The sequence below is a fragment of the Pseudalkalibacillus sp. NRS-1564 genome, assembly GCF_050467905.1.
GTDB classification, from domain to species: Bacteria; Bacillota; Bacilli; order Bacillales; family Guptibacillaceae; genus Guptibacillus; species Guptibacillus hwajinpoensis_B.
On record NZ_JBITPM010000038.1, the window covers coordinates 1 to 57,671 of the forward strand.

Annotated in this window: 56 protein-coding genes, 3 pseudogenes and 2 riboswitches (1 of these 61 running past the window's edge); of the genes and pseudogenes, 45 read left to right on the forward strand and 14 right to left on the reverse strand. The window is 39.3% G+C overall.

Annotation, left to right across the window (positions count from 1 at the left end; genetic code table 11):
• Positions 1–43: 43 nt before the first annotated feature.
• Together ACIFPW_RS16835 and ACIFPW_RS16840 are read right to left on the reverse strand one after the other, a co-directional pair.
• Entirely contained in the window at positions 44–847 is an 804-nt protein-coding gene (locus ACIFPW_RS16835; RefSeq protein WP_430246007.1) for an SDR family NAD(P)-dependent oxidoreductase, read from the reverse strand.
• Between the two features lie 109 nt (positions 848–956).
• Positions 957–2,612 (reverse strand): M4 family metallopeptidase, encoded by a 1,656-nt coding sequence (locus ACIFPW_RS16840; protein WP_430246009.1) that lies wholly within the window; start codon positions 2,610–2,612, stop codon positions 957–959.
• A gap of 521 nt (positions 2,613–3,133) precedes the next feature.
• Between ACIFPW_RS16840 and ACIFPW_RS16845 the strand changes: the two genes are divergently transcribed.
• From ACIFPW_RS16845 to ACIFPW_RS16860, 4 genes and pseudogenes are all read left to right on the forward strand, one after another.
• A complete protein-coding gene (locus ACIFPW_RS16845) occupies positions 3,134–4,390 on the forward strand; it encodes a DNA polymerase thumb domain-containing protein (RefSeq protein WP_430246011.1) in 1,257 nt (418 codons plus the stop codon).
• 14 nt (positions 4,391–4,404) lie between these two features.
• Positions 4,405–4,734 (forward strand): YolD-like family protein, encoded by a 330-nt coding sequence (locus ACIFPW_RS16850; RefSeq protein WP_430246013.1) that lies wholly within the window; start codon positions 4,405–4,407, stop codon positions 4,732–4,734.
• Positions 4,735–4,895: 161 nt separating this feature from the next.
• Entirely contained in the window at positions 4,896–5,735 is an 840-nt protein-coding gene (locus ACIFPW_RS16855; RefSeq protein ID WP_430246015.1) for an alpha/beta fold hydrolase, read from the forward strand.
• Between the two features lie 193 nt (positions 5,736–5,928).
• Positions 5,929–6,032, forward strand: a riboswitch (SAM riboswitch).
• Between the two features lie 70 nt (positions 6,033–6,102).
• A pseudogene (locus ACIFPW_RS16860) lies at positions 6,103–7,397 on the forward strand (Na+/H+ antiporter NhaC family protein).
• 86 nt (positions 7,398–7,483) lie between these two features.
• Here ACIFPW_RS16860 and ACIFPW_RS16865 read toward each other — a convergent pair.
• On the reverse strand, positions 7,484–8,161 hold the full coding sequence (locus ACIFPW_RS16865; RefSeq protein WP_430246017.1) for a hypothetical protein: 678 nt from the start codon (positions 8,159–8,161) through the stop codon (positions 7,484–7,486).
• A 293-nt stretch (positions 8,162–8,454) separates the two neighbouring features.
• Between ACIFPW_RS16865 and ACIFPW_RS16870 the strand changes: the two genes are divergently transcribed.
• The 3 genes from ACIFPW_RS16870 to ACIFPW_RS16880 are packed head-to-tail and all read left to right on the forward strand — an operon-like array spanning position 8,455 to position 11,770.
• On the forward strand, positions 8,455–10,074 hold the full coding sequence (locus ACIFPW_RS16870) for an SLC13 family permease (RefSeq protein ID WP_430246020.1): 1,620 nt from the start codon (positions 8,455–8,457) through the stop codon (positions 10,072–10,074).
• A gap of 32 nt (positions 10,075–10,106) precedes the next feature.
• Positions 10,107–11,342, forward strand: a complete 1,236-nt coding sequence (locus tag ACIFPW_RS16875) for an MFS transporter (RefSeq protein ID WP_430246022.1) — start codon at positions 10,107–10,109, stop codon at positions 11,340–11,342.
• Complete coding sequence (locus tag ACIFPW_RS16880; RefSeq protein ID WP_430246024.1) at positions 11,339–11,770, forward strand: GNAT family N-acetyltransferase; 432 nt, start codon at positions 11,339–11,341, stop codon at positions 11,768–11,770. Before ACIFPW_RS16875 ends, ACIFPW_RS16880 begins: the two co-directional genes overlap by 4 nt.
• Positions 11,771–11,817: 47 nt before the next feature.
• On the opposite strand, the gene ACIFPW_RS16885 is transcribed toward ACIFPW_RS16880, so the two are convergent.
• The 3 genes from ACIFPW_RS16885 to ACIFPW_RS16895 form a co-directional block, all read right to left on the reverse strand.
• Positions 11,818–12,279, reverse strand: coding sequence for a hypothetical protein (locus tag ACIFPW_RS16885; protein ID WP_226615440.1), 462 nt, complete (start codon positions 12,277–12,279; stop codon positions 11,818–11,820).
• Between the two features lie 90 nt (positions 12,280–12,369).
• Positions 12,370–12,783: a topology modulation protein gene (locus ACIFPW_RS16890; protein ID WP_430246026.1), complete on the reverse strand. Its 414-nt coding sequence runs from the start codon at positions 12,781–12,783 to the stop codon at positions 12,370–12,372.
• Entirely contained in the window at positions 12,773–12,910 is a 138-nt protein-coding gene (locus ACIFPW_RS16895) for a hypothetical protein (RefSeq protein ID WP_430246029.1), read from the reverse strand. The genes ACIFPW_RS16890 and ACIFPW_RS16895 overlap by 11 nt, the downstream gene beginning before the upstream one ends.
• A 147-nt stretch (positions 12,911–13,057) precedes the next feature.
• Between ACIFPW_RS16895 and ACIFPW_RS16900 the strand changes: the two genes are divergently transcribed.
• The 6 genes from ACIFPW_RS16900 (at position 13,058) to ACIFPW_RS16925 (ending at position 16,917) form a co-directional block, all read left to right on the forward strand.
• Positions 13,058–13,195 (forward strand): hypothetical protein, encoded by a 138-nt coding sequence (locus tag ACIFPW_RS16900; protein WP_430246031.1) that lies wholly within the window; start codon positions 13,058–13,060, stop codon positions 13,193–13,195.
• A 36-nt stretch (positions 13,196–13,231) separates the two neighbouring features.
• The gene (locus ACIFPW_RS16905; RefSeq protein WP_430246033.1) at positions 13,232–13,795 is read left to right on the forward strand and encodes a M15 family metallopeptidase; all 564 of its coding nucleotides are present in this window, start codon (positions 13,232–13,234) and stop codon (positions 13,793–13,795) included.
• Between the two features lie 17 nt (positions 13,796–13,812).
• Positions 13,813–14,271, forward strand: a complete 459-nt coding sequence (locus tag ACIFPW_RS16910) for an NUDIX hydrolase (RefSeq protein ID WP_430246036.1) — start codon at positions 13,813–13,815, stop codon at positions 14,269–14,271.
• 313 nt (positions 14,272–14,584) lie between these two features.
• Positions 14,585–14,899, forward strand: a complete 315-nt coding sequence (locus tag ACIFPW_RS16915) for a hypothetical protein (protein ID WP_430246038.1) — start codon at positions 14,585–14,587, stop codon at positions 14,897–14,899.
• Positions 14,853–15,959 (forward strand): hypothetical protein, encoded by a 1,107-nt coding sequence (locus ACIFPW_RS16920; RefSeq protein WP_430246040.1) that lies wholly within the window; start codon positions 14,853–14,855, stop codon positions 15,957–15,959. The genes ACIFPW_RS16915 and ACIFPW_RS16920 overlap by 47 nt, the downstream gene beginning before the upstream one ends.
• A gap of 28 nt (positions 15,960–15,987) precedes the next feature.
• Positions 15,988–16,917, forward strand: coding sequence for an aminoglycoside phosphotransferase family protein (locus ACIFPW_RS16925; protein ID WP_430246042.1), 930 nt, complete (start codon positions 15,988–15,990; stop codon positions 16,915–16,917).
• Positions 16,918–17,001: 84 nt separating this feature from the next.
• Here ACIFPW_RS16925 and ACIFPW_RS16930 read toward each other — a convergent pair whose 3' ends face one another.
• Positions 17,002–19,644 carry an MMPL family transporter gene (locus ACIFPW_RS16930; protein WP_430246044.1) on the reverse strand — a complete coding sequence of 881 codons (2,643 nt, stop codon included), beginning with the start codon at positions 19,642–19,644 and terminating at the stop codon, positions 17,002–17,004.
• The gene (locus tag ACIFPW_RS16935; protein ID WP_430246046.1) at positions 19,641–20,093 is read right to left on the reverse strand and encodes a MarR family winged helix-turn-helix transcriptional regulator; all 453 of its coding nucleotides are present in this window, start codon (positions 20,091–20,093) and stop codon (positions 19,641–19,643) included. Before ACIFPW_RS16935 ends, ACIFPW_RS16930 begins: the two co-directional genes overlap by 4 nt.
• Positions 20,094–20,471: 378 nt before the next feature.
• Here ACIFPW_RS16935 and ACIFPW_RS16940 point away from each other — a divergent pair, with 378 nt between their 5' ends.
• Complete coding sequence (locus ACIFPW_RS16940) at positions 20,472–20,777, forward strand: AbrB/MazE/SpoVT family DNA-binding domain-containing protein (RefSeq protein ID WP_194222036.1); 306 nt, start codon at positions 20,472–20,474, stop codon at positions 20,775–20,777.
• Between the two features lie 219 nt (positions 20,778–20,996).
• On the opposite strand, the gene ACIFPW_RS16945 is transcribed toward ACIFPW_RS16940, so the two are convergent.
• On the reverse strand, positions 20,997–21,755 hold the full coding sequence (locus ACIFPW_RS16945; RefSeq protein ID WP_430246048.1) for a TrmB family transcriptional regulator: 759 nt from the start codon (positions 21,753–21,755) through the stop codon (positions 20,997–20,999).
• Between the two features lie 149 nt (positions 21,756–21,904).
• Between ACIFPW_RS16945 and ACIFPW_RS16950 the strand changes: the two genes are divergently transcribed.
• The 3 genes from ACIFPW_RS16950 to ACIFPW_RS16960 all read left to right on the forward strand — a co-directional run bounded on the left by ACIFPW_RS16950 (position 21,905) and on the right by ACIFPW_RS16960 (position 24,864).
• Positions 21,905–23,080 (forward strand): MFS transporter, encoded by a 1,176-nt coding sequence (locus tag ACIFPW_RS16950; protein WP_430246050.1) that lies wholly within the window; start codon positions 21,905–21,907, stop codon positions 23,078–23,080.
• 61 nt (positions 23,081–23,141) lie between these two features.
• Positions 23,142–23,786 (forward strand): SDR family oxidoreductase, encoded by a 645-nt coding sequence (locus ACIFPW_RS16955; protein ID WP_430246052.1) that lies wholly within the window; start codon positions 23,142–23,144, stop codon positions 23,784–23,786.
• Positions 23,787–23,934: 148 nt separating this feature from the next.
• A complete protein-coding gene (locus tag ACIFPW_RS16960; protein ID WP_430246054.1) occupies positions 23,935–24,864 on the forward strand; it encodes a manganese-dependent inorganic pyrophosphatase in 930 nt (309 codons plus the stop codon).
• Positions 24,865–24,959: 95 nt separating this feature from the next.
• Here ACIFPW_RS16960 and ACIFPW_RS16965 read toward each other — a convergent pair whose 3' ends face one another.
• Positions 24,960–25,514: a hypothetical protein gene (locus ACIFPW_RS16965; RefSeq protein WP_430246056.1), complete on the reverse strand. Its 555-nt coding sequence runs from the start codon at positions 25,512–25,514 to the stop codon at positions 24,960–24,962.
• A gap of 207 nt (positions 25,515–25,721) precedes the next feature.
• Here ACIFPW_RS16965 and ACIFPW_RS16970 point away from each other — a divergent pair.
• Positions 25,722–26,499, forward strand: a pseudogene (locus tag ACIFPW_RS16970) (phosphatidate cytidylyltransferase).
• A gap of 109 nt (positions 26,500–26,608) precedes the next feature.
• Here the strand turns inward: ACIFPW_RS16970 and fabL are convergent.
• Complete coding sequence (gene fabL, locus ACIFPW_RS16975) at positions 26,609–27,367, reverse strand: enoyl-[acyl-carrier-protein] reductase FabL (RefSeq protein WP_430246058.1); 759 nt, start codon at positions 27,365–27,367, stop codon at positions 26,609–26,611.
• Between the two features lie 533 nt (positions 27,368–27,900).
• On the opposite strand from fabL, the gene ACIFPW_RS16980 reads away from it, so the two are divergent.
• From ACIFPW_RS16980 to ACIFPW_RS17000, 5 genes are all read left to right on the forward strand, one after another.
• Entirely contained in the window at positions 27,901–28,473 is a 573-nt protein-coding gene (locus ACIFPW_RS16980; protein ID WP_194222029.1) for an RNA polymerase sigma factor, read from the forward strand.
• Positions 28,457–29,218, forward strand: a complete 762-nt coding sequence (locus ACIFPW_RS16985; protein ID WP_430246060.1) for an anti-sigma factor — start codon at positions 28,457–28,459, stop codon at positions 29,216–29,218. The genes ACIFPW_RS16980 and ACIFPW_RS16985 overlap by 17 nt, the downstream gene beginning before the upstream one ends.
• Positions 29,219–29,469: 251 nt before the next feature.
• Positions 29,470–30,999, forward strand: coding sequence for a glycine betaine uptake BCCT transporter (locus tag ACIFPW_RS16990; RefSeq protein ID WP_430246062.1), 1,530 nt, complete (start codon positions 29,470–29,472; stop codon positions 30,997–30,999).
• Positions 31,000–31,215: 216 nt separating this feature from the next.
• Positions 31,216–33,405, forward strand: coding sequence for an FUSC family protein (locus ACIFPW_RS16995; RefSeq protein WP_430246064.1), 2,190 nt, complete (start codon positions 31,216–31,218; stop codon positions 33,403–33,405).
• A gap of 240 nt (positions 33,406–33,645) precedes the next feature.
• The gene (locus ACIFPW_RS17000; protein ID WP_430246066.1) at positions 33,646–34,422 is read left to right on the forward strand and encodes a 3-hydroxybutyrate dehydrogenase; all 777 of its coding nucleotides are present in this window, start codon (positions 33,646–33,648) and stop codon (positions 34,420–34,422) included.
• A gap of 59 nt (positions 34,423–34,481) precedes the next feature.
• On the opposite strand, the gene ACIFPW_RS17005 is transcribed toward ACIFPW_RS17000, so the two are convergent.
• Positions 34,482–35,018, reverse strand: a complete 537-nt coding sequence (locus ACIFPW_RS17005; protein ID WP_430246067.1) for a LysE family translocator — start codon at positions 35,016–35,018, stop codon at positions 34,482–34,484.
• A gap of 104 nt (positions 35,019–35,122) precedes the next feature.
• On the opposite strand from ACIFPW_RS17005, the gene ACIFPW_RS17010 reads away from it, so the two are divergent.
• The 19 genes and pseudogenes from ACIFPW_RS17010 (at position 35,123) to ACIFPW_RS17100 (ending at position 53,727) form a co-directional block, all read left to right on the forward strand.
• Positions 35,123–35,686 carry a GNAT family N-acetyltransferase gene (locus ACIFPW_RS17010; RefSeq protein WP_430246069.1) on the forward strand — a complete coding sequence of 188 codons (564 nt, stop codon included), beginning with the start codon at positions 35,123–35,125 and terminating at the stop codon, positions 35,684–35,686.
• A 97-nt stretch (positions 35,687–35,783) separates the two neighbouring features.
• Positions 35,784–36,215 carry a GNAT family N-acetyltransferase gene (locus tag ACIFPW_RS17015; RefSeq protein WP_194222332.1) on the forward strand — a complete coding sequence of 144 codons (432 nt, stop codon included), beginning with the start codon at positions 35,784–35,786 and terminating at the stop codon, positions 36,213–36,215.
• 195 nt (positions 36,216–36,410) lie between these two features.
• Positions 36,411–36,716: a GNAT family N-acetyltransferase gene (locus ACIFPW_RS17020; protein ID WP_430246071.1), complete on the forward strand. Its 306-nt coding sequence runs from the start codon at positions 36,411–36,413 to the stop codon at positions 36,714–36,716.
• Positions 36,688–36,876 carry a hypothetical protein gene (locus ACIFPW_RS17025; protein ID WP_430246073.1) on the forward strand — a complete coding sequence of 63 codons (189 nt, stop codon included), beginning with the start codon at positions 36,688–36,690 and terminating at the stop codon, positions 36,874–36,876. Before ACIFPW_RS17020 ends, ACIFPW_RS17025 begins: the two co-directional genes overlap by 29 nt.
• 60 nt (positions 36,877–36,936) lie before the next feature.
• Positions 36,937–37,035, forward strand: a riboswitch (SAM riboswitch).
• Positions 37,036–37,119: 84 nt separating this feature from the next.
• Entirely contained in the window at positions 37,120–37,782 is a 663-nt protein-coding gene (locus tag ACIFPW_RS17030; RefSeq protein WP_430246213.1) for a sulfite oxidase-like oxidoreductase, read from the forward strand.
• Positions 37,783–38,046: 264 nt separating this feature from the next.
• On the forward strand, positions 38,047–39,099 hold the full coding sequence (locus ACIFPW_RS17035; protein WP_430246075.1) for a copper amine oxidase: 1,053 nt from the start codon (positions 38,047–38,049) through the stop codon (positions 39,097–39,099).
• A 27-nt stretch (positions 39,100–39,126) separates the two neighbouring features.
• Positions 39,127–39,429: a hypothetical protein gene (locus ACIFPW_RS17040; protein WP_430246077.1), complete on the forward strand. Its 303-nt coding sequence runs from the start codon at positions 39,127–39,129 to the stop codon at positions 39,427–39,429.
• A 277-nt stretch (positions 39,430–39,706) separates the two neighbouring features.
• Positions 39,707–40,945 (forward strand): ABC transporter substrate-binding protein, encoded by a 1,239-nt coding sequence (locus tag ACIFPW_RS17045; protein ID WP_430246079.1) that lies wholly within the window; start codon positions 39,707–39,709, stop codon positions 40,943–40,945.
• Positions 40,914–41,798 (forward strand): ABC transporter permease, encoded by an 885-nt coding sequence (locus tag ACIFPW_RS17050; RefSeq protein ID WP_430246081.1) that lies wholly within the window; start codon positions 40,914–40,916, stop codon positions 41,796–41,798. The genes ACIFPW_RS17045 and ACIFPW_RS17050 overlap by 32 nt, the downstream gene beginning before the upstream one ends.
• Positions 41,795–42,613: an ABC transporter permease gene (locus ACIFPW_RS17055; protein ID WP_303530844.1), complete on the forward strand. Its 819-nt coding sequence runs from the start codon at positions 41,795–41,797 to the stop codon at positions 42,611–42,613. Before ACIFPW_RS17050 ends, ACIFPW_RS17055 begins: the two co-directional genes overlap by 4 nt.
• A 13-nt stretch (positions 42,614–42,626) precedes the next feature.
• Positions 42,627–43,613: an ABC transporter ATP-binding protein gene (locus ACIFPW_RS17060; protein ID WP_430246083.1), complete on the forward strand. Its 987-nt coding sequence runs from the start codon at positions 42,627–42,629 to the stop codon at positions 43,611–43,613.
• Positions 43,610–44,266, forward strand: a complete 657-nt coding sequence (locus ACIFPW_RS17065; RefSeq protein WP_430246084.1) for a TVP38/TMEM64 family protein — start codon at positions 43,610–43,612, stop codon at positions 44,264–44,266. Before ACIFPW_RS17060 ends, ACIFPW_RS17065 begins: the two co-directional genes overlap by 4 nt.
• Before the next feature lie 13 nt (positions 44,267–44,279).
• The gene (locus ACIFPW_RS17070; RefSeq protein WP_430246085.1) at positions 44,280–44,861 is read left to right on the forward strand and encodes a CDP-alcohol phosphatidyltransferase family protein; all 582 of its coding nucleotides are present in this window, start codon (positions 44,280–44,282) and stop codon (positions 44,859–44,861) included.
• Between the two features lie 14 nt (positions 44,862–44,875).
• Positions 44,876–46,302 (forward strand): annotated as a pseudogene (locus ACIFPW_RS17075) (dihydrolipoyl dehydrogenase family protein).
• 20 nt (positions 46,303–46,322) lie between these two features.
• Positions 46,323–47,411, forward strand: a complete 1,089-nt coding sequence (locus tag ACIFPW_RS17080; RefSeq protein ID WP_430246086.1) for an FAD-dependent oxidoreductase — start codon at positions 46,323–46,325, stop codon at positions 47,409–47,411.
• A gap of 723 nt (positions 47,412–48,134) precedes the next feature.
• Positions 48,135–52,421, forward strand: coding sequence for a S8 family serine peptidase (locus tag ACIFPW_RS17085; RefSeq protein WP_430246088.1), 4,287 nt, complete (start codon positions 48,135–48,137; stop codon positions 52,419–52,421).
• A gap of 246 nt (positions 52,422–52,667) precedes the next feature.
• A complete protein-coding gene (locus ACIFPW_RS17090) occupies positions 52,668–53,228 on the forward strand; it encodes a PadR family transcriptional regulator (protein WP_430246090.1) in 561 nt (186 codons plus the stop codon).
• A gap of 1 nt (position 53,229) precedes the next feature.
• Positions 53,230–53,544 carry an iron-sulfur cluster biosynthesis family protein gene (locus tag ACIFPW_RS17095; RefSeq protein ID WP_160918920.1) on the forward strand — a complete coding sequence of 105 codons (315 nt, stop codon included), beginning with the start codon at positions 53,230–53,232 and terminating at the stop codon, positions 53,542–53,544.
• Positions 53,545–53,565: 21 nt separating this feature from the next.
• Positions 53,566–53,727 carry a hypothetical protein gene (locus tag ACIFPW_RS17100; RefSeq protein ID WP_430246093.1) on the forward strand — a complete coding sequence of 54 codons (162 nt, stop codon included), beginning with the start codon at positions 53,566–53,568 and terminating at the stop codon, positions 53,725–53,727.
• Between the two features lie 55 nt (positions 53,728–53,782).
• Here the strand turns inward: ACIFPW_RS17100 and ACIFPW_RS17105 are convergent, their stop codons facing one another.
• On the reverse strand, positions 53,783–54,700 hold the full coding sequence (locus tag ACIFPW_RS17105; protein ID WP_430246095.1) for a hydroxymethylglutaryl-CoA lyase: 918 nt from the start codon (positions 54,698–54,700) through the stop codon (positions 53,783–53,785).
• 161 nt (positions 54,701–54,861) lie between these two features.
• Here ACIFPW_RS17105 and ACIFPW_RS17110 point away from each other — a divergent pair, with 161 nt between their 5' ends.
• From ACIFPW_RS17110 to ACIFPW_RS17120, 3 genes are read left to right on the forward strand one after another with little or no spacing between them, the layout of a single operon-like run.
• Positions 54,862–56,046, forward strand: a complete 1,185-nt coding sequence (locus ACIFPW_RS17110) for an acetyl-CoA C-acetyltransferase (RefSeq protein WP_430246097.1) — start codon at positions 54,862–54,864, stop codon at positions 56,044–56,046.
• Positions 56,047–56,069: 23 nt separating this feature from the next.
• Entirely contained in the window at positions 56,070–56,756 is a 687-nt protein-coding gene (locus tag ACIFPW_RS17115; protein ID WP_430246099.1) for a CoA transferase subunit A, read from the forward strand.
• Positions 56,757–56,766: 10 nt separating this feature from the next.
• Positions 56,767–57,435: a CoA transferase subunit B gene (locus ACIFPW_RS17120; RefSeq protein ID WP_430246101.1), complete on the forward strand. Its 669-nt coding sequence runs from the start codon at positions 56,767–56,769 to the stop codon at positions 57,433–57,435.
• 53 nt (positions 57,436–57,488) lie between these two features.
• Here ACIFPW_RS17120 and ACIFPW_RS17125 read toward each other — a convergent pair whose 3' ends face one another.
• A protein-coding gene (locus ACIFPW_RS17125) for an aldo/keto reductase (protein WP_430246103.1) crosses the window boundary here: on the reverse strand, positions 57,489–57,671 show its 3' portion. The gene runs 729 nt beyond the window's last position; only the last 183 of its 912 coding nucleotides appear in the window; its start codon lies beyond the right edge, outside the window; its stop codon occupies positions 57,489–57,491.

Genomic DNA, 57,671 nt, shown 5'->3' on the forward strand with positions numbered 1-57,671 from the left:
AGCATGAGTCATTTTTGATTTGTAGGTAATTTCTCCAAAGCACCTAGCGCATAACGCTTCCACCTGAAATTTTGAGCGATTCGCCAATAATGTTTTCTGACGCATTTGAGAGAAGGTAAATGATGCTATTGGCGACTTCTTCAGGCTGCGTAATTCTTCCAGATGGCATTGCTGCTTCTACATCCTTTAATTCTTCCTCAAAGCTTTTATTCTGTCTCTCCCCTTTAGAAGCAATACTGTTTCGGCCCATTTCTGTATTAACGAAGCCGGGACATACTGCGTTAACTCTAATTCCATCACGGATAGCCTCGTGGGCAAACGACTGCGTGAAGCCAGTTATAGCAAACTTTGAAGCGCTATAGGCCGTGTTACCAAAAGTTCCTCTAAGACCTGAGAGAGAAGAGAGGTTTACAATCGCCCCTTTCTTCTTATCCTCACGCATTCGCTTATACACAAGTTGAGTCAGTAAAACAGTCGAGGTATAATTTAGCTCCATTACTTTGCGAAGATCTTCTTCTTCTAATTGATCAAGCGTATCGCCGCCGCCAATTCCTGCTGAGTTAACTAACCCTGTGATGCTTCCGTTATATTTAATAGCACTTTCGATAAGAGTAGAACGATCTTTCTCATTGTTTAAATCAGCAGGAAGAACAGCAACCGTTGCTTCCGTTACTAACTCTTCGCACTCCTGCTTCAGCTGAGTTAATTTATCTTTATTTCTTCCGGTTATCGTAATCGTAGCACCGGCTTTTACGGCGGCCTTTGCGGTTTCATATCCAATACCACCCGTGGCTCCGGTAATGAGAACATGTTCATGCTTAAGCGTATCCTCTTTGAAAATTCCCATTTGTCCTTCCTCCTTTTAAGGTCTAGCACCCTTTTACCCGTTTGAATACTTATAAAACCCTGACATAACGAAAAGACAGGTAGCCATTGGCTGCCTGCCTAACTTCTTTCTATTGAACTCCAACTGCATTAAAAGCCTGTTTTACAGATTGAACTTCTGAGCTTCCGCTTCCATAAAGATCAGTGGCAGCTTGTACTGCTGCTGATCTCATCTGACTAAAGTTTGAAGAAGCGGTTAAGTATTGCGTAAGGGTGCGGTAGTAAATAGCGCTGAGTTTGTCTTTTCCAATTCCTGATACGGTTACCCCATAGAATGTACCGCCTTCACTCAGCAGATAAGCTGCTTTGTTCATGATGCCGCTGTTGATATGAACGCCGCCATTATCTTGAGAACCAGTATAGCGGACAGAGTAATGATCAGGGTCTCCGAATTGGGATGGGTCTGACATTGAACGAAGAGCATCCCCGGATGTACCTGGTGTATAAATATCTTCTCCGATTAACCAGTCAGGGTTATTGCTGTCGTAGTATTCTACAAGCGTTCCGAATACATCAGACATGGATTCATTCAGTGCTCCTGATTCATTTTGATAAATTAAGTCAGCTGTTGTATCAGTGACAGCGTGTGTCAATTCATGAGCAACAACATCTTCACCACCTGAAAGGGATACAAAAGTTGAGCCATCTCCATCACCATAGACCATTTGGCTTCCGTTCCAGAACGCATTATTGTAGTTGCGTCCGTAATGTACGGTGGACTTTAGTGGTGAACCGTTTCCGTCATAACTATCTCGGTTGAAGACATCTTTATAATAATCATACGTCGCTCCTGCATAGTAGTGAGCGTCGACTGCAGCCGCGTCATAGCTTGCGTTAAAGGAGTTATCCGAATCTGCCCATAAAGAGCCTGGCAGTTTTGTGCGATTTGCCGCATCATATGTTAAGATTCCGCCACCTCGCGTAGTGTCTTTCAAGTAATAAGTTGAAGAGGAAAGTAGCGTATTGAACGTTTTTTGATCACCAAGTACACCAGTTCCACTTGCCGTCTTAATTGTTCCGGTAACATTATCACCACCACCTGGCTTGCCGACTCCTTCTTTTTTTGCTTCGTGTAGAGCATTGAAGCTTGTTAGAACTTCACCACTTGTTGCATCAATTATGTATTGCCAGTTACCCGGTTCAGGCGAGAGGAAGTTCAAGGTCACATGGTAAGCATACGTTGCAGACTCTCCTTCAGTATAGACGACAAGGTTGGATTCGGGTTTTTGTTCATAGGCTGGTGAAAAACCGAGATCTTCTTCTGCTTTTTTAACGGCGTCCTGTTTCTTGAATTTTGTTGCTTTTTTAAGCTCTTTCTTCGACCCAAGGTCTGGAATAACTGTACCTGATACGGCTGTTAAAATACCACTTTCATCAACATGAGCCGTTTGAGTTGAACCATAAACAGGTGTTCCTTCATGAAGTTGTTGTAATCGAAAAACCGTAAAACCAAGATCGTCCTTTTCTTTTGATAGGATTTTAAAGGAATCCTTAGCGGAAGATCCACTAAACTTGTACAGGTTTTTCTGTTCGTTCAAGTAATCAAATAGTACTTGATTGGCATTTTGAGAGCTTGCTTTTGTTAGTTTTCCTGAAACAAAAGTAGGTGTTCCTGTTTCTTTATTCATATTCGTATCTGCTGCTGCAAATGTTGAGGATGGTGCGAGCATGGTACTAACGAGCCCCACTGATAAACCGATTGAAAGTAAATTTTTTTTCTTTCCCATTCTATATCCCCCTCGTGATTAAGATGAGCTAACATTACCATAAAAGATTTAGTATTCAAACTATTTAAACTATTTTGATAGTTAAGACCTATCCTTTTGGATAGAGTTATAGGGAGATATACCTGTTATTTTTAAAAAGGTATTGGTTCTTTAGACTCAGGAGGTGGTGTGCTAATAAATAATGGCGTTAATGACCATATGAAACGGCATATCCTGGTTCTTTTTCTGTGCGTTTAGAGATTGATGCGCGAGTATTTCTACTTCCCTATCTGTTAATGGAACAAGTGTAGGATCTCCAATACGTATGTGCTCTGATGACTAACTTTCGAGTGAATATCGTTAAGTTCATTGTTACTCTTCTTCCGGTACTTTTCGTTACTTTAGAAAAAAGGGTGATGCTAAGTGAATCGTTTTATGATTGGAAGAAAGTACTTATTGTAAAGAGAACGTATATTCGGTTAAAATACGGGTATATATAAAGGGAACAAACGTTCTTTTGATTAGGAGAAGGGGGGATACAAATGGATTATTCTAAATTTCCAAAGAAAACAATCCTATGTATTGATATGAAAAGTTTTTATGCAAGTTGTTCAGCAGTAGAGATGGGGCTTGATCCACTTACATGCTATCTCGCGGTTGTTGGTGATACCGAGCGACAGGGAAGTGTTGTGCTAGCAGCGTCTCCGGCACTAAAGAAGGAATTTGGAATACGAACAGGGAGCAGACTATTTGAAATTCCAAATAATAAAAACATTCATATCGTTAATGCGAAAATGTCTTCATATTTAAAACAATCAATGGAAATAACGAGGCTTTTTCATCGTTATGTACCATCAGAATGTATCCATACGTATAGCGTTGATGAATCGTTTTTGCAGGTTGATGGGACAGAACGACTTTGGGGGAACAAATTTGAAGTAGCTCACAAGATCAGAAATGAAATAAGAGAGACATTCGGATTACCATGTGCCATAGGGATTGGCCCAAATCTTTTAATGGCAAAGCTTTGTCTCGATCTGGAAGCGAAAGAAAAAGGGATTGCAGAATGGACTTATGAAGATATTCCTAAAAAACTCTGGCCGCTTTCCCCGCTAAGTCAAATGTGGGGTATCGGATCGCGTGTCGAGCGAACGTTAAATCGAATGGGGATTATGAATGTAAAGCAGCTTGCGCATTACCCGCTACATCTACTAGAAGAAAAATTCGGTATTATGGGAAATCAGCTCTATCATCATGCGTGGGGCATCGATCTTTCTGAAATGGGTGCGCCGATTATGCAGGGACAGATTAGCTATGGGAAAAGCCAAATTTTGTTGCGAGATTACCATGACGAAAAAGACATTCAACACGTCATTCTTGAGATGAGTGAAGAAGTTGCAAGACGTGCGAGAAAAGCCCGGAAGGCAGGGCGTACGATTAGCCTTGGGATTGGTTATAGTAAAGAAGAAGGCAGGGGTGGCTTTCACCGTTCAAGGAGTATCCACAGCCCGACTGCTATTACGCTCGAAATATACAATGTATGTCTTCAGTTATTTGAGGAGTTCTTTGGAAGAAAAACGGTTCGTAAGATTTCCATTACCCTTTCAAATATTTGCAATGATGAAGAAGTGCAGTTGGACTTATTTAACGCGTCACGCCCAAAGCAGCGGGATCTCGGATATGTGATGGATTCGATCCGTGAGAAATATGGCTCAGATGCGCTGCTTTGTGCCGTTTCATACACAAAGGCCGGTACGGCACTGCATAGAAGTAAACTTGTGGGTGGTCATAAAGCATAGAAGGGGGAAGAAGCGTGATTCGTGATCGCGGAAATATAAAATGGACGTCAATGATGTTACCTGAGCATGTGAAAGAGCTAAGAGATTGGAAAACCGAAGAGAAAAAAAGTGAAAAGCCGGTACTTGATGAACAAAGAATGGTGGAAATGAATGAAACAATATGTGAAGCAATGGCCAATCACAACTCGCTTTGTTTTCAACACTTTAGTGGGGGAGAAACGAAAACTCTCTTTGGATATGTGCACTATGTAGATCCACTTACGAAAGAACTGCGTATTATTGACCATAATGAAAAAAGGACAACGATAAAGCTGCTGGACCTTGTGCACGTAGAGTTAGAATGAAAAAAATGGAGTATCCTCTCGGATGTAAAAAAAGTTTTTCATTTCAGGATTGGGGTAAAATAAGTATAAAGTCAAACCTGAATAAGTGAGACCATCCTGTCTGGTTAGAAACGAAGGGTAAATCAGATCAGATGAATTCAAAATCCGGAGTGAGATGAAAGATGCTATTAGCTCAAAATCTTAAACAAAATACGGAAAAGATCAAAGGAATTGATATTCACTATGAATACTATAGAAATGACACAGCCGTCGATCGACCAGTATTAACGCTTCTTCACGGTTTTCTATCGTCGAGCTTCAGCTTCAGAAGATTGATACCATTATTAACAAAGGCATATACTGTTGTTGCCATTGATCTTCCTCCGTTCGGAAAAAGTGAAAAGTCTAATCGTTTTGTCCACTCTTATCATAATTATGCGGAAGTGGTGGTTGAACTTTTAGAAAGGCTTTCAATTGATCATACTGTTATGATCGGCCATTCTATGGGTGGGCAAGTAGCAATGAGAGCCTCGGCTATGAAAGATGATCTCGTTAGTAAGAATATTTTACTGTGCAGTTCAGGATATCTTGAAAAGGCTAAACAGAGTCTAGTGTATACATCGTACTTACCTTTTTTCTCGGTATACTTGAAAAGGTGGCTTTATCGAAAAGGTGTTAGAGGAAATTTGCTTAATTGTGTTTATGATCCTTCCCTTATCGATGAAGAAATGATGGATGGATATATCCAACCTTTCTTCAATGAGGGTATCTTTCGGTCATTAGTTAGGATGATTCGAGATCGCGAAGGAGATTTGTCAGAAGTTGAACTAAATCAAATTCATACACCTAGCCTACTAATATGGGGAGAAAATGACAGAGTTGTGCCGTTGAAAATTGGGAAGCGTCTCAGTAAGGATCTCCCAAATGCTAAACTGATCATCTATGAAAAAACCGGTCACCTTCTACCAGAAGAAAAACCGGAATCGATTATGAAGGATATTGAGTGGTTTTTAGGAAAATAAAGATTGATCTATTGCAAAAATTGGTAGTCATACAAAGCTTGAACCAGACTAGTTAATCAGGTAAACTCCTTAAAGGATGAGGAGTTTATTTTGATGCAGTTAATCAAAGTTGACTCATCAGAATAATGCGTGATAAAGTAAAGCTCGTTATGAAAAAGTAAAATGAAGCATGCGCTCATTAATAATTGTATATTTCTTATTAAGAGAAGTGGAGGGACCTGGCCCAAAGAAGCTTCAGCAACCTCTGATCATCAGAAAGGTGCTGCTTCCAGCAAGAGAAATCTTGAGAGATAAGTGCAAAAGCCTTCTTCTCTTGAAGTGGGCTTTTTTTATTGAGACAGAATAAAGGATGAAGGAGACATGAATAATGGAGAAAGAAATAAAGGGGAACGGCCTGGCTTTACTTCCCCTTGGAATATTTATTGTGCTTTTTATTGGTACAGCTATCATAACAAAGGACTTTTATAGTATGCCTGTTATTCTCGCTTCTCTAATTGCGGCGGGCGTAGCTCTTTCGATGAATCGAAAAGAAAGCTTTATGAAAAAAGTGGAAGTGTTTTGTCGTGGAGCAGGTAATACGAATATCATATTAATGATTTTGGTCTTTTTACTGGCTGGGGCGTTTGCCGGAACAGCTGAAAAAATTGGAGCAGTAGATTCGATTGTTAATTTAGGTATATCAATTCTACCGGCTAATCTTTTAATCGTAGGTTTGTTTGTCATTGGCTGTTTTATTTCTATTTCGATGGGTACATCGATGGGAACGATTGTAGCACTTGCTCCCATTGGAATTGGAATTGCAGAGCAAACCGGAGTTGCCCCGGCACTGGCTTTATCAGCGGTCATAGGTGGGGCAATGTTTGGTGACAATCTTTCTATGATTTCAGATACTACGATTGCGGCAGTACGCACACAAAATACGCAAATGAAAGATAAATTCAAAGTAAACTTTTTTATAGTCTTGCCAGCTGCTATCGTAACAGCCATTATTTATGGTGCTTTAACGATGGGAGAGCAAGCAACGGTTGGAGGAGATCACGCATTTGATTTCGTTACAATTATCCCTTATTTAGGTGTACTGATCGCAGCGATCGCTGGTGTTAATGTTCTTATTGTACTTGTAAGTGGTACCTTATTTGCTGGGATTGTAGGTTTATATAACGGAACATTTGGAATGAGTGGACTGATCTCCACGGTTACAGAGGGCATAAAAGGGATGGAAGACCTTGCCATGATTGCTCTCGTCATCGGAGGGATGATTGAAGTCATTAAGCATAACGGAGGAATACAATACGTATTGGACAAAATCCTGAGCAAAGTAACTTCTCGTAGAGGAGCAGAGTTTGGTATCGCCGGTCTCGCAAGCGTGCTTGATTTATCAACAGCTAACAACACCATTTCGATCATAATGGGGGGCCACTTGCGAAAAACATTTCCGAAGAATATGGGGTAGACCCACGAAAGTCTGCTAGTATTCTTGATATTTTCTCAGGTAGTATACAGGGCATGCTCCCATATGGGGCACAGGTGCTTGCAGTAGCAGGTCTTGCGTCGATTTCGCCACTCGCTCTACTACCGTATTCAATTTATCCAATCCTCATTGCTATTGCAGGAATTATTGCGATTTTCATCAACTATCCCTCTATTTCGAAAAAGGGCTAAAGTGATAGTAAACAGAATCTTGAATTAAAATTTGATATGAGCATTTAAAAAGCAGGTAGCTCAATTTGAGCTACCTGCTTTTTTTATTATCCTTCGATTTGTTTTTGAAGATGCACAATTCGTTGAGGAAGAATGTACAAGTATTCAATAAGTGAATCTAGTAAGTCGATAATTAAGTTGGCCGTTTCTTCGCTTGTAGCTTTCTCAAGACAAAGGAGGTTATTTAAATTACTACCTTTGCCTAGTAGGTGTCCTAGTTTTACAATTGGTTCTTCTAAATCAATCTGTTTAGCAAGTGTTTCTAGCTGTTTAGAAAGTGGCTGTCCTAGCTCATTTTCAGATAGAAAACTACCTGTAATGCTCTCAAGAACACGATTAGCCATTACAGCCGTTGCGGTCCAATCCTTCATGTTATGTACATTCACTGCTGAGCGATAAACACGCTCAAGGTCATCGGGTAATCTAGCTGTGCTAGTCAGTCTGCCGAGCGGCTCTCGTGTAAAAGAGGTTTGATGCACGAATAGCTCAACTTCTTCTCCGCGATCATTATGGGACGTTTTAATGAGTATGAAAAGCACAGCTTCTTTACAAATAGAGCAGCGAGAAAGCGTGGAGAACACAGCCTGATTAATTTGATAATCGAACTTCAGTTGAAATGAAGCATCGCTTCCGCATTCTGGACATTCTGTATTAGCTGATTTTGGAAGCTTTGTTTGTCCGTATTTCACAACCGAATTAATAGTAGTCTGTTGTATCTTTCTCATCATATACCCCCTGGATCGATTTTGAGCAACTTGTTGTGGATTGTGTATCTATTCTTACATTTAATCATTGAGTTTATTTATTTTGAATTATAAAAAACATATCATCAACTTATAATTTTCGCCCCAAATGGAAATTTAAGGGGGTTGAAATGAATTACTTGTATGGAAATGGAAAAACGAATCAAAAGTCCTTTCTTGAAAGAGAGTAATAAAGTACCAAAATTGTGAATTTATTGACAGATGTGGCGAGCGAATTCTACACTATAGTTTAATGAACGATAGGAGGTATGACTATGGAACAACACCTTTGGAACCAATTATGGAAAGAACATGATCGAGCAAAAGATCTCTTAACATTCGCTTCTTCACACACGCCGGAAATCCCTTCAAAAAGTTCTCAAAAAAATCCAGGTTATGCATCTGGACCAGATCCTGCTTATGATAAAAGGAAACTGACGGGGTTGATCCTCGGACCGGTCCTTTTTCTTAGCATAATGTTGTTTTTTAATCCAAATGGTCTTTCAGAAGCAGGTTTGGCCATCTTAGCAAGTACGGCGTGGATTGCAACGTGGTGGATTACAGAAGCCATTCCGATACCGGCGACGTCTCTTTTACCATTAATTTTATTTCCACTAACGGGCGGACTAAAAGGTGATTTAACAGCATCAGCTTATGGCGATAACACCATTTTTCTCTTTATGGGTGGTTTTTTGATCGCGCTTACAATGCAGAAGTGGCATTTACATAAACGAATTGCTCTTTTCATTATATCAGCAATAGGAACAAGTACAGAGAGAATTGTACTTGGCTTTATGATTGCAACAGGCTTTTTATCAATGTGGATCTCAAACACGGCAACGGCTATGATGATGGTGCCAATTGGGCTGGCGGTGATTTATCAAGTATCCGAGCAGCTTGATATGAAGCAAGAAGGGATTCCGCAATTTAATTTTGGAAAAGCCATTATGCTTGGCATCGCGTACAGTGCCTCAATTGGTGGTTTAGCAACATTGATTGGAACACCTCCTAATACCATCTTTGCAGCGGTGGTCAATGAGCTATATGGCATCGAGATTTCATTTGCCCGCTGGATGATGTTTGGCGTACCTTTAACTGTTCTTCTTTTATTCGGCTGCTGGTATTACCTTGTGAAAATGGCATTTCCGATGAATGTTAAAGAGCTGCCAGGCGGGAAAGAGGTGATTAATAAGGAGAAAGCGGATCTTGGGAAAATGTCTATGGAAGAAAAGGTCATTATGGTAGTTTTTTCTTTCACTGCGGTTGCCTGGATTAGCCGTTCCTTTGTTTTAAGTGAGCTTAATCCGAATATAAATGACACTGTCATCGCGATGACTGCAGCGCTATTACTTTTTCTTATACCAGCCCCTTCGAAAAAAGGTGCCTTTCTTTTAGATTGGGATACAGCAAAAGGATTACCATGGGGAATTCTTCTATTATTTGGAGCCGGACTCGCCATTGCTTCTGGCTTTCAGGAATCAGGACTTGCGAATTGGATTGGGGAGCAATTAACGGTTCTTGAAGGCATCCATCTGTTCGTCATTTTACTACTTGTCACATCGCTTGTTATTTTCTTAACGGAGATTACATCAAATACGGCGACGGCGACAATGATGTTTCCAATCATGGCGTCTCTATCATCCGCGATCGGAGTTCATCCTTATGCTCTAATGATTGGGGCAGGAATTGCGTCAAGCTGTGCTTTTATGCTTCCGGTTGCAACCCCTCCGAACGCCGTTGTATTCGGGTCAGGCTATTTAAAAATCCCAGATATGGCGAGAGCAGGTTTCTGGCTAAACCTAACATCTGTCGTCATTATTACACTGGCGATTTATTTTTATATGCCAGTGGTGTGGGGAATTGATCTCACTCAAATTCCCAATCAGTTAAAATAAAAGTAAGATAGAAAATTGAAGGTGATGATCAAGTGTCAGTTGTTCTAAATAACAATCAGCCATATACATCAAAAGATGCGGGTTTCTGGCGAGCGGCGGTTAGTCTTGGATGTGGAGCATTATTAGTCTTTTCGGCACTTTATGCTTTTCAACCATTGCTTCCAATATTTGTGAGTGAATTTCATTTAACGGCAACAACGTCAAGCTTACTTATGTCCATGCCCGTCATCACGATGATACCAGGACTTCTTATACTTGGCTTTGTTTCAGACCGCTATGGGCGAACAGTAGTGATGAAAATATCGCTCCTTTTTGTCCTTAGTTCATTACTAATAATGCCGTTTATGAATTCATTCCTTCTTCTGCTTATTATTCGGTGTATTGAGGGATTCTTTCTTGCAGGTATACCGGCATCGGCGATGGCTTATCTTGCAGATGAAGTAGCTCCAAGTAACGTAGGACTTGCTACGAGCATTTTTATTGCGAGCAATGCAATGGGGGGACTTAGTGGACGAGTCGCAACAGGATATTTGACTGACTTATATAGTTGGCAAGTAAGTTTTATCATCCTTGCAGGGTTTGCTATTATAGCGATCATTTGCTTTTATTGGCTCCTGCCGCCCTCTCGCTTTTTTAAGGGGGGGAATAGCAGTGTTATAAAGGATATGAAAGGAATGTTTGTACATTTAAGAGATCGTCGGCTCTTATCGCTATTTACGCTTGGCTTTCTCATTCAAGTGATCTTTACGGGCGTGTGGACATATTTGCCTTTCTTCCTTAAACAAGATCCATTTTCTCTTTCGTTAAAATGGATCTCCCTTGCTTATTTTGCGTATATTCTCGGAGTAGTTTCACCACCAATTGCAGGACGAATTTCATCTCGTATTGGCTTACGGCGCACGATGGTAACGGGCCTCTTATTATTAACGTTAGGAGTTGCCATTACACTATATCAAGAACTGATTGTGGTAATGATTGGGCTTTGCGTTATTTGTGCAGGGTTTTTTATTTCTCATTCGATGGCATCAGCTTCTGTTGCAAAGACGGCAGAGCATCATAAGAGTGGGGCATCTAGTTTTTATTTGATTAGTTACTATGCCGGAGTAGCAGCAGGTAGTTCGGGCGTTGGTATCCTATGGGACGGTTTGGGATGGATAGGGGTAGTGAGCTTACTTATTTTAATTGTGCCGCTTTTATTATTATTTTCACAAAAACAGGTTTCAAAAAGATATCATTATGAAGACTTACGAGGAGAGAAAGCACGATGAACATTAGAAGGGCTAGAAAAGGTGATGAGGAATGGCTTACTTATTTGCTTTCAGAAATGGGGTATGAGACCTCTGTCTGCGAAGTGACGGAGCGTCTAAAACCAATTTTGTCAGATCCTTTGTACGTCACGCTTGTAAGTGAAAAACAGGAGTCTTTGATTGGACTGCTTGGAATGCATTATGAACGATCTTATGTTGCTAATATTCTTGTTGCAAGAATTATTACAATGGTAACGGCAAAAGATTACCGGCAGCAGGGAGTTGGGAAGACTCTGCTTTTGGAAGCAGAAAATCTAGCTCGTGAAAAGGGTGCCTCAACCATCGTCTTAAATAGTGGGAATCGGGATGAAAGGAAGTCTGCACACCTTTTTTATGAAGCGTGTGGGTTTACAGGGAAATCCACGGGGTTTTATAAACCGATAGATTGATAATAGGAAAAGCCTGCCACCTTTAAAAGGTGGCAGGCGCTTAAGGTTTACTTTCTAGTAAATCCTTCTTCATCAAGATATTGGATCGCTTCGTTACGAGAAGGGAATGTACCATCAAGGATATCTCCAGCATAAACATTCCATAGTTCGAGCTCAGGCTCATACATTAATTCCAGAGTTTGATCTTCATCGTTTACCCAAACTTGGATCTCAATATCTGAACCAGGAAGAACAGAAAGTGATTGAATGGATTCGCCTATGATTTTACGAAGCTCGTTGCTTGAGAAATCACGGATATTAACCATTCCTCTTTCATCTAATGGATACCCTTCAATAAGGTCACCAAATACATAGCCGTTGCCATTAGGGTGAAGATGATAAACAACATTTTTCTTATCAATAACCGCTTCTTCATAGTGAAAATTCACACGTCCAAGAGAAACGTCTTTTCGTGTCAGTTCAGGAAAGGATGATTCAATAATTTCTAATTTTTCTTCAAAAGTTAGCATAATGCCTCCATGTGCTTCAATAGTCTTTCTATATTCATTTTGAACAGGAAACTTCCAATTCAAACATACTGCACCTTATCTTATCATGGCTTATGACAAAATTGTATGCTTTGAATGAAGTTCATGAAGAAAATTAGCGATATCTGCTTTGTTTTTTAAATGTATTATGGATTTATCGGGGGAAGTTTGTTCTAATTGTTCGAATCTACTTCTCATTTTCTCTTTACGAGGATAATAGGTCGTCCAAATGAAAGTTAAAAAAGACCAATCCACTTTCTCTTTACACCCATTGCCCATATCAGGACGAGTTTGACCGATATGAGTGACCCATCGTTTTAGCACCCTGTAAATGCAAAGCAATCTCGGAACATCTAAGTAAATAATCGTATCAGCTCGTGCAACCCGAATATCGTAAGAATTGCTATAATTCCCTTCCATGATCCATTTTTCAGTCATAGCAATCTTTTCCTGGGTATCACGGAATTCGTCAAGACTAGTTTCCACCCAATTGGGCTTCCAGAAAAAGGGTATCAAGATGAAAAACTTTCAGATCTAGAATTTCACCAAGCCGACGGGCGAAGGTGGATTTACCCGCCCCGCCGGAAGATCCCATTACCATAATTCGGTTCATATCCTCGCTCCTTCCATTATTATACACTACTAAAGTTTACCAAAAATTAACGTAAGCAAACAGGCCTAAAAAATGATGAAGAGCAGAAGAGGACATTTGTTTATCGAATGGATCGAAAACCCAAAAAAATGTGAAGAAGGCAAAAAGTTGAGCAGCTTACAAACCATTATTTCTTTAGCAAAACAGCTTGTTAAAGAAAATCTTCCTTGTGGCGCAGGTATTACAGACAAGTCGCTTCATGAAGCGAACGTCCGTATTAACCTATGTCAGATTGCTATGTTATGATCAAATGACAAGATTAGTAATGTGGGAGGTTTTGTTATGAAACGACGATCGAAAAAACTTATAACCTTCCTTTTTATAATAGGAGTCGGTATCTTTTGTATCTATATAAGTGATGATCTTGAAAGACAATTCATAAAGAAGGATGTGCCCTTACCAACTGATCTTCACCCAAAGGTTAATGAAGCAAAAAAGGCGTTGATGAATCGAGCTGCTGAAGCTGGAATAGAAATTGTGATAACTGCTGGGCATCGAACGAAAGAAGAACAGGATGCTCTTTATGAAAAGGGACGTTCTACTGGGGGCCAGGTGGTGACGAACGTAGCGGGCGGCGGTTCCTATCATAACTACGGACTAGCAATTGATTTTGCATTAAAGTTAGATGATGGTGACGTCGTTTGGGATATGGAGCGAGACGATAATGGCAACGGGAAGTCAGATTGGATGGAGGTTGTTGCAATGGCGAAAGACCTTGGTTTTGAATGGGGAGGCGATTGGAGTAGCTTCAAAGATTACCCTCATCTTCAAATGGATTTTGGTTTCACAATGCGAGAGTTAAAGAATGGTAATAGGCCAGATGAGAGTGAATATGCGACAAACTAGCTTGGAGTGATGTGGTTATGAGAACAAGACAGGCTGTGGGGGCTATCGTAACGTATAAGCACCGTTTTTTGATCGTTCATAAAACAAAGCTGAATACCAAAGCGGGACAAGAGTCTCAGGGTGAAACGTGGGATTTCGTTAAAGGTGGAGTAGAAGACGAGGATAGAGACGTTGAAGCTTCGATTAGAAGAGAATTGCTAGAGGAAACGGGATCAATAAAATACAAGCTGATGAAAAAGTTTGATGAATCGATCACATTTGAATTTCCAGCTGAGGTTCAAAATAAAATTGGCTATCACAACCAGGTTACCACCATGTTTCACTATGAGTACGAGGGGGATGAACAGGATCTTAGTCCGCTTGATAAGGAAATTGATCAGTTGCGTTTTGTTGGTGAAAAAGAGTTATTGCTCATGCTTAAGCACCCTGAAACACAGGAGTTCATTAAACAGGCTAACTTCGAACGAAAAAAATAATAGTAAGGATTTTTTAAAAAAGAGGTTTAGGTATTTGGAGAAGGGGTAAATTCAAACTAACATAATTTTCCCCCTTTTGTACCGTCCGTTAAATCGGGCGGTACTTTTTTTTGCTAAGAGTGCTCGAAAGAGAGTGAGTGTAAATCTCTCTCAAATGGAGATGTAAATGATGAGACATAAAACTCTTAGCGGTTGAAACCTTCTAAATTCTTGAAAATTCCAGCTGTTATCGATAGGATAAGAACAGCAACCAAACAACAGGGAAGTAGACGAACTTAACCTTTTGCCGTTCGCTATTGGATAGGAGAATATCATGTGTAACCGTAATTTTACTCAGTATTTGTATGTATTTTATTTATTTGTTTTTCTATTGGATGTGATTTACCTTTTCTGGTCTAATTCTTCCCTTTATACCATAATTGGCTTGTTTGCAATTGTAATGATTGCCATTAATTTTAAGGAAGCCGATCGTGTATTTAAAATACTTGGCATCATCCTTCTATCCGCGGGGGCAGTTTTCTACTTATCTAGCAATGAGTCTGTCACAAAAATCCCCTCCTTTTTTTGCGGGGAATATAGGATTGCTTTTTCTTATATCGATGCTTCCATGGATGAATACCGTTGTTAAAGCGGGGAGATATAATAAGCTACTACAAACGTTACTTGGTGGCAATGTGAAAGGGATGGGAGAATTATATGTGCGTGGAGAAGCGACTATGGTTTCTCTCGCTGCATTTTTAAATCTATCGTCCGCTACCATTTCTCAAGACCTATTAAAAAAACAGTTGAAGAATGCTAACACAAACGTTAGAAATAGCTTTATAGCAAGGTCTACTTTGAGAGGATACTCACTTGCTCTGTTATGGAGTCCGTTAGAAATATTGTTAGCTACTTCGATTTTCATTACGAATGCCAATTATTTAGAAGTATTACCATGGATGTTACTTATTGCTTTTCTTGGTTTTGCGATCGATTCGAGTATTGGAAAAATCATCTTTCGAAACGAAGTCGTTGAAGAAACTGGGGCTTCTACGAATTTGAGAAGAGGGAGTCGGAAGAAGTTAATTCAATTTATTCTGGCGCTTGTACTGTTCTTAGTCGTTGTTGTATTTTTAACCAATGTTGTTCAGTTTAACTTTTTGTTTGCTGTAACGATCGCTCTGTTCCCGTTTGCTTACATTTGGGCGGTACTCCTGAAACGAAAAAGAAGCTTCCTTAAAATTGGCTGGCCAACTTGGAAAAGACAAACCAATCATTTACATAATTTTATTGTCTTACTACTAACACTCTCTTTTTTTACAGAAACGTTAAATGGTTCTCCGTACTTACGGTATTTACAGGACCCTCTTGTGGCATTAGAAGGGCATCAAGTTTTTATCATGCTTTTCATTCAGGCAACTTTTCTTATCATGACACTATTAGGTGTCCATCCCATTGCAACAATGGGAATCTTTGGTGGGGTAAGTGAACTATTATTAAACACTTTTCCTTCTGTGACGTTAACGCTCCTGCTTGCAAGTAGCGCGATTGCTACCGTTCCTTCGGCTCCTTATGGGCTTATTGTTACACTCACTTCAGTTGGATTAAAAATGAATCCATATAAAATCGTCTTAAAAAACATCCCATATAGTTTGATGTGTGGCTTTATTGGCGTTTTGATCGCTTATCTCACTTTATTTCTTTACTAGAATCATTGTGAAGAATAGGAGGTGCAAGGTGAAGTTTCAAAAGCAGTTTGTGCAATCGGTTCGTCTTTATTTTAAGGAAGAAGGAGAAGCATGGCTACAGGAGTTACCTGGAATCATCCATTATTGTGAACAAAAATGGTCAATGAAAATGGAAAAACCTTACCGTCTCTCTATTAATTATGTTGCCCCTGCTAAGCTTAGGAACGGAAAAGAAATAGTGGTGAAAATTTGTATACCAGGAGCTGACTTTCTTAATGAGCTAGAATCACTACGTTTATTTAAACATCAGGGGATAGTGAATGTCCTTGACTATGAAATAGAAAAGGGAATTATCATTTTAGAGAAATTGTCACCTGGATATACGTTAGCTGAAATAGAGGATGACGAAACAGCCTGTTATTTAGCAGCGCAAGTTGTTAGAAGGCTATCCTTTCCTGCTCCAAGAAACACTCGAATTCAAACGACGAGAGCAAGGGAAGAAGAGCTTCGAGATACGGTCAATCGTAATGAGAAAGGATACGGTCCGCTTTCCCAACATTTGCTCGTAAATGCACTAAGCATTTTTGCTAAGCTGAATAAAACAATCGCTCAGTATAAGTTGCTTCATGGAGACTTTCATCATTATAATGTACTGGCTTCAGAACAGGGAGATTGGGTTGCGATTGATCCAAAGGGATTAATCGGTGAAGTAGAGTATGATTTGATCCAATTTCTTTTAAATCGTCTTCCTGATAAAGGGGTTTATGAAGTAACGAAAAAGCGGATAGAAATTTTAACAAATGAACTGAACCTGAATCTAGAGCGATTGTTTTTGTGGGGATATTGTCATGCCGTACTAGCGACAGTGTGGACAGTCGAAGGCATGAGTTATAATAGCTGTTTTTATAGGATGATTTCTATTTTTGAGAGACTATATTTTGAATATTACGGAATTGGAATAGGGTGTTATGTAGATTAAGTAGTGATACACAATGTTGCTTCTATTTAAAAAGGCTCAGAGCGATACGCTCTGAGCCTTTTCGATCGATGAAAATGTAAATGATTATTTTTTAGGTTTAAAAGGCCACCAAATTCCTTTACCGAATGAGACAACAACAGCAGGAATTAGAAGTGGTAGAACGATTAGACCGTAAAGAAGTAAGCCAGTAATGACAATGGTCGCAATTTGCATTAAGCTAAGAACGCCTGAAGGCATCATGGCCCCGAATGTACCGGCTAGGATAATAGCGGCCGTGATGACTACCGTACCCATTTTTGCCATAGAGCGATGCATTGCTTCCCTAATCCCAATGGAAGCTTCTTCGTTAAAACGGTCGAGTAGGAAGATGGAGTAGTCGACACCTAGTGCAATTAACATTACAAATCCAAAGAATGGAACTGCCCATGTGATGCCATCATAGCCTAGTAGGTTAATAAAGATTAACTCCGATATCGCCATTGACGTAAAGTATGTGAGTAACAGCGAACCAATCATAACAAGTGGCATGATCATGGAGCGGAAAAGGATTGTTAGAATAATAAACAAACCGACAAGCATGATAATGACTGTTCTAGTAAAATCACTTGTTGAAATGTCAGATAGGTCACTGTTAATACTTGCTACGCCGTTATAAGCGACAGTTGCATCTTCAAGCGGCGTACCGTCAATCGTTCGTGATACTGTTTCTTTAATTTCTCTTACAGTATCAATAGCTTCCGTAGAATAAGGATCTTTCTTTAAAATAACTTCAAGTGTTACCGCTTTTTGTTCATCGAAGGCATAGCGATCGATGGCAGGCTCAAATTCTTCGTCTTCAAGGGTTCCATCTGGAATAAATACACCTGTATCCCGAAGAGCTTTCGAATTACCCATATCGGTCACGATGTCTGCAGCATCTTGTAAGCCGTTCTTTATTTCATCAAGACCATCAATGGATGAACCCACACCTTTAGATAGTTCAGTAATGCCACCGCTTAGCTCAGACGCCTGACCAGCCTGACCTTGTAGATCCGAAGAGGCGCCAGCGAGGCCCTGTTGGATTTGTCCGAGCTGTTGTTGCACCTGCCCAAGCTGTTCGGAAGCAGCAGCAACATTTTGCGATTGTTGAAGCCCTGCGGAAATAGAGCCAAGTTGATCGTTAATTTGCCCCAGTCCATTTACGGCTTCTTCAAGTCCACCAGCATTACTGCTAGAAGGAATTTGGTTACTAATACTATCCAATCCATTTTGAACTTCGGTTAGGCCGTTTTGAACATCATCGATGCCATTCGTTGCTTCGTTGAGCCCATCCCCAACTTGTGCAAGTTGTGAATCAACATAAAGATCATCAATCACATCTCCTGCTGGTCTTGTAATGGACCTAACGGAATCAACGTTATCATTTTTCTCAATTTCTTTACTAATTGTTTCGATATAAGGAAGATAATCTTCTGTAACAATATCTTGATCCTGCTGAATGATCACTTTAACCGGAAGTGAATCACCTTGGCCGAACCCTTCCTCAATTGCATCTAGTCCTTTAACAGATTCATAGTCACTACCAATCTCGTTTACTGTATTAAACGACAGTTGATCGTCGTAAGTGAAAAGTAGTGGAACCATAATAACAGCGACAACGAGCATAGACCAAATGGGCTTGTTAATAGAGAAACGACCGAACGAAGTCCACAGTTTACTATCTTTGTGGGACGCTGATTTCTTTGAAGGCCAGAACAACTTATCTTTTAATAAGGCCATAAAGAATGGCACAAGCGTAAAGAGGACGAGCATAAGAATCGCGATTCCTACAGCAACCCCAACAGCTGATTTAAATATCGGGAAGTCTGCAAAGCCAATCGCTGCGAAACCGATGAATACAGCTAATCCACTAATTAATAAGGTACGGCCTGCTGTTTTGTACGTATTCACAATCGCATCTTCTACAGAATGCCCTTCAGTTAATTCTTCTTTATACCTGCTTAAGAGGAGGATACAATAGTCTGTTCCAATCCCGAACAGGACGGCAACGAGAAAAATCTGAGTATAGTTGGATACAGGAAAGCCGATCCAATCAATTAAAAAGGCTACGATTGATTGACTTAAGAGATACGTAACCCCTACTGCAAGTAAAGGAATGAAAGGGGTTGTAATCGAACGAAAAACGGCCAATAGTAGAACGAAAATCAACACAACAGTAATGATTTCAGTACGTTCAAGTCCTTTTTGAGCACTTTCATTCACATCGTGATTAATAATGGATTCACCTGTAAGGTAAGCGGTCGTATTGTCTGGAATTAGATCCTGACGAATATGATTGGCGAGTTCATTCACTTCATCGTCTGTTCCATCGACTGTAATGGGAAGAAGAATGGTTTGTTCGTCATCTGAAACAAGTTGATCAGACATCTCTTCACTTTCAAATGGATCAAGTACTTCTTTTATGAGTGAACCTTCTTCAGCAATTTCTTTTGCAATTGAAGAAACTTTTTCTTTAGAGTCCTCATTTACTGGTTCATTGAAGGTAAAGACAAGTGAAATGGTTTCATCGCCCGCACCAGCTTCCTCAAGAATGTCTGCGGCTATTTTCGAATCTGCATTTTCAGGTAATTGAAAGGTTCCAGCATCTTCAGCCTGTTTCGTAAGGTTAGGGGATAAAACAAATAGTACGGCTGTTAGAGCAATAAGTGCAATGGCAATTGGCCATTTGAATTTTAAAATTTGTCTCATTTTGCATCTCCTTCTGCTTTTAAAATTGAACTTAACTTGCGGAAAATACGAAGGAATTCGTCGATTTCCTCTTCATGAAAATCGTTTAAAACAATATTCTCGACATGTTCATAGATCACTTTATCAAATAAGTCGACTACGTCATTTCCTTTTTCAGTAAGCGTAATCGATTTCCCTCTTAGGTCCTCTTCGGAATCAACTGTGACCACAAGTCCTTTCATCTCAAGTTTTTTATAACGGTTTGAAATAGCGCTTTTGTGAACGCCTTGTAAAGAAGCGAGCTTCCCAGGTGAAATACGACCTGATTTAGAAATAATTTGAAGCATCTGAAGCTGCTCTGAAGAATATTCTTCAAATAGTTGATGCTCAAAAGAACGAATAATTCGTTCTGTTCCATACATGATTACTTCTTCGAAAAGCTCAACGGCTTCACATAACTTCTTATTCATTTACCATTCCTCCACTAGTTTACCCTCTAAACATTATTAGTTTACCCTCTAAACTATGGTTTTTGCAACTATTTAATACGCATGAAGTGTGAAGGTCAGTGAAAGGGAGTATTTCAAGATAACGTTTTAAGTTAACGATAAGGTGGAGCGGAAGAATAGGTCTCATTTTAAATAACTTTCAATAAGATCAGTAGGGTATGTTGAAATTCTGTTTCTGTTCACTGATTTTCTTTTTCAATACACGAGAAATCTACCAAATGATAAAATAAAATGTAAATTTGCAGAATTTTGGCACAATATGTATTGCATAATACGATCGGCGGTATTATGATTAAAGAAACCATCGCTTGTTCGCTAAAACGAAAGGGAGGAATGAGAATGAAGAGTACTGGTGTTGTTAGAAAAATTGATGAACTAGGCCGAATTGTCATTCCAAAAGAACTCCGACGAACTTTAGATATTAACGTGAAAGATCCAATTGAAATCTTCACAAGTGAAAACAGGGTGGTCTTACAAAAGTATCAGGCAGATATGGCATGTATGGTTACTGGAGAGATATTAGACGAAAATCAAACATTTGGAAATGGAAACATTGTTCTTAGTCCAGAAGGAATGGCGCTTCTGAGAGAAGAATTGGAAATGAAGTTAGGAAAGAAAAATGAGGAAATACTTAAAGCGAAATAAGTGTTATCTGTAACACCCTTCCAAAGGAGAAGGGTGTTTTTTGTTAACAGTAAGTTAATGAAAGTTGTTGGATATCCAATAGAATAGCTGAAAATTTGGGGGGGTTATCATATAAGCTAATATACCTTCTAACAATTGAGATTCTTTATAAAGATCATATAGGATAGCGCGGGAACTTTTCTACTAATGTAAGTTAAAATGATAAAAAGATAAGCGTGGCTAATAACGTAATTTCAATAATAGCTCTCTTAAATGAGGATCTTCCATCATTGAAGACCCAAATTTTCTTGTAATTTCAGTTAATGCAATATCATGATAGAAGAACTCTGTGAAAAAGGTAACTAGTGGTCGTGATTTGGTGTGAATCGCCTGCCAGCTTGTATCTTCAATTCCGGCAAATAGAACGTCCTCATTATCTACAATAACAATACGACTCCGCTCTAACTTTTGGTGAGCGCTGTCGGGAATTAAAGTTGTTACATTTTTAAGATTAGAATCTATCTCTCCAATTGAATGTAATTCAACGATAACGCCTTCAGCTTCTTTTTCCGCAAGCAAGGAGAGGTGTTGCTCGATATCATCGGCCCAGCCCGAAAAGATAATAGAGCTCGATGATTGTTGAAGTAACTCTGAGACAAGGGAATGAATCGACTGATCTTCTTTAAGTGTCCAAACGCGATCATCTGCTTGCTTCTTACGAGTTTGAATTGATTTTAATTGTGTAATATTTTCGTTGAAATCACTTTTAAGCTTGGTAATCGCTGAATCAATTGGAAGAGCGGTATAAAGTCTTTTTTTCTCAGTGGTTGATTCTAACACCATCCCTTTCTCAATCATACGACGGATAACGTCATAAACCTTGGAACGAGGGACACCAGAACGTTTTACAATAGCCGTGGCATCCAGTGCTTCATCTATTGTAATCAGTGCTTCATAGACTTGACTTTCATATTGAGTAAATCCAAACTCTTGCAGCATTTATCGATTCTCCTTGCTTCATCTAATCTTTTCTATAATGATAGCACATCAACTGACCAGTCAAAAGCGTCCTTCATTTACCTATTGCCTTCCATCCTAAAAAGAGTTACTCTTTTAGTGGTAACTTAATAAGAGAGGTGCAAGAGGTAATGAATAAACGTGTTTACTTACTTACGATTGTTTCATTTGTAGTAGGAATGGTGGAATTAATTATAGGAGGAATTCTTGATCTTGTAGCAGAAGATCTTCAAATAAGTTTAGGGAAGACAGGTTTATTAATTAGTGTTTTCTCTATCGTATTTGCATTAATGGGTCCAGTTCTACTTTCTGTAACTGCAAAGATAGAACGGAAAAAATTGATGCTATTCTCACTCGTTATTTTTTTAATAGGAAATCTAATCGCAGTCATTAGTACAACGTTTAGTCTGTTAATGACTGCGAGAATCATCTCGGCGGCAAGTGGTTCTCTTCTTGTTGTGCTATGTGTCACTATTGCTTCAAATATAGTAAAACAGGAATATCGCGCAAGAGCTATAGGGGTTGTATTTATGGGGATTAGCGCTTCTCTAGTTTTGGGAGTGCCAATTGGATTAATGCTTGGAAATGCTTTCGGATGGAAAGCGCCTTTTGTTTTAATCCTAGTTCTCACACTGTTATCAATGGTGGGAGTTACCTTGTTTATGGAGAAGATTCAGCCTAAACCCGCGATTCCACTTCGAAAACAGCTACAAACCCTGAAAGATAGCCGTGTATTTTCAGCACAGTTAACATCCTTAATGTTTTTAACAGGTCACCTAACTCTTTATGGATATCTAACGCCGTTTCTCAAAACAACGCTTGGATTATCAGGAAGTTGGGTAAGTATTGTTTATCTGATCTTTGGAGTGGCTGCAGTTGCCGGGGGCGGACTAGGTGGAATGGCTTCAGATCGATTTGGAACAAGACCAACAATACTTATATCGATTATGGTTTTTGCTGTTGCAATGTTTATTATTCCCTTTTCAACTTTCTCCTTTCCGGTCTTTCTTATCATAATGGTAATTTGGAGTATGCTGAGCTGGGGGATCACACCTGCACAACAAAGCTATTTAATTGAACTTGCGCCAGAATCATCTGATATTCAACAAAGCCTGAATAATTCTGCTCTTCACCTCGGAATTGCACTGGGCTCCTCGGTTGGAGCTTTTGTCATTGAAAACAGTTCAGTTGAAATGAATGCCACTGTTGGAAGTGCCTTTATTTTACTTTCACTTGCTGCCGCGGTATTTTCTATGAAGAGAGATAGCAGGAAAGCGTCAACGCAATTGAACAATCAAGCAGGTTAGTTGAGATTAAGAATTGATTTTGAAATAATATGGATAGACAATCCAAAAGGAGAGTTTACTCATGAATGTATTGGTTATTGGAGCAAACGGCCAGGTAGGTCAGAAAGTTGTTAATCTACTTGATAATAACAAAGACCATTCCTTAAAGGCGATGGTCCGAAAGAAAGAACAGGCGGATGAATTAGCAAACCGCGGAATTGAATCAGTAGTAGCGAGTCTTGAAGACTCAGTCGATACCATTTCTGAGGCTATGAAAGGGAGCGACGCCGTTATTTTTGCTGCTGGTTCTGGTGGAAGTACTGGATCAGATAAAACATTATTAGTAGATCTAGATGGAGCAGTAAAAACGATCGAAGCAGCTGAAAAACTTGGCATTAAGCGTTATGTGATGTTGAGTGCACTTCAAGCACACAACAGAGAAAATTGGAGTGAGGCATTATTGCCATACTACGCTGCAAAACATTACGCTGATAAAGCGTTAGAAGCAAGTTCATTGGACTATACTATTGTGCGCCCAGGTGGTCTTTTAAACGAAGAAGGAACTGGCAAGGTGTCAATCGCTGAGAATCTAGGACGTGGATCGATTCCACGTGATGATGTAGCTGAGGTTATCGTGTCTACACTAATGAAGCAAAATACGATTCGCCGATCTTTCGATTTGATTTGTGGGGATAGCTTGATTACTCAGTCAATAGGATCTCTATAATAATAAGGTGACCGATTCTTTATGCGAAAGAATCGGTTTCCTTACTTTTTCTTATTTAAAGAATACAAAATGCTGTTGAGTTTACGGTAAGAGATCTTTACAATATGTATTGAGTACATAAATCTTTTCATCTAAAAGGAGTCTAACTATGGAAAAAGTATTGATTTTCGGACATAAAAATCCTGATACGGATACGATCACTTCTGCTCTCGTTTATGCCGATTTAAAAAGGAAGCTTGGCATGAATGTAGAGGCAGTCCGCCTTGGTGCAGTCAATGGAGAAACACAATACGCATTAGATCAATTTAATGTGGAAGCTCCACGAATGGTTCAAACCGTTTCGAATGAAACAAATGAGGTTATTCTTGTGGACCACAACGAACGTCAACAGAGTGCTGAGGATATTGAAAATGTTCGGATTCTAGAAGTGATTGATCATCATCGCATTGCGAACTTCGAAACAGCTGATCCTGTTTATTACAGAGCAGAGCCGGTTGGTTGTACAGCAACGATTCTAAATAAGTTATACAAAGAGAAGAATGTTCAGGTTGATAAAAACATAGCTGGTCTTATGCTTTCTGCGATCATTTCTGACTCTCTTCTTTTCAAATCACCAACATGTACGGAGGAAGATATAGCTGCGGCTAGCGAACTTGCTGAAATAGCAGGGGTAAATGCCGAAACATATGGTCTTGAAATGCTTAAGGCTGGGGCGGATATGAGCAGTAAAACGCCTGCTGAACTGATCTCTCTTGATGCGAAAGAATTTGGTATGGGAGATTCTAAAGTGGAAGTAGCTCAAGTTAACGTTGTTGATACTCTCGATGTTCTTGCTCGTCAGGATGTGGTTGAAGAGGAAATGAGGAAAACGATCGAAGCTAAGGGTCTTGATCTTTTCTTACTTGTTGTAACGGACATTCTTACAAATAACTCAACGGCTTTAGCACTAGGTAAACAAGCAAATAAAGTCGAGAAGGCTTTTGATGTCACATTAATTGAAAACCTTGCTATACTCGAAGGCGTTGTTTCTCGTAAGAAACAAATCGTTCCTGTTCTAACAGAAGCGTTTACAGCTTAATGATCGTTCCAAACGTGGACAGATCCTAAGGGATCTGTCCACGTTTTATTCATTTATTGTGAAAAACATCATAAAAGTCATACTAAATATACACATCAGAATTTATGAAGCTGCTTTCTAATAGGTTCATAATCAAAAAGTTTTCCTTCGTAAATTAGTAACAGCCTTTCGCATTTGCGAAAATCATCTGGAGTGACAAGTGCTGGAAGCTTGTCCCAAAGTTGAATGCCGGAACGATGAAGAACTTCAGCAACAAATTGAGAACAAAAATAAGAATTACTAAACTCAATAGGTTCATTTATTGAAACCCCCAGAACGCCGAGAATATTGTACAAAAATCGCTGTTTGTTTCGAATGAATATCTTTAGCAAGCGCTTCATTTTGTGCACATCACGTTCTGTTACGTTGAGTTCATAGATCACACATGTCGTCTTGGGGTATCGACGGTATGTTCCCGTTAGAACATCCTCTTTCACAAATCCACCATTTAGAGGATTGCCAGGTTTTTTTCTTCCAAAGCTATACATATCATTTAATTCTTCATCGAAGGCAAGTGATGCATGATTGTAAGGAGCTTTAGTATATTTTTTAATCGATTTTGTAAAGAGCGTACCGGTATCAGAAAGTAAAATATATATTTTTTGACTCATCATGGCATCCTTATACATTTGACGTTTACTCTCATTATACATAAATAGATTGATAAGGAGGTACCTCTTCTGGAAAGCACAATATGGATATTGGCAACTATTTTAATAGGTCTTTTATTTGCACAGGCTGTTTTTCTTGTTGCGAAGAATAAGCAGCCAAACAAGGACTTTACGGGACTATCGTTAAAAGTAAAAACGTGGTGGGGCATGTTTGTTGTTTTTTTGTCTTGCCACACTATTTAACCCAATTGTTTCCTTGTTTTCTTTAATGATATTAAGCTTTTTCGCATTAAAAGAATATTTCTCAATGATGAAAACTCGGAAAGCTGATAGAAGGATTTTTCTATGGTCCTATGTCGCTATCCCACTCCAATTCTATTGGGTCCTAATCGATTGGTATGGAATGTTCATTGTGTTTATACCAGTTTATGTTTTCTTATTGCTACCGCTTCCACGTATTATAGGAAAAGGGACGCTAGGTTTTCTAAGATCAGTTAGTTCGACTCAATGGGGGTTAATGCTAATGGTTTTTGGTCTAAGCCACCTTGCCTATTTCCAAATAGCTAGCCCAATTTATGGAGCCAAATTAGTGTTATTTCTTGTATTGCTAACTCAGGTAAATGATGCAGTTCATTACATTATTTCTCTTTATGTAGGCAGGCGTAAAGTCGTTCCATCCTCCAATCCTTATCTTACCTTAGAAGGATTTTTATGCGCAATTATCGTCACAACAGCACTAGCCTATACGTTATTTCCTTATTTAACGCCTTTTGGTACGTTGTTTGGAGTTTTATCAGGAGTGCTAATCAGCGTCGCTGGCTTTCTTGGTAGTCTAACAATTTCCGTGCTGAAAAGGGACCTCTTACTTGGTGACGATCGAAGAATGAAAGCTTTGGAGGGAAATTACTTAAATAGAGTGGATAGTCTTGCATACACATCACCTGTTTACTTTCATGTAATTCGGTACTTTTTTGATTTTATGTAAGTAAAAGAGCATGTTTCATACAGCGAGGAATAATATTTTAGCTTGTCGTTATTGAGAAGGCGACAAAATAAAGCACGACAGCAGAAAATACCGCGGTCGTGCTTTACATTTATTCCCCTAGCAAAGATAAGCCACCATCGACAATAATCGTTTGCCCACGAATCATACGTGCTGCTGGAGTTGTTAAGAAATAAGCGGCATCTGCCATATCTGTAGGCTCTACAAGGCGTCCTGCTGGATTTCTTTCCTTAGCAGATTCTAATAATTCCTCTCTGTTTGGAAAATGTTTAAGAGCGTCCGTATCCACAGCGCCACCAGAAACAGCGTTCACGACAATTCCTTTTGGTGATAATTCAACAGCGAGATAGCGAGTAATCGCTTCTACGGATGCTTTAGATACGCCAACAGCAACATAATTTGGAAGCGCCCTGATTGAACCAAGACTCGATAGGGCTACAATCGCTCCTCCACCATTTTTCTCCATGATTTTAGCGGCTTCTTGTGCAGCAAATAGATATGCTTTAGCATTGATGTTCTGTGTCCAATCCCAATGACTTTCTTCTATTTCCATTAGAGGTCTCATAACACCTGAAGCGGCATTGTTAACAAATACATCAAGTCGACCAAATATTTCTTCTGTTTCATGAAATAAAGAAGTGATTTGCTTCACTTCACCAACATTTGCTTTAACGATATGTACTGTAATGCCATATTCGCTTTCTAATTCTTGTTTTGTTTGTTCCGCATCTTTCTTCTTTCTCATAAAGTTGAGAACAAGGTTGTAGCCTTCGGAAGCAAATTTTCGTGCTATTGCTTTACCGATACCTCTTGTTCCGCCTGTGATTAGCGCTACTTTATTACTCATCATAAGTCACCTCTTCAATATTTACTCCAACCTATCATACAGGAACAAGAAGCATGTGAAAAGTTTCGTGAAATCAAACTGAGGAGAATTGGTAGGAAAAGCTTTTAAGGTAGAGGGTGTATTCATTGGGAAAGAATACACTTATGATATACTTTCATCTATAAACAAATTATGCTAAATAGTTGAGTAGAGCATGGAGATGAAAGTGAAAGTATTAAAATCAGTTTTGGTCAAAACTGCCAGTAAACTGTTTATTTAGGGAGCTGATTTGAAGAAAACTTTTTTAGGGAAATACTGGATGTAATGAGTCTCCTTGGTTTAGGGATCCAATACTTGAGAGAAGTGTTGGAGACAGAAATTATGTATAATTGCAGCTTTTGTTTTAGGGGGAGGCATTATAAACTAAAAGCGCTTTCGTGGATTGGTAAGATGATTTTTTATGAAAAACACATCCAAAGTAGACTGAGTAACGTTAGCTATACATAAGCTTCCTGCCTCTTTAGGCTAGCGTCAGTTGCGATGAAAAGGAGAATGATATGAGAGAACTTAACGATGCCGAGCTGTATGTTAAGGTGCAGGCAAAGGATAAAGAAGCTCTCTCATCTCTTTACGATCGATATGAAAAGTTGTTATATTCTTTCTCATATCGAATTGTAAAAGATGGAGGACTTGCAGAAGAAGTTATGCAAGAAGTGTTCATAAAGCTATGGAAAGGGAAGGCCGAGTATAGTGCTGACAAAGGGAAATTCTCTTCTTGGCTCCTTACAATGACGCGGCATACGGCAATTGATTTGCTCCGCAAGCAATCAAAAGAGCCAGATTTTGAACTGGATGAACGAGACTCTCTTCATAGCGATGAATCTTCAGTGGAGGATCAGGTTGAATGGAAAGAGCGAGGACAGATACTTCGTACAGCTGTATCAAAACTTAAAGATGAGCAACAGAAAATAATTGAAATGTTCTATTTTAAAGGAATGACGCACAAAAAGATCTCTGAAGAGTTCGACCTCCCTCTGGGTACTGTGAAAGGCCGAATTCGGCTAGCGCTCAAACATTTAAATACCAGTCTCAGAGAGAAAGGAGGGGTCTCAGATGAAAGCAAATTGTGAGCAACTACTTGACTATTTTAATGAAACCTTATCAGAAGAAGAGAAAGAACAGTTCGAAACTCACCTTTTATCTTGTGAAGAGTGCAGAGAGGAGTTAAAGGAGCTGGAAGAATTGACAGGTGACCTTCCTTATCTCTCTATACCAGAAAAACCACCCGCTGGCATGAAAGATCGTGTTTTGACAAGTGTGTTTGAGAGCGATGCTGAAGAAGTAGGTAACAATGAAGTCGAAAATCCGGAAGAGAAACAAAGTAATACAGTAATAGATCTGCAGACAGAAAGAAAATCAAGACAGAGGAAGTGGGTAGCGCCCGCATTAGCAGCAGCACTTTTTCTCTCCCTTGGTGGAAATTTGTATACGTATATAAACGAATCTGATGGCGAGATAGATAATTCAGAACAAATTTCATCTCTCATCAAAGCTGTACAACTACAGCCAACTGAAGCAGAAGCTTCAGCAGGATCTGCAGCGCTTATGAACGAAGATGGTAAAATGAATTTAGTGGTACAAGTGAACGATGTATCAGGAGTTCAAGGTGATCAAGTGTATCAAGTTTGGTTACTTGAAGATGAAAAACCATACCGCGCAGGCTCTTTTGTTCCGAATCAGGAAGGAAAAGGTGAGGTAGCTTATCAGGTAGATTATGAAGGTGAGCACGACTGGGATGCTGTCGCGATTACCCTTGAACCGGACAATACAAGTGAAACGCCTAAAGGGAAAATTATATTAAGTTCAGGTTTATAGAACACAAAAAGCAGAGACGTAAAATACGTCTCTTTTTTTTATATAATAATAGAGAACGGCTGAATTATAGAATATAACGTAAAACAAATACAATATATGAAAGGGTTTTTAGTAAAGGAGTGTGGGGTATATTATACTAAATTCTTATAAAAATTTGAAAATAAGTTCGGTTTTGCTTATGATTAGTAACGATGTGGTTATTATTTTAAAATATTTTTGAGGTCCACATAATAAATGTAGGAGTGGAGAGAATGAACAAAGTTACTAACGTTTTTTGGATAGGAATCGCTATTGCGATTGTCTTCGTTGGTTGGGGGGTGCTGATGCCAGATAACCTTAATCAGGTTATGACGGTATCCCAAAATTTCTTCTTAGATCAATTTGGTTGGTTTTATCAGCTTGCCGCAACTTTCTTTTTAATATTTGCAATTTATTTGATTTTTAGTCGGTTTGGGCATATCAAGCTAGGAAAGGATACAGATAAGCCTGAATATAGCAGGCTCACCTGGTTTGCTATGCTCTTTAGCGCCGGGATGGGAATAGGGCTATTGTTCTTTGGTGTATCAGAACCAATGTCCCACTTTTCTACCCCGCCATATGGTGAAGGAGGAACGGTTGAAGCCGCGCACCTTTCCCTTCGATATACATATTTACATTGGGGATTCCATGCATGGGCTATATACGCAACCATCGCTTTAGCGCTAGCTTATTATAAATTTAGAAAAGGGGCGCCGGGATTAATGAGCGCAACGCTTTATCCACTATTAGGAGATAAAGTGAAAGGCCCTATCGGGATTACAGTAGATATTATTACAGTATTTGCGACAATATTTGGCGTTGCCGCTTCTCTAGGGCTTGGGGCTCAACAAATTAACGGTGGTTTAAGTTATTTAACAAACATACCTAATAATTTCACAATTCAATTAATTATTATTGCGATTATCACTGTTCTTTTTACTGTTTCAGCAGGAACAGGAATAAAGAGGGGGATAAGGTATTTAAGTAATGCTAATATGGCGCTTGCTGTATTATTGCTTATCATGTTTGTCATTCTCGGACCAACAAAATTTGTGTTAGATTTATTTGTCACTACTTTCGGAGAATACGTTCAAAATATATTTGCTATGGGCATGAGACTTGCTCCAATGAATGCAGAAAGTGAAACGTGGATTCAAGATTGGACAATCTTTTATTGGGCATGGTGGATTGCCTGGTCTCCTTTTGTTGGGACATTTATTGCAAGGGTCTCGAAAGGAAGAACGATTAGAGAGTTTATGATAGCCGTAACAGTTGTGCCAACAGTCGTTTGTGCCTTTTGGTTTGGCGTATTTGGAGGATCTGGTATTTTCTTTGATTTTACTCAAGGAACAGATATAGCAGGTCAAAGCCTTGAGACGGGGTTATTTTTCTTATACGAACAACTTCCGCTCGGTGGTATTTTAACTATCGTTACACTATTGTTAATCTCTACATTCTTTATTACATCTGCTGATTCAGCTACATTTGTGCTTGGAATGCAAACAACAAATGGAAGTTTGAATCCTCCGAACTATGTGAAATTCACCTGGGGATTTTTGTTATCAGCATCAGCAATCGTTCTAATGATTACGGGTGGACTTGAAAGTATGCAGACGGCTATAATCGTTAGTGCTTTCCCACTTACAATTATTCTGTTATTTACGTGCTGGGGAATGATTAAATCATTTAATGAAGAAGTACCAAGAAAGCAACGTAGTACGGATAAGAAAGCCAAGTCCAAAAAAGATCTAAAAACGGTTTAAAATAAAACCTTTGGAGAACATTCTCCAAAGGTTTTTTAAATAGAGCTAGATACCGAGGAAAAGAAGATAAGCAATATGAGCGGTCTAACATTAACTTCCGATCAAATAAAAGCAGGGATGGAATACGCAATGTTGGCAGAATGAATCAAATTTCGCTATTATTAATGTATGTGGACTAAAAACGAGAAAACAATCATACAAAGCTGGTGGTCTCGTTTGGCTGCTACAGACCCCGGCAGGACTAGGTTACATCAAGCAGCAAGAATAACGATTAGCGTTTTTTCTTCCGTCATGACAATGCTGTGGTTGACCACAGTACTTGGAATATCATTTACCCCAGCTATTCTTGCTGGGGTGGTAAGTCTTTTATCATTATTGCTTGTGAATGATGACACAGATAAAAAGAAAAAAATCACTGCCCTTTTGTTAGTTATTTCTAGTATAATTTGGCTAACACTTCGAACATTGCTTAGTTCTATTCCATTTGTTACGGATGGTTTGTTTTTACTTGTGATCTTTTTTGCTTACTACTTACAACATTATGGTTTTCGATATTTTGGACTATTTATGATTGCTTTTTTATCAATCTATTTTTCAACCTTATTGAAACTTCAACCATCCGATTTGCTCGGTTTTATCCTCGGAATTGTTGTCGGGGGAGCATACTCGTATCTTTATCACTTTATTCTGTTCAGAAATCGTCCTAAAAGACAGCTCAGTCGAAGTATGAAGTCGTTTCATATTCAAACAAATCTAACGCTAGATCTCGTACTTGATGCCATTGCAGATCCGACTCCGAATCGCTATAGAGCCTTGTTATTAAAGCGAGATGTAAGAAAACTTAATGAGTATGCACAGGTTATTTCAAGCCAATTAACAACGACTGATCCAGGAGAAGTCTGGAGTGGTATAGACGCTGAGCAACTTAGAATGTACGTCTTTGATGCAGAAATGTTAATTGAAACACTTTACCCAGCAGTTAAAAGAATGAAAGAACTTCATGCACTTGAACATAATGAAGTGAGAAAATTGCTATATAAAGTCGTTGAATCCATTAGAGACGCTGAGGTGTTACGAAGCCACGATATCGTTGGAAACTTAAAGCAAACACAGACCGTTATCAAAGAATTAAAAAATCAGCTGATCGAATTACGAATATCTAATCATCAAAATAAAGATTGGTTATGGTTAATTAGGAGAATAGAGTCGATTGCCAATCATCTTATTGAAAGTTCAAACGAACTCGGAGCTAGACGGATGGCAAATATTGAAGAACAAGTTCGATTAGACGATCCAGAAGAAGTAAAGAAAGAAAATGTTCAAGAAAGTGAAAAATCAAATCAACCAAGAGCAGCTACAAAGAAGGCGCTCCAAGCTATCGTAGCAGGCGCAGTGGCTATTTTCTTAGGTTATTTTCTTTCACCTACTCACCAGTACTGGGTTCTCCTCTCTGCATTTGTAGTACTTTTAGGAACGGATACCGTTGGAATGACGTTACAAAAAGCTTTTCAACGGTCACTGGGAACTATTTTCGGCGCGGTTGCAGGTTTTGGCCTGGCGCATCTTCTTGAAGGAAGGCTTGTCTTAGAGTTAATTGCATTATTTTGCTGTATCTTTATGGCGTTTTATTTGCTATCCATTTCGTATGCGATGATGATGTTTTGGATGACAATGCTAATCGCAATTATGTACGATTTTATCCTAGGTGGGATTACAGAACAGATTCTAATAGCTCGCGTGTTTGATACGTTAGCAGGAGCATTCATTGGCTTTCTAGCGGCAGCAGTGATCTATCCTAAAACTACACGTGAAAAGGTTGCAGATACTGCGGAAGATTTTCTTAATAAATTAAATGAGTATGTGTCGGATTATCTTGAATCCTTTTCACATACTGAAAAGAATTTTAATTTTACAAATCAGGCGTTTGGTATTGATGAACAAATGCGAAAAATCGTTGAAGATGCGAGGCCGCTTCGTAATCGACCTGCTATTCTTGCCCGATCAGGGATTGAACGCTGGTTAACTGTACTAACAGCGATTAATTATTTTGCTAAACATCTATTGGCTTCGACAAATCGAAATAACCGTTCAACTATCATAGAAGGATCAGAGAACACACTTTTCGAGGTTAATGAAGTGATTAAACATAATGTCCATACATTACTTAAACTATTAAAAGGTGAAACAGGGTTAACGATGTATAGTTTAAATAAAGAAAGAGAGCATATTGAAGGTCTTTCAGAAAAAGTTGAATATGCAGATGTAAATTTGAAAAAGTTTGTAAATGACCTCTATTATATATGGAGAATTAACCAGTCACTATTGATATTAGGGAAGGAACTTGGCTCAATAAAGAATAAAGAAGCATCTGATCATTTTAATACAAATCGTAACCTGGAGCAGTAACGCACCGGGTTATTTTTTTGTTGAGCAAAATGTTGATGGGGCGATTGAAACTAAGCTTTCATTCGAATAAACCAGAAATCAATACATCTAAATATAGGCTAACTAATCCTTAATGAAGTGACTTGAAGTGGGAGTTATGAAAATAAATCAAAAATGATTAGTTTATTAAAAGGTAGAGCGGGAATAGAGAGGTGTGACAGTATAATTTTAATTTAGGATTGACAATAGGAGGAAATATTCATGGTTAACAACAAGACTGTATTTATTACAGGCGCAGCTAGAGGTATTGGTTTTGAAATTGGTGAAACGTTCGCAGAGAATGGAGCAAAAGTTGTTCTATCTGACATAAATGAAGAAGGAACAGAAGAAGCTGCTCAGAAACTAAGAGATAAAGGTTATAACGCTATTGGTATTAAAGCAGACGTGACTAATGAAGATGAAATTAAACAAGCAATTGACCGTACTGTAGAAGAATACGGTCGCTTAGACGTGTTAATAAATAATGCGGGACTTCAGCACGTATCTGCATTAGAAAACTTCCCAACTGAGAAGTTTCGTATGATGCAGGATATTATGCTTACAGCTCCTTTCATAGCAACAAAGCATGTATTTCCAATCATGAAGAAACAAGGATTTGGGCGAATTATTAACATGGCATCTATCAATGGTGTCATCGGTTTCGCAGGGAAAGCGGCTTACAATAGTGCCAAGCATGGGGTCATCGGCCTTACAAAAGTTTCTGCACTTGAAGGTGCGGAACACGGTATTACAGTAAATGCCATGGCACCAGGATATGTTGATACACCACTCGTAAGAGGACAGATGGAAGATCTAGCGAAAGAACGCGGAGTAGAGCTAGAAAAGGTACTAGAAGAAGTAATCTATCCACTTGTACCACAAAGAAGACTTCTTGAAGTGAAAGAGATAGCTGATTACTCAATGTTTATCGCAAGTGATGCAGCGAAGAGCATTACAGGTCAAGCCCTACTAATTGATGGTGGCTATACAGCTCAGTAAATTTAGATTTTACTAAAAAAATATTAAAGCAGCGCTTTCTAATGAGAAGCGCTGCTTTTTTATTGATCGCTAAAGGCTATTTGAAGACCAATTAAAGCAAGCAATAAAGCTTTTGCAAGATTGAATTTTCTAGCTAGGGCATGATTTTCTACGACATAGAATGCGATTTTTCCTGCAAAAAAGCTTATTGCACTAAAGATAAGAAAGGCTTGTAGAATGAAAACCCCTTCTAAAATTAACATTTGAAGAGCGGATGAATTCGCCTGCTGGTTTACAAACTGTGGAAGAAGGGCGAGAAAGAATAAAGAGACTTTTGGATTTAAAATATTCATAACAATCCCTTTTCGATATAAAGAAAAATAAGGTCTGCTAGGTTGACTTAGGGGTTTAGCTGCGGATCCGCTATCTTTAAAAGCTTCATATGCCATGAAAAGTAAGTAAGCTGCCCCGCGGTAACAATCGAAAAGGCGAGAGAGGATTGATAAAGGACGGCAGAAATTCCTAAGGTAGCAGCAATATGTACAAGTAGTCCTGAAGAGAGGGCAAGAAAACCATATCCTCGTGAAGTGATCCGTCAATTCGTCTCTCGATTTCAATTAGATGGTAGCGGGACATTGGCCGGAAAAGACCAATAACTTGACAGGTTTCTCATTAATGATATAATTCTGACATCTTTTAGTGTTGTTGGAGGAATAGTTCCATGGAACCCATTTTACTTGATATACCAAATAAATTTAGCACTGACCGTTTACATATACGTTCTCCACTACCTGGGGATGGTGCTTCGGTTCATCAATCAATTGATGCCTCGTTAGAAGAGCTTAAATCCTGGATGCCTTTCGCACATATAGATCAAATGGAAGAAGATGTTGAAGCGAATATCCGCGAATCTCACGTAGCGTTTTTAAAGCGGGAGGATCTTCGACTATTACTCTTCCATAAACAGACGGGTGATTTTATCGGTTCCTCAGGGTTACATCGAATAGATTGGAACGTTCGTAAATTTGAAATCGGTTATTGGATTGATTCTAGATACGCTGGTCAAGGCTATATGTCTGAAGCGGTCCAAGGCATTGTAGATTACGCCTTTTCAGAGCTAAACGCTAGAAGGCTAGAAATTCGTTGTAATGCGACAAATTGGCGAAGTCGGCGAATTGCCGAGAAACAATCGTTTCAACTTGAGGCTATTTTACGAAACGACCATGTCTCAATTGATGGCAGTAAACTAACTGATACATGCGTCTATGCTTTAACAAAAAAATAAATTTGGTAAGAATATGCATCTTACTTATGGGAGGAATAAGGTTCTTGCATCAAGAATAAACGAGTAATGAATGATTTTGATGATGGAGGGAAACTATGTGATCGAACGAGCGACGATAGAAGAAAGAGATTTTATTTTGTCGAATTCCATTCAATCTGTTAATGAAGGAACGACAAATCCCGGTATCGTAAAAGAAGAGAAAGCACTTGAAATTGTATCATCCATTCTTGATCGAGGTGGTTACCACCTCATTTATCGCGACGAAGGGGAAATTGCTGGCTGGGTATTACTTGGAGAAAACACGGATTATTTTACAGAAAGCAAGCATGGGTTCATTTATGATGTATTTGTTTTTCCAAAGTTTCGTGGGAAAGGGTATTCTAAGCAGCTCGTTCAAGCGAGTATTGAAAACTTCAAAGAACAGGGATATGAGGAAATTCGTTTGAATGTGTATTCCTCTAACTTCGCGAAATACATTTATAAAGACATTGGATTTCGAGAACTTCAAACGATCATGGTTTATAAATAGTTGTCCAGCTTCTTTTCATTTATTAAAAGAATGTGAAAAACAACTCATAATCAATCATCATGCCCTTGGAACTTGCTACACTATTTTTGCAGGGACTTCCCCGGTTCCTGCCCCCTTAAAATATAAAGTGTGAGCCCCATGCATTTCCCAGCATGGGGCTTTTCCTTTTCAATCACACAGAAATGAGGGAGAGTATTGGTATATCAATTTAAGTTAATAAGTCAAGAAGAAGTCGAGCGAATTATCTCGTGGAACTATGATGGGCTATACTCATTTTATAATATGGACGAGGATCTTGAAGATCTAAAAGAGTTCCGGGAAGATGCAGCCAGCAATGAAAATTATTGGAGCGTCTACCATAGGGATCATCTTATTGGTTTTTTTAGTTTTCATGAGCATGAAGACAACCATATAGAAATTGGCCTAGGAATGTGTCCCGATAATGTTGGAAAAGGAGAAGGCTTTTCTTTTTTTGGAGGCTGGCCTTCAAAAAGCAGTTGAATTGTATCGTCCAACTTCCTTTGGAATGGCAGTAGCTGAATTTAATAAACGAGCCATAAAAGTGTATCAAAGGGCTGGATTTCAAATCACTCATCTGTTTATGCAACAAACCAATGGGGGAGAATTTCAATTTGTTGAAATGAAGAAAAACCTCGTTTAAAACAATAATTGCAAAATACTAAATAGACCGATAGAATGAATCAAAATTAGATTTTTAATTTCCTTATTGAGAGAGGCGGAGGGACTGGCCCTTTGATGCCCGGCAACCTGATAGACAAGGTGCCAAATCCAGCAGAGTCTATGCTCTGAGAGATAAGGAAGAGCTCTGAAGCGAACTCTTCCTTATTAGTTAGGAAGAGTTTTTTTAGACGATTCAATAAATGAGAGACGGGTTGTGAAGAATTTGAAAAAAGCTGACCGTATTCGCAAAATGAAAGTTCCAGATGCAAGTGAAAAGTATGGTGATCGTCTGCCACCGGGGCAAGTACTTACAGAAAGGTTCCCTATTCTACATGAAGGTGATGTACCTGTGTATGAGATGTCGACATGGAACCTAAGTGTATTTGGAGAAATTGATAAGGAAGTGATCATTTCCTATAGCGACATACTTGCCTTACCACAGAAGAAAGTAAAGTGTGATATTCACTGTGTCACAAGGTGGTCTAGGTTTGATAATACTTTTGAAGGGGTTTTGATTAAGGATTTTATGAACGCATATGGGATAGTACCGAAAACGAACCATGTTATGCTACATGGTGACTATAACTATACAACGAATATTCACCTCACTGACTTAATGAGAGATAATGTTATTCTTGCCCACTCAGTCGATGGAGAGAAATTAACGGCAAAACACGGATGGCCTCTCAGGTTAGTTGTACCGCATCTTTACTTCTGGAAAAGTATTAAATGGATCAGAGGTATAGAATTTATCAATGAAGACAAACCTGGTTTTTGGGAACAAAACGGATTTCATAACCATGCCGATCCATTTAAAGAAGAAAGGTTTTCTGGAGAGGATTTGGGACTACCGGAAGATGAATGGGAGAAAAAAGAGTTTGATTAATTTTTCTTAAAAAAGCGGGCGTGATTAACACATATAGAATTGATTGAGGAAAAGGTAGTTTATTATCACATTCTAAATATCATCATATCTATAAAAAAATAGTTAAAACTTGAAAGTCAGCAGAACCTTAGTATGTGTGGGTTTTGCTGACTTTTTATTCTCTGGTAATTAAAAAAAGAGAAGAATTTTAAAAAAGAATGATCTAAATGGATCTTCCCTCCGTTAGCTAAGTGTAAATCAAAATTAAGGGGAGTGGATTTGAAAATGAATACGAACAAGAATATGAAAAAGAAAGTGATCGATTGGAAAAAGGGACTATTAATTGTTCCGCTTAGCTTTTCACTTTTAATACCAACTGCTGGAGCATTTGCCTCTGACCACGACCAGCAAATGGACAAGCCTACAGTAGAAACACCAGGTGCTGATCTTCGTGCTGATCTTGGCCATTTACTAAGTGAGCATGCTTATCTTGCAGTAGAAACAATGAGAAAAGGAGCTGAAGGTTCTGCAGATTTTGAAGCTTCTGCTGGTGCCTTAAGTGAAAACACGGAAGACCTTACAGCTGCGATTACATCCGTTTATGGTGAAGAAGCAGGAGCTGAATTTAATGAAATTTGGAGCAATCATATCGGTTTCTTCGTTGACTATGTGAAAGCAACAGGTAATGAAGATGAAGATGCAAAACAAAAAGCTTTAGATAGCTTAGATGGTTATAAAGAAGATTTCTCTAATTTCTTGGAAAATGCAACAGGAGAACGACTTCAAGCTGAAACATTGTCTGAAGGACTTCAAGCTCACATTAATCAGTTGATTGGTTCATTTGATAGCTATGTAGCAGGTGATTATGAGATGGCTTACGAGAAAGAACGTGAAGCGATTGCTCACATGCAAATGGTGGCTAAAGGATTCTCTGGTGCCATTACTGATCAGTTCCCAGACAAGTTCGAGAACACAAAAGCCGTAACACCAGCATCTGATCTTCGTGCAACATTAGGTCATTTATTATCTGAACATGCTGGTCTTGCAATGATGACAATGCAGAACGGAATCGACGGATCAGAAGACTTTGATGCATCTGCAGCTGCACTAAGCGAGAATACGGATGATCTAGCTGCTGCGATAACTTCTGTATATGGTGAAGAAGCAGGAAATCAATTTAAAGAAATGTGGTCTGGACATATCGGTAACTTTGTAGAATATGTTCAAGCGACAGGAGCTGAAGATGAAGCTGCTCAAGAAAAAGCACTAAAAGCGCTGGAAGACTATCGTGCAGACTTCTCAAGTTTTCTTGAAACAGCAACTGAAGGTAGATTATAAGCGGGACCATTATCTGAAGGTTTACAAATGCATGTGAATCAATTAATATCTGCGTTTGATAGCTACACTACGGAAGACTACGATGCAGCTTATGATTCGGTTCGTGAAGCTTATGCTCATATGTATAAGCCGGCAAAGGGACTTTCTGGTGCTTTCGTAAACCAATTCCCGGACAAATTCGCTATGGAAGCTATGCCAACTGATATGCCTAAAACAGGTATGGGTGGTACAGCTGAACAGCAAATGCCAATCGAATGGATTGTTGCAGCCATTCTTGCAACTATGGCTGCAACTGGCGTAATTGTTCGTAGAAAAATGCAGAAAAGCTAAGGGAATAGATGATAGGGTAGCCTAACATACCCGCTAGAAAAGCAATAGCCAAAGTGGCTATTGCTTTTCTTCGTGAAAAGGACAATGAACTTGTCGTACTTACGCTATAGGAAATGGTTTTAATAAAGTTTGAGATGTAAGGAGCGTTACAGCATCATGTTTATAAAAAAGGTATACTGATAATGGGAAAATAGATGATGCCTGACTATGAAACACAATCAAGTTCGTCAAATATGTCTTTCAGTTGCTAGGATAGTTTATATGAGGGGGAAATTAGATGAAGCGAAAGTTTACATTTATTTTCGCAACGCTACTTTTTATTGTTGCATGTGGGAATAGTGAAACCAATGAAACTGGTAAAACAGAGGTGTTATCAAAGGAGTGGGATGAAATCGTATCCTCTTCTAATGGAACAGAGGTAAATCTCTTTATGTGGGGAGGAGATGAAGGCATTAATCAGTACATTGATGAATGGGCAGCACCAAGATTAAAAGAGGAGTATGATATTACGCTTAATCGTCAGCCGATGAATACCGAAGAATTTATGCAAAAACTTTTAACAGAGAAAAAAGCAAATAAAAACAAAGGTACAATTGATGTCATATGGATCAATGGCGCAAACTTCAAAAATGCTAAGAATGCTGATTTATTACTAGGTTCTTTCTCAAAGAAGCTGCCTCATTTTCAAGAATACATTGGATCAAAGGATCAGAATGCTGAATATGATCAAGGGACGGAAATTGATGGATTAGAAGCTCCGTGGGGAAATGTTCAATATGTTTTTCATTACGATTCGAGCAAGATCGATACACCTCCAAGTACACTTGAGGAGTTAAAGCAGTGGATTCACGATAATCCTGGGAAGTTTACGTATCCTAACGTTTCGGATTTTACTGGTAATACGTTCGTGAAGCACCTACTCATAAAAGGTTCAGGCGAAGAGTCGGGTCTTCTGGCAAAGGAATTTAACAAAGAAATTATTAAAGATTCCGAAGAATACGTGTGGAACTATCTTGATGATATAAAGTCTGATCTTTGGCGTAATGGTGAAACTTATCCTGAATCATTGACTAAACTTGATACGCTTTATAGTCAGGGGGAAATCCTAATGACTATGGGCTTTAACGAAGCAAGAGCAGAAAGTTTAATTGAAAATGGGACGTTTCCTGAAAGCACGAAGTCATTTGTTCTAAAAGATCCTGGATCGGTTTCAAATACACACTATCTCAGTATTCCATTTAATAGTCCGAATCCAGAGGGAGCTATGACAGTTATTGATTTTCTTGAATCGCCAGAAGCTCAAATAGCTAAAATGGATCCTACAATGTGGGGGGAAGGTACGGTATTAAATTTCGATAAATTGAGTGAAGAGGATCAGAAGATTATTGGTAACCTTGACCGGGGAGAAAGCGTACTTTCCACAGAGGTTTTAAATGAATATAAGCTACCAGACTTAGATACAGGTTACACGGAGTGGATTAATAATGAATGGGCGAATCGGGTTATTGAGCAATAAGTGGAAATTACGTTTATATTTATTACCTGCGATTGCGGTTACATTGCTACTTGTAGGGCATGGAATGTGGTCAGCGGTAGCTCAAAGTTTTCAAACAATAGATGGGGAATGGACTATTGCAACATACGCGGAACTTTTTAGTAATCATGCTTTTTTTCATTCCCTTAAATTAACGTTTCGAGTTGCCGTCCTGTCCACCTTACTATCGTTAGTGATAGGATTAGTAATGACTAGAATGTTATATGAGTTATTTAAAGATTCAACGTTGAAGATACTTGTATGGATACCGATGTTAATTCCTCATTTTGTTGCAGGTTATTTAGTATTTTTGTTTTTCTCGCAAAGTGGACTGTTCTCTTCTCTACTTTATCAAATTGGAGTATTAGAGAGTCGAGGGAATTTTCTAGTTCTTGTTCAAGAGAAATTTGGGTTGGGGATCATTTTAACATATGTCTGGAAGGAAGTTCCTTTTGTAATTCTCATGCTGTTGCCTGTTTATTATGAGATCGATCATCGCTATTCTGAAGTCGTTCGAACGCTAGGTGGAAGTAAGTGGGATGTTTTTAAAACCGTTGAACTACCCTGGATACTCCCGATTCTCATCGAAACAGCAGTAATCTTATTAGCATTTGTTGCTTCTGCGTTTGAAATCCCATATTTATTAGGTGTCACACGACCAGAAATGTTACCAGTTAGAGCGTACGAATGGTTTTATGATGGGGATTGGAGCAAGCGACCACTTGCATTTTCTGCTATGCTTCTTCCAGGAGTGCTCGCCCTTCTTCTTGCGACCTTTTCAATCGGAGCTGTGCAAAAACATAGGCTTAGAATGATAAAGGGGAGAAACAGATGAGGTTATTTTTGAAGCGTTTAGGGAAAAGAGAGTTAGCAACTAGTTTCGTGTTTGTTTTGTTTATTATTTTATTCATCCTACCTTTTGTAACAATAGGAATGAAAAGCGTCTCCGAAGGGTGGAGGTGGCCTGCGTTATTTCCAAACGAACTAAGTTTGGATGCGTGGCGTAGCATTATGAAAGATCCTTCATTAATCGAATCAATTGTTACAACGTTCAAGATTGCTCTTCTAGTTGTAATATTAAATATTTTGCTCGCGATACCAGCGGCCAGGGCTCTTTCTCACTATACGTTTAAAGGAAAATCCATTATTGAGGGACTATTGCTATCCCCTATTTTAATACCTGGCATTTTACTCGCAATGGGGCTTCAATTTACGATGATACAATTTGGCTTAGCAGATAAGATGATAGGCGTTGTCATTGTTCATTTGATTCCTACGCTACCTTATGCCATTCGTGTCATGAGGGCAGGCTATGAGAGAATGGGAAGTAGTCTAAATGAGCAGGCTGCTGTACTAGGAGCCGGTCCGTTGACGCGCTTTTTGACAGTAGCCCTACCTTTATTACTTCCAAGTATTCGAAGCTTAATGTTATTAACTTTTGTTATATCTTTAGGACAATATGCGCTTACAGCAATTATTGGGGGAGGTACAGTGATCACCCTCCCATTATTATATTATCCCTATTTTTCAAGTTCGAATGAAGCAGTTATTGCAGGATTTTCAATACTTTTTGCTTTGCTACCCCTTCTATTTATTGGCCTGGTGGAAGTTATGTTGAGGCTGGTTATTCGAGCTGTTAATCGCGTTTGAAAGGAAGATTGTTTTGAACCAGCTATTGCAATGCAGAAACCTTCATAAGAAATTTTCAAATACATCGATCTTGCAGAACCTTTCGTTTCATTTAGAAGAAGGTGAGCATTTTACAGTAGTAGGACCATCAGGATGCGGTAAGAGTACACTCCTCAGGTGTATTGCTGGTTTGGAAGCACTAAATGAAGGAGACATTTACTTAAGAGAAAAATCAATTGTAAGGCTGAAACCAGAAGATCGTTCGGTCGTTTTGATGTTTCAGGATTCATTATTATTTCCTCATTTAACAGTACTAGAAAACGTAACTTATGGTTTGAAAAGAAAAAAAGTATCAAAAAACGAACGCGTTAGGCAAGCTGAACAAATGTTAAATAAAGTAAAGCTGTCTAAATGGAAAGATACCTTTCCTCATGAATTATCAGGTGGTCAAAAGCAGAGAGTATCACTTGCAAGAGCGCTTGTGCTGAAACCAGATCTTCTTTTATTAGATGAGCCGTTTAGCTCACTTGATGCTGCACTACGAGAATCACTTCGTAGTGAGGTGAAGGATTTATTAAAAGAAGAAGGGATTACTTCACTGTTTATTACTCACGACCGTGACGAAGCTATCGAAATGGGTGATAGGCTTGCTGTTATGTATGAGGGGAGATTCATCCAAATCGGTCATCCTTATGATGTTGTCACGAATCCTTCATCTATGGAGAGCGCTAAAATTATTGGAGAAGGATTAGCTCTAGAAGAAGGGTTTATTCCGCTTAGTAAATTAAAAGCCATTTCTGTGCAAGATAAAGAAAGTAACCAGGATTGTACCTTTGTTTCAGGAAAGGTAAGCGCGGTTACAGTAAAAAACAACATAGAATGCTATCGTATATCCTGGGAACAGGGAAGTATTCTTGTCATGTCAGACAGTCGTTTAGTTGCGGGTCAAGAAGTTCTATTAAGTGCTAAGAGGGAAGACATGAAAGAATATCCCAAAGATCAATGGGGTCTTGCCCAATGACTGTTAAAACACTTCTAAAAGGATTATCGTTGATGGCACTTATCATTGTTATTTACTTACTTAATCAATATGTATTTGATTTTAGACCCTCTCACATTCGTGGTTGGATTTCATCATTCGGCTTTTATGCTCCGCTCATTTTCTTGCTTATTTGTATTGGTAGACCCTTTGTGCTCTTTCCTACATCGATCATTTCGATCAGTGGTGGCTTAGTATTCGGGCCTCTACTTGGTACAGTTCTAGCGGTGGTAGGTGGTTCAACAGGAGCTCTTCTTTTCTTTTCATTAGCAAGAAAATTAGGAATGAACATTCTACCGAAATCATGGAAGCGGAAGGGAGAAAACCTTGAGAAACGATTATCAGAAAAGGGTTTTCTTTATGTACTCTTGTTACGTCTTGTTCCTTTTCTTCATTTTGATTTAGTTAGCTATGTTTGTGGGGTTTCTAATGTGAATCGGAGGAAATACTATTTAGCAACGCTGCTGGGGATGTTACCAGGTGCCATTGCATTGAATTTTCTGGGGGCAAGTTTTTTATCAAATAATTTATCATCGGTCATTATTGCTGCTGCCGTATTACTACTATTACTTATCCTAAGTCTATATATTCGCAGAAAAGCATTCGGACCTTCTGTTGAAGAAGAACTGAAATAAGGACGGTGCTGTCGTGCTTGACACTCATGCAAGGAAATATGTTCAGCCTCTAATGGATCGGACCTCAGAATCGCTGCTTCGATTAGGTCTTACAGCTAATCAAGTAACGGTTATTTCATTCATTATTGGCATTTCATCGGGGATATTTATTTATTTTGATTATTACGTTTGGGCGGTTATCGTATTATGGGCTTCTGGTTTTCTTGATGCTGTTGATGGAACAATGGCACGTAAAACAAAGCCATCTCCTTTTGGCACCGTATTGGATGTGAGTTTTGATCGCGTTGTTGAAATTAGTGTCATATTAGGGCTTGCTTTTCGGTTTCCTGAAGCGATGTGGGCCTTGTTATTATTAAGTACTTCCATCATTTTTGCCATGACGATCTTCCTTACAGTAGGTGCTGTGTCAGAGAAAAAAGGCATCAAATCATTCTATTATCAAGCGGGAGCTGCGGAGAGAACAGAAGGTTTTCTTCTCTTTACAGCAATGATTTTGTTTCACAATTTTTTAGTTATCTTGACACTAGCGTTTGTAGCAATTGAACTATTCACTGCTTTTCAAAGACTAGCAGAAGCCAAAAGGATATTAGGATAGAGGAGATGGGACGAATGATAGAATATGATCTAATTGTAATAGGCGGGGGTTCTGGTGGACTGACTGCTGCATCTGGTGCAGCCAATATGGGAGCCAATGTGGCCTTAATCGATGATCAGCCAGGTTTAGGTGGTGACTGTCTTCATTATGGGTGTGTCCCATCAAAGGCTTTTATTACAGCTGCTAAAGAAGTTCATGCTGTCTACAAGGGGGCAAAAGAATTTGGCCTTACGGTGAGCGGTGAAGTGCTCTTTAGTCGTGCTATAGATCGCGTGAAAGAAGCGATTAGTGAAATTCAAGAAATTGATAGTGATGAGCGCTTTGAGAAATTAGGGGTAGATATTTATCGAGGCAAAGGTTCATTTAAAGATAGTCATACAGTCCTCATTGATGGCAAGAACCCCATCAAAGGGAAACGTATTGTGATTTCCACAGGATCAAGCCCGAAAGTTCCCCCAATTGACGGAGTGGAACATGTTTCTTATATTACGAATGAATCAATTTTCAATTTAGACCATTTGCCTGAAAGCATCGTTTTTATAGGTGGCGGTCCTGTTGGACTTGAGCTTGCTCAATCTCTCTCAAGATTCGGCTCAAATGTAACTATATTAGAAACCTCTGAGACCATTTTGAAAAAAGAAGATCATGATATTATTCCAATTGCTACGAAGGAATTGGAGAAAGAACTTTCATTTATTTTTAAAGCAGAAGTAAAAGAGATTAAAGAGGAAAACGGTTATAAAGTTGTGGCGTATATAGAAAATGGCGAAGAGAAAACTATCCAATCAGAAATGATTATGTTTTCAACTGGTAGAAAGCCTAATACAGATAAATTGAATTTAGAAGCGGCCTCAGTAGATGAGGACAATGGATTTATTAAAGTTAATGCATCATTACAATCTAGCCAATCCCACATCTATGCAATTGGTGATGTGAATGGTGCCTTTCCTTTTACACATGGAGCTGGTATGGAAGGGAAACTTATTGTACAAAACGCAGTGTTTGGATTAAAGAGAAAAGTAAACTATGAGAACGTTCCATGGGTTACCTATATAGATCCTGAGGTCTTTCACCTTGGAATGACTGAGAAAGAAGCGAAAGAGAAACATGGCGATCAAATTCGCGTTTTCAAGGTTGGTACGGAAGATGTCGATCGATTTATAGCTGAGCGCAAAAAAATGGACTTTTAAAGGTCATTACAGACATGAAAGGGCATATTCTAGGTGCTCATGCTGTTGGTGAAGATGCTGGAAGCTGGATGCAAGAAATTGTTTTTGCGAAAGAACATGGTCATAAAATCGGAGACATTTCTACAGTTATTCACCCATACCCAACGAAAGGTGCTATCCTAAATCAAGCCGCTGATTTATTCTGGAGAGAAAAATTATTTGATGGTTGGCTTCCGAAGGTGTCAGAAAAATACATTAAATGGGTTCGATAAAGAATTAAAGGAGGAGAAGGTTGAAGAAACTGTTGTTAATTGGAGCGGGACATGCTCACCTTCACATAATGAAGAAACTTCAGGAAGAAAATGGAGAGCATGAGGTGACACTCATTTCTCCATCGGAGTATCAATATTATTCTGGAATGTTCTCAGGCTATCTTGAAGGGCTATATAACAAAGAAGATATGCGAATACATATTCCAACATTAGCAAAAGCGGCAGGCATTCATTTTACGGAGGGTGCAGCGTTATCTATAGATGCTAAAGCAAAAGTTGTGTTAACGGAAAAGGGCGATATTCTCTCATATGATGTTCTTTCCGTAGATATCGGCTCATTAACAGCCGGAATTGAAGTACCTGGCGCTAGAAAGCATGCTCTCCGCATCAAACCTAACTATCGTATCGAGGAAGTCGCGAAGGCAATGCAGGCGGCAGAAACCCCTGTCGTTGTAGGTGGTGGCGCTGCAGGTGTTGAAATGGCTTTAGCTCTCACTGCAAAAAGAAAACTTGAGGATAAAAAACCGGTGGCATTAATTTCTCATTCACCATTGTTAGAAAATACTTCTGCTAAAGCGCAGGAAAAAATCAAGCAAATTATGCAAGGTAAAAGCTTGCCACTTTATTTGCAAGAAAAAGTGGCAAATGTAACGTCAAGTCAGATTATCACAACAACTGGTAATCAAATTGCTTATGATGAAGTGCTATGGTTAACTGGACCAAAAGCTCCAGGTATATTTCGAACTTCTCAATTACCAGTTGATGAAGCGGGTTATTTACTTGTAGAAGATACACTACAAGTGAAGGAGTATCCGGCCATTTTTGCGGCAGGAGATTGTGCTTCTATCCGCCAGTATCCGGACCTTCCTAAAGCCGGTGTAGTAGCCGTGCGACAATCAGATATCCTTTGGGCAAACATGAAGGGGTTTCTGAATGATGCGAATGGACGGCGTTTCCAACCTAAGAATGCATACTTATCGATTCTTTCTACTGGTCAAAAACAGGGATTACTGTTATATGGGAGAATAGTTCTTCACCATCCTCTCTCATGGAAATTAAAAAATAGAATAGATCAAAAGTTTATGACCACATACAAGACGAATGTTTGAGTAACGCCCGGTGTATTATAATAGGACTTTAATGGGTCCTCTTCATGAAAAAACTCTCTTTCTTAAAGAAAGAGAGTTTTTTCATGAAGAGGACGGTAATAAACGTTGCGGATTTCTGGCTCATGTACGCTCTGTGATTAAAATTGCACTCGAATGAGCCAAAATCGAGCATCAAAACTATAAGTTAATGTAGTTTGTGGATAAACCATATAGGTGTAATCTTCATTAATTCATACATAAAGACCGCGACTTTATGAGTGGAGGTGAGCAAATTCTGTCGGATATTTGTGCTGAAAAAAGAGGGGTTGACGAAACGATTGCTAGCGAAAAATGACAAATTGGAGTGGCTTTTCAATTTTTTTGGCATTTCGATAAAAGGCTATTTGAACAAACTCCTCCTTTATGCTAACATCCGAAAGATATAAAAGCGAATTTTAGGGACTTTGTCATAAGTAAATTACTTGAGTAAGAATCGATGCTTCTATAGTCCTTAACCCCTAAAGACTATTTAAAAACGATATTACTCATCAAAATGATTCAGAAGCAGGACAATCGTCATTTTTTTATATTAAAAGTACTTTGAGAGAATTGAATCATTTTCTGAATATTTAGTTATTTTTGTTTGGGTTGTGACAAATCCTGGTATAGCATATTAAGTGAACCCGGCAATACAAAAGGAGGGCAGAGTGTAAACACAAAACTAATAATTAGGGAGGAAGAAATTTGAGAAAACGAAGCAAACGTAAAATCGTAGCTCTTTTTGCTTGTTTTATTCTCCTCATCACGAGCTTCATACAACCAGCGATGCAAGTGAACGCGAAAAGTGATTCTTCTGTATCCATGAATGATGAAGTGAAACGCGTTGATCAGAAGGTAGCGAAAGCATTTGAGAAGAACGAAAAAGTAACGTTCTTGATTAAATTTGCAGAACAAGCTGATACGACAAAAGTTGCGAAAGAAGCTGAAGAAAAGGCTAAGAAAAACAACTTAACTTCCTTTCAAGCTGAAATCACTAAGCGATCAGCTGTTGTTAATGCGTTAAGAGCTACGTCTATTGAAACACAACACTCTGTGTCCACATACTTAGAACAACAAGAGAAAAAAGGCAATGCAGAAGACATAAAATCATTTTACATCGTAAACGGTATGGCAGTAACAGCAACAAAAAAAGTGATGAACCAACTAGCATCATTTCCTGAAGTGGATAAAATACTTCCTAACGAGATCAGGCAGATTCAGCCAATTCCAGATAAAACGAAAACTAAGGCTAAAACGACTGCAGATACGAACTCAATTGAGTGGAATATTGATCGAGTAGGTGCTCCTGAAGTATGGGATATGGGAATTGATGGGGCAGGGACGGTGATCGCTAACATTGATACCGGTGTTCAGTGGGATCATCCCGCTCTTATGAAACAGTATCGAGGATATAGTTCTGAAGGAGTAGATCATGAATTTAACTGGTTTGACGCTGTAAGCGGAGAAGCCGCCCCATATGATGATCTCGCACATGGGACTCATACAATGGGAACTATGGTTGGCGCTGAACCGGATGGTTCGAATGAGATTGGCGTCGCTCCTGGGGCAAAATGGATAGCGGTAAAAGCTTTTAGCGAAGACGGTGGAACAGATATCAATCTTCTTGAAGCAGGAGAATGGATTATTGCTCCTAAGGATGCAGAAGGCAATCCACACCCTGAGAAGGCTCCTGATGTCGTGAACAATTCTTGGGGAGGCGGACCTGGGCTTGACGAATGGTATCGCCCAATGGTTCAAAATTGGCGAAATGCAGATATATTCCCAGAATTTTCTGCGGGTAATACAACACTATTTAATCCCGGAGGTCCGGAGTCAATCGCAACACCAGCAAATTATCCTGAGTCATTTGCTACGGGAGCTACAGATATCAATGATGCTCTTGGGAGTTTCTCTCTACAGGGACCATCCCCATATGATGAAATAAAACCTGACGTTTCAGCTCCTGGAGTTAATATCCGTTCTGCGGTACCAGGGAGTAGCTATGAAGGAGGGTGGAATGGTACGTCGATGGCTGGGCCACACGTATCAGCGATCGCTGCTCTCCTTCGTCAAGCAGATCCATCGTTGACGGTTGATGATATAGAAGACATCTTTTTAAACACCGTCACACCACTTACAGACGATGAATTCCCAGATTCTCCGAATAATGGTTACGGTTATGGATTAGTGAATGCATTTGACGCTGTTTCTTCTGTTATGAGTGGGCTCGGTACATTAGAGGGTGATGTGATGAAAGAAGGAAGCGATGAAGAAGAGCCCACGTATCAACACGATGCTCCTGCAGAAGCTTATGCTCAGATGGAATTTCCTCTTACCGTCACAGCGACAGATAATGTGAGCGTAACGAGTGTAGAGCTTGAATATGATCATAACGGAGAGTGGACGTCAACTGAAGCAACAAGAATTGATGGGAACTATCTTTCTGGATCCTATCAAGCTATTATCCCAGGTGACGCCGTCAGTGAACCTTCCGTTAGTTACAGGTTTAAAATCGAAGACTATGGTGGACATGTTGTCACAACGGACGAATATCAGGTAGAAATTATCCCTGGTATCTCAACAGGATACGAAACGGACTTTGAATCAGAGCCAGCTGGATGGATGAGCTGGGGAGAAAATAATTCATGGGAGTGGGGGACGCCAACGGTTGGTCCTGAAGCTTACTCTGGAGAAAAGGTTTATGGAACCAACCTTGATGGAGCTTATGACAACAGTGCTAACATGACGCTGATGATGCCTCCTATCGATTTACCAGAAGGTGAAGCTTATCTTCAATTCAATCAATGGTATGAACTAGAAAGAAACTATGATTATGGTCATCTCTTCGTTTCAACCGATCAGGAAAATTGGGAAGCTCTTGCGGAGTATAATAATCTTTCTGATGAATGGGTGAGTGAAGAGGTTGATCTATCAGCCTATGAAAATCAGCGGATTTATTTAGCTTTCCACGTCGAGACGGATGGTAGCGTGATGAAGCAGGGCTGGTATATTGACGATGTAAGTTTATCAGCAGAGCCGATGGAAGTCGCCGCTAAGAAAAAGAGCGCGAAAGTTTCTGTTCAGCCTGAAGAAAAATCTGCTAGTGCCAAAGCGAAAGAAAAAGTTAATCCTGACAAGTTAAAACCTTCACCGCTTGTTGCAAATCCAGTTAAAGAGAAACCATCACCTACACCTCAAGCTCTGCCGCTTCAAGCAGAAGTGTCTATTCTTGAGACAGGGCGCTCTGCAACAACGAACTTGGAAGATGGAAGCTATTCCATGACTCATGCAGCAGGGGACTACACAGCTGTTGCAGAAGCATATGGCTACCAGTCAGAGACTCAGGAAGTGACGATCGTAGATGATGAAGTGACAGAAGCTGACTTCACATTAGAAGCGATACCAGAGGGAGAAATCGAAGGAACAGTCACGAATAGTGAAACAGGAGAGCCAATCCAAGATGCAACTGTTTTATTAGTAGAAGATGCTGCTATAGCACCCGTGCAAACGGATGAAGAAGGACATTATTCATTAACAGGTTATGAAGGGGAGTATACGTTAAAAGTTCTTGCGGCCGGTTACTATAGCGATACATTTAACGTCACTGTGGAAGCGAACGAGACCGTTGTACAGAATGCTGATCTTTCCCCATTCATCGGATATGCAGGGGAAATCGGGTATGACGATGGTACTGCTGAAAACGCAAGAGCGTTCTATGATGCTGGGAACGGTTGGGCTGTGAAAATGTCGCTAGCAGAAGGTCAAGAACGTGCGCTTGTGACTGGAGGGTTATTTAGATTCTGGAATACGGAATGGCCAAATCCAGGCGGCACAAATTTTAAAGTCGAAATTCATGATGCATCAGGTCCGGATGGAGCACCAGGTAAGAAACTCGCTGGTCCAATTGACGCGACTGCTCTTCGAAATGGCGAATGGACGATGGTTGATCTGTCTGATCAAGGAGTGATCGTAGAAGGTGATTTTTATCTCACTTATATTCAAGCGGATGCCAATCCAAATGCTCCGGGTCTTGCAACAGATGAAGACGGAGAATATGTCGACCGAAGCTTTCAATATGTTAGCGGCGCATGGTCGAAGGCTCCTGAAGAAGAAGGGAACTATATGATCCGTGCAGTCGTGGATTATGAACTAACAGCACCAATGATTACATCTCCAAAAGACGGTTCGTATACAAACAAGAATAGCATTGAAGTTGACGGTGAAACGGCACCAATGACAGACGTTCATGTTATGAAAAATGGCGAAGAAGAAGCTGTTACAACTTCTAATGAAGAAGGTGATTTTACAACAGAAATCCAATTGAGCAATGGTGAAAATCAGTTAACAGCTCGTGCATCGACTGATCGTGGGATGACGGAAGAATCTGATACTGTTATGGTTACTTTAGATCAAACAAAACCGGAATTAACGATCACATCTCCTAAAGATGACTGGAAAACAAATAAAGGATCCGTAACAGTTAAAGGTGACGTTCATGATGATAATCTTGCTTGGGTAAAAGTTAACGGAACGAAAGCGAAAGTAGAAAATGGTGCATTTTCACATCGGATGCTCCTCGAGCAAGGTGAGAACATTATAAAAGTAGTGGCGAAAGACAAAGCAGGAAATAAAACGAAAAAGTCGATCAAAGTTTATTCCCAGCAAGAAGAATTGGTCATTAATCAATTAAAACCAGATCAAAATAAAGATCTTCAAGCGGGAGAATCAGTGAAAATTGAATTCGATAGCTCTCCAGGAATAAAGGCTACTTTCTCAATTCGTATGCCGCTAGTGAATCCAACGATGATGCCTTCAAGTATGACTGAATTTCCAATGATGGAAGTATCAGAAGGGCATTATGTCGGTTACTGGACAGCTACTTCGAATGTGGTGGCTGAAGGTGCTGAGATCGAAGTGAAAGTGAAAGATTCTTTTGGCAACGAGACACGAAAAACAGCGGAAGGATTACTAAATATCAATACGAAAGAATAGTTTAAACCATCGAAAAAGCAGGCAGTCTAAATAGACAGCCTGCTTTTTTGATTTGTCCGGTATTTTATCAGATTTCATCTTAAGCAATGTATAAGCATATGATCGGCGGTGGTTTTTCTTGTCATTTCTGATAAAATAAAATTCAAATTAATTGTCAAATGTGGATTTGCAACTTCAAATGTGCAAAGATATTGTAAAGACGTTTATAATGGAGAAGAAGCAAATTGCTGAAAAGGAAATGATGATATGGCTTTACGATATGCTCTTCTTGGATTACTCACAAAGAAACCATCAACCGGATATGAACTAACACAACAATTTAGAGAAACGATGATCCATTTTTGGTCTGCGCATCATACACAAATTTATCGTGAACTTGGAAAGATGGAGAAAGAGAAGCTAGTAAGCTTTGAAATTGTTCCGCAGTTAGATCTTCCAGATAAAAAGATCTATTCTATTGAAGATAAAGGATACCGTCTTCTCATTGAATGGCTTGCTCATCATACTGTAGACCCACCAAAAATGAAAAACGAACAATTGATGCGTGTTTCTTTATTTCATCTTATTCCAAAAGAAGAAGCGATCCAATTCCTAAAAGAGAGTAAAGAGCATCACCAAATGGTGCTTGATCATATGAACAGCTGGAAAGAAGTAAATGCAGTTGATCATAGAATAGAGAAAGATCGTCTGGGGGAATACCTTACGCTTGAATACGGTAGGCGTCAGATGAAAACCTGGATTGAGTGGTGTGACTGGGCTATTGAGTTTATAGACGTTATTATAGAAGATAGTGGAGAGGAGAGATAACATGAGAGTGACTTTCACAGATCAAGCGATCGAGAAATTAGAACATGATTCTGAGGGTTATATGAAGTTACATTATGACATCGAAGATTGCGGGTGTGTAGTGAACGGTGTTACGCAATTAGTAAATGATTCCGCTCAGGGTGATTTTAATATGACGCTTGAGTCAAATTTCAGACCTGTATTGATTCAGAAACAATATAAAGTGTTTTTTGATAAAGAAATGAAAATTGATTTTCTTCCGAAACACCAGTGTTTTATGCTTAAAAGTGATAGTGAAATCATTAACCCGAGAATGCGATATATAAACAAAGGATAACGATTAGGGGGATTTACTAGAGTGACGTTTTTGATGTATTTTGTTATTTTTTTCGTAGTATTTATGATCGTAAAGGGAGTTTTGAATTTATTTAAAGGTCAAAAGATGGATCGAATTACGGTTATCGGTGGACTAATTCTAGCTCTAATCTATAGTATTATTTTAACTATAGTAAAAGGATAAAATAAGCACACGTCTGTGTGCTTATTTTATTTAGTTTACCATAATTTTTTTATGACTACTTTAGGGAAGCTTCCTTTTCTTTATTATATAACGTTCGATAAGGTGTTAGGATGGGTCTTGATAGGTGAGGCTCAATCTCATCAATAGCTCTCATTAGTTTTTCTAGATCAATACCTGTTTTGATACCCATTCTCTCCAACATATAGACAACACTTTCTGTTGCAACGTTGCCTGTCGCTCCTTTGGCGAAAGGGCAGCCGCCAAGTCCGCCTACTGACGTATCAAATCTTGAAATTCCAGCTTGGAGACATGCATAGATGTTAGCAAGTGCCATACCCCTTGTATCGTGGAAATGAGCTGTTAACAATGTTGACGGTAATTCTTTTACAAGTTGGCTAAAAAGGTTGTGTGATTCATCAGGAGTGGCCATTCCGTTAGTATCTGCTACGCTTAATTCATCTACGCCTGCATCAACAAATTGACGGCAAACGTCAACCGCATCATTTACTTTTATTTTTCCTTCATATGGACAATAGAAAGCAGTAGAGATGCATGCACGAACGAAATAACCTTCTGCTTTTAATTCTTTGACTAAAGGAATTAGCTCATTGAGTAGATCCTTTGTCTCTTTATTGCTATTCTTTTGATTAAAGGAGTTACTAACACCAGCAAAAAGTGCTATCGATTTCACGTTCGTTTCTTTAATCCTCTCGACCCCTTTACGGTTAGGGGCTAAAACGAAGTTTCTTGTACCGTCAAGGCAAGTACTTACTATTTCACTGGCATCTTTCATTTGGGGAACCCATTTAGGTGATACGAATGAGGTAATCTCCATTTCTTTCATTCCGGCTGTTTTTAAGGCTTTGATGAAACGGATTTTATCATTTGTTTTGATCTGATTTAGTTCATTTTGAAGTCCATCTCTTGGACCAACTTCAATGATTGTTGCATGTTGTGGTAGCAAAACATTCATCACCTTTCTTTGTAAGCGCTATCTTTAATTAAAACAAAGGATCGGAAGTCTTGCAAGATAATCGTTTGAATAATGGAAATTCTCGCTTGGAGGAAGGAGTTTTTTGAATTAAGTAAGAATTATGTAGAAGAGAGTCATAGATACATAAGGAGGAAATCGAAATGAGTCGAGATGTTGTAATTGTAAGCGCTGTCAGAACGCCGGTAGGTTCATTTAATGGTTCACTAAAATCTATATCAGCTACAGAACTTGGGGCCGCTGTCATTAAGGGAGCGATCGAAAAAGCTGACTTATCAATAGATCAGGTGGAAGAAGTCATTATGGGAAACGTTCTACAAGCGGGTCTCGGACAAAATCCTGCACGTCAGGCTGCGATTAAAGCGGGAATCCCAGTTTCAACTCCTGCGATGACAATCAATAAAGTATGTGGTTCAGGATTGAAAACCGTTCATCTAGGAGCTCAATCTATTATGCTTGGCGATCAAGATATTGTTGTCGCTGGTGGGATGGAGAACATGAGTCAGGCACCTTATTTATTAAACGGAGCACGAGAAGGCTTACGAATGGGTGACCAAAAGATGGTGGATAGCATGATTCAAGATGGATTATGGTGCGCATTTAACGATTATCATATGGGTGTTACTGCTGAGAACCTGTGCGATCATTATCAGCTAACAAGAGAAGAAATGGATGGATTTGCTGCATGGAGTCAACAAAAAGCACAGGCTGCAATTGAAGAGGGGCGTTTTAAAGAAGAGATTCTCCCGGTTTCTATTCCGCAGCGAAAAGGTGACCCTCTTTTATTTGATACCGATGAATACGTTAAACCAGGAACAACGGCTGATAAACTTGCAAAGTTACGCCCAGCTTTTAAGAAAAACGGTGGGGTTACGGCAGGAAACGCTTCTGGTATTAACGATGGCGCAGCCGCTGTTGTTTTAATGAGTAAAGAAAAGGCTGATGAGCTTGGAATAGAATACCTTGCTGTTATTCGCTCAAATGCAAGTGGAGGTGTAGATCCAAGCGTAATGGGGTTAGGTCCAGTTCCTGCTACGAAGAAAGCACTTGAACGTGCGGGGCTTTCTATGAGCCAAATGAATCTTGTAGAAGCAAATGAGGCTTTTGCTGCACAGTCTCTTGCCGTTGGAAGAGATCTTGATTTTAATAAAGAAATCTTAAACGTAAACGGTGGGGCTATTGCACTTGGTCATCCGATTGGCGCAAGTGGCACTCGAATTCTAGTTACTCTACTACATGAAATGAAACGTAGAAATGAGCGGTTTGGTCTGGCTACACTTTGCATTGGTGGAGGACAGGGCGTAGCAACAATCGTTGAACGAACTTAAAAAAGATATGGAGGTTTAAATAAATGAAGCCAGTACTTGATACGTTTGAAGAAGCCGTACAAGACATTCAAGATGGAGCAACGATTCTAGTTGGTGGGTTTGGCCTTGTAGGTATACCAGAAAATTTAATTCTTGCATTAAAAGAGAAAGGAACAAAGGACTTAACAGTCATATCGAACAACTGTGGAGTTGATGACTGGGGCCTGGGATTGCTCCTTAAAAACAGACAAATAAAAAAAATGGTAGGTTCCTATGTTGGAGAAAATAAAGAATTTGAAAGACAGGTGTTATCCGGTGAATTAGAAGTTGAGCTCATTCCTCAAGGAACGCTAGCAGAGAGAATAAGGGCAGGCGGTGCTGGCATTCCAGCGTTCTATACTCCAGCTGGCGTGGGAACACCGATAGCAGAAGGAAAAGAAGTCAGAGTATTCAATGGTAAAGAGTACTTGCTTGAAGAAGCCATTCAGGCAGATTTCTCATTTGTTCGTGCGTGGAAAGGGGACATAATGGGGAACTTGGTCTATAACAAAACGGCACGTAATTTTAATCCTATGATTGCTGCAGCAGGTAAAGTGACCATAGCTGAGGTAGAGGAATTAGTAGGTGTAGGAGAGTTATCCCCTGATCAAATTCATACTCCAAGTATTTATATTCAAAAGGTTATTGTGGGTGATCAGGAAAAGAAGATTGAGCGATTAACAACGCGATAGGAGGATCATAATGGTGAAAGTAGATAAAGCAGCAGTTCGTGAAAAGATTGCAAGACGTGCTGAAAAAGAAATTCTGGATGGCTTTTATGTGAATCTAGGAATTGGAATGCCTACGATGGTAGCTAACTATATACCAGAAGGCAAAAAAATAGTGCTTCAATCGGAAAATGGCCTTCTTGGAATCGGACCTTATCCAACTGAAGGTGAAGTTGATCCTGATCTTATTAACGCCGGGAAAGAAACAGTTACAGCGATGCAAGGAGCATCCTATTTTGATAGTGCAGAGTCTTTTGCGATGATTCGTGGAGGACATATTGATGTTGCAATACTAGGCGGAATGGAAGTCTCAAAAGATGGTAACCTCGCTAATTGGATGATACCTGGAAAGATGATTAAAGGTATGGGGGGGGCCATGGATCTTGTGCATGGGGCGAAAAGGATTGTTGTCATTATGGATCATGTGAACAAAAACGGAGATCCGAAAATTTTGAATTCTTGTACCCTCCCCCTAACAGGTCAAGGCGTTGTTAATCGAATCATTACGGATCGGGCTGTTTTTGACATAGCGGATGAAGGGCTTGTGTTAAAAGAAGTTGCCATTGGCTATAGCATTGAGCAAATTCAAGCTTCAACAGAACCGGATATTATTATTAGCGATCCAATATTAGATGCCTTTTAATTTATGAAAAGAGAAGGAAAGAGCGCAGTCATTTGACTGCGCTCTTTATTTAATTACCGATGCTTATCGTACACATTCACTTTTGAAACGTCACGTATTTTCTGAACTTCATCAGGTGTTAAGTCTGGAGCATTTTGTGCTGTAATATTTGCGAGAAGTTGTTCACTGCGACTAGCTCCAGGAATTACTGTAGCTACAGCGGGATGAGCAAGAGCATATTTTAGTGACGTTTGAGT

Bases quoted from the DNA above. Each gene is read 5' to 3' on its own strand.
- ACIFPW_RS16835 (WP_430246007.1), bottom strand. From the start codon at position 847: ATGGGAATTTTCAAAGAGGATACGCTTAAGCATGAACATGTTCTCATT.
- ACIFPW_RS16840 (WP_430246009.1), bottom strand. From the start codon at position 2,612: ATGGGAAAGAAAAAAAATTTACTTTCAATCGGTTTATCAGTGGGGCTC.
- ACIFPW_RS16845 (WP_430246011.1), top strand. From the start codon at position 3,134: ATGGATTATTCTAAATTTCCAAAGAAAACAATCCTATGTATTGATATG.
- ACIFPW_RS16855 (WP_430246015.1), top strand. From the start codon at position 4,896: ATGCTATTAGCTCAAAATCTTAAACAAAATACGGAAAAGATCAAAGGA.
- ACIFPW_RS16865 (WP_430246017.1), bottom strand. From the start codon at position 8,161: ATGAGAAAGATACAACAGACTACTATTAATTCGGTTGTGAAATACGGA.
- ACIFPW_RS16870 (WP_430246020.1), top strand. From the start codon at position 8,455: ATGGAACAACACCTTTGGAACCAATTATGGAAAGAACATGATCGAGCA.
- ACIFPW_RS16880 (WP_430246024.1), top strand. From the start codon at position 11,339: ATGAACATTAGAAGGGCTAGAAAAGGTGATGAGGAATGGCTTACTTAT.
- ACIFPW_RS16885 (WP_226615440.1), bottom strand. From the start codon at position 12,279: ATGCTAACTTTTGAAGAAAAATTAGAAATTATTGAATCATCCTTTCCT.
- ACIFPW_RS16895 (WP_430246029.1), bottom strand. From the start codon at position 12,910: ATGAACCGAATTATGGTAATGGGATCTTCCGGCGGGGCGGGTAAATCC.
- ACIFPW_RS16905 (WP_430246033.1), top strand. From the start codon at position 13,232: ATGAAACGACGATCGAAAAAACTTATAACCTTCCTTTTTATAATAGGA.
- ACIFPW_RS16910 (WP_430246036.1), top strand. From the start codon at position 13,813: ATGAGAACAAGACAGGCTGTGGGGGCTATCGTAACGTATAAGCACCGT.
- ACIFPW_RS16915 (WP_430246038.1), top strand. From the start codon at position 14,585: ATGTGTAACCGTAATTTTACTCAGTATTTGTATGTATTTTATTTATTT.
- ACIFPW_RS16930 (WP_430246044.1), bottom strand. From the start codon at position 19,644: ATGAGACAAATTTTAAAATTCAAATGGCCAATTGCCATTGCACTTATT.
- ACIFPW_RS16935 (WP_430246046.1), bottom strand. From the start codon at position 20,093: ATGAATAAGAAGTTATGTGAAGCCGTTGAGCTTTTCGAAGAAGTAATC.
- ACIFPW_RS16940 (WP_194222036.1), top strand. From the start codon at position 20,472: ATGAAGAGTACTGGTGTTGTTAGAAAAATTGATGAACTAGGCCGAATT.
- ACIFPW_RS16945 (WP_430246048.1), bottom strand. From the start codon at position 21,755: ATGCTGCAAGAGTTTGGATTTACTCAATATGAAAGTCAAGTCTATGAA.
- ACIFPW_RS16950 (WP_430246050.1), top strand. From the start codon at position 21,905: ATGAATAAACGTGTTTACTTACTTACGATTGTTTCATTTGTAGTAGGA.
- ACIFPW_RS16955 (WP_430246052.1), top strand. From the start codon at position 23,142: ATGAATGTATTGGTTATTGGAGCAAACGGCCAGGTAGGTCAGAAAGTT.
- ACIFPW_RS16960 (WP_430246054.1), top strand. From the start codon at position 23,935: ATGGAAAAAGTATTGATTTTCGGACATAAAAATCCTGATACGGATACG.
- ACIFPW_RS16965 (WP_430246056.1), bottom strand. From the start codon at position 25,514: ATGAGTCAAAAAATATATATTTTACTTTCTGATACCGGTACGCTCTTT.
- fabL (WP_430246058.1), bottom strand. From the start codon at position 27,367: ATGATGAGTAATAAAGTAGCGCTAATCACAGGCGGAACAAGAGGTATC.
- ACIFPW_RS16980 (WP_194222029.1), top strand. From the start codon at position 27,901: ATGAGAGAACTTAACGATGCCGAGCTGTATGTTAAGGTGCAGGCAAAG.
- ACIFPW_RS16985 (WP_430246060.1), top strand. From the start codon at position 28,457: ATGAAAGCAAATTGTGAGCAACTACTTGACTATTTTAATGAAACCTTA.
- ACIFPW_RS16990 (WP_430246062.1), top strand. From the start codon at position 29,470: ATGAACAAAGTTACTAACGTTTTTTGGATAGGAATCGCTATTGCGATT.
- ACIFPW_RS17000 (WP_430246066.1), top strand. From the start codon at position 33,646: ATGGTTAACAACAAGACTGTATTTATTACAGGCGCAGCTAGAGGTATT.
- ACIFPW_RS17010 (WP_430246069.1), top strand. From the start codon at position 35,123: ATGGAACCCATTTTACTTGATATACCAAATAAATTTAGCACTGACCGT.
- ACIFPW_RS17035 (WP_430246075.1), top strand. From the start codon at position 38,047: ATGAATACGAACAAGAATATGAAAAAGAAAGTGATCGATTGGAAAAAG.
- ACIFPW_RS17040 (WP_430246077.1), top strand. From the start codon at position 39,127: ATGCATGTGAATCAATTAATATCTGCGTTTGATAGCTACACTACGGAA.
- ACIFPW_RS17045 (WP_430246079.1), top strand. From the start codon at position 39,707: ATGAAGCGAAAGTTTACATTTATTTTCGCAACGCTACTTTTTATTGTT.
- ACIFPW_RS17050 (WP_430246081.1), top strand. From the start codon at position 40,914: ATGAATGGGCGAATCGGGTTATTGAGCAATAAGTGGAAATTACGTTTA.
- ACIFPW_RS17055 (WP_303530844.1), top strand. From the start codon at position 41,795: ATGAGGTTATTTTTGAAGCGTTTAGGGAAAAGAGAGTTAGCAACTAGT.
- ACIFPW_RS17065 (WP_430246084.1), top strand. From the start codon at position 43,610: ATGACTGTTAAAACACTTCTAAAAGGATTATCGTTGATGGCACTTATC.
- ACIFPW_RS17090 (WP_430246090.1), top strand. From the start codon at position 52,668: ATGGCTTTACGATATGCTCTTCTTGGATTACTCACAAAGAAACCATCA.
- ACIFPW_RS17095 (WP_160918920.1), top strand. From the start codon at position 53,230: ATGAGAGTGACTTTCACAGATCAAGCGATCGAGAAATTAGAACATGAT.
- ACIFPW_RS17105 (WP_430246095.1), bottom strand. From the start codon at position 54,700: ATGAATGTTTTGCTACCACAACATGCAACAATCATTGAAGTTGGTCCA.
- ACIFPW_RS17110 (WP_430246097.1), top strand. From the start codon at position 54,862: ATGAGTCGAGATGTTGTAATTGTAAGCGCTGTCAGAACGCCGGTAGGT.
- ACIFPW_RS17115 (WP_430246099.1), top strand. From the start codon at position 56,070: ATGAAGCCAGTACTTGATACGTTTGAAGAAGCCGTACAAGACATTCAA.
- ACIFPW_RS17120 (WP_430246101.1), top strand. From the start codon at position 56,767: ATGGTGAAAGTAGATAAAGCAGCAGTTCGTGAAAAGATTGCAAGACGT.